Annotated in this window: 42 protein-coding genes and 4 tRNA genes (1 of these 46 running past the window's edge); 18 read left to right on the forward strand and 28 right to left on the reverse strand. The window is 66.6% G+C overall.

Annotation, left to right across the window (positions count from 1 at the left end):
• Together V6M63_RS23600 and murI are read left to right on the forward strand one after the other, a co-directional pair.
• A partial coding sequence (locus tag V6M63_RS23600) for a fumarate hydratase (protein ID WP_332745910.1) occupies window positions 1-1223 on the forward strand: 1223 nt, incomplete at its 5' end.
• Window positions 1166-2020: a glutamate racemase gene (gene murI, locus V6M63_RS23605; RefSeq protein ID WP_442909645.1), complete on the forward strand. Its 855-nt coding sequence runs from the start codon at window positions 1166-1168 to the stop codon at window positions 2018-2020. The genes V6M63_RS23600 and murI, both read left to right, overlap by 58 nt.
• On the opposite strand, the gene V6M63_RS23610 is transcribed toward murI, so the two are convergent.
• The 14 genes from V6M63_RS23610 to V6M63_RS23675 form a co-directional block, all read right to left on the reverse strand.
• Window positions 2009-3325 (reverse strand): MFS transporter, encoded by a 1317-nt coding sequence (locus V6M63_RS23610; RefSeq protein ID WP_332745913.1) that lies wholly within the window; start codon window positions 3323-3325, stop codon window positions 2009-2011. The two genes, murI and V6M63_RS23610, sit on opposite strands and share 12 nt — an antisense overlap.
• A gap of 84 nt (window positions 3326-3409) precedes the next feature.
• Window positions 3410-4033 carry a DUF6806 family protein gene (locus V6M63_RS23615; RefSeq protein WP_056275117.1) on the reverse strand — a complete coding sequence of 208 codons (624 nt, stop codon included), beginning with the start codon at window positions 4031-4033 and terminating at the stop codon, window positions 3410-3412.
• Window positions 4034-4074: 41 nt separating this feature from the next.
• A tRNA-Leu gene (locus V6M63_RS23620) sits at window positions 4075-4167 on the reverse strand.
• Between the two features lie 116 nt (window positions 4168-4283).
• Window positions 4284-4357 (reverse strand) — tRNA-Cys (locus V6M63_RS23625).
• Window positions 4358-4429: 72 nt separating this feature from the next.
• Window positions 4430-4505 (reverse strand) — tRNA-Gly (locus V6M63_RS23630).
• A gap of 99 nt (window positions 4506-4604) precedes the next feature.
• Window positions 4605-7037 (reverse strand): endopeptidase La, encoded by a 2433-nt coding sequence (lon, locus tag V6M63_RS23635; protein WP_332745914.1) that lies wholly within the window; start codon window positions 7035-7037, stop codon window positions 4605-4607.
• Between the two features lie 102 nt (window positions 7038-7139).
• The gene (gene clpX / locus V6M63_RS23640; RefSeq protein ID WP_159606614.1) at window positions 7140-8405 is read right to left on the reverse strand and encodes an ATP-dependent Clp protease ATP-binding subunit ClpX; all 1266 of its coding nucleotides are present in this window, start codon (window positions 8403-8405) and stop codon (window positions 7140-7142) included.
• A 115-nt stretch (window positions 8406-8520) separates the two neighbouring features.
• Window positions 8521-9138: an ATP-dependent Clp endopeptidase proteolytic subunit ClpP gene (clpP, locus tag V6M63_RS23645; RefSeq protein ID WP_056276336.1), complete on the reverse strand. Its 618-nt coding sequence runs from the start codon at window positions 9136-9138 to the stop codon at window positions 8521-8523.
• A gap of 181 nt (window positions 9139-9319) precedes the next feature.
• Window positions 9320-10630 (reverse strand): trigger factor, encoded by a 1311-nt coding sequence (gene tig, locus V6M63_RS23650; RefSeq protein WP_056275123.1) that lies wholly within the window; start codon window positions 10628-10630, stop codon window positions 9320-9322.
• Window positions 10631-10712: 82 nt separating this feature from the next.
• Window positions 10713-10799 (reverse strand) — tRNA-Leu (locus V6M63_RS23655).
• Between the two features lie 108 nt (window positions 10800-10907).
• The gene (locus V6M63_RS23660) at window positions 10908-11558 is read right to left on the reverse strand and encodes an aspartate/glutamate racemase family protein (RefSeq protein ID WP_332745916.1); all 651 of its coding nucleotides are present in this window, start codon (window positions 11556-11558) and stop codon (window positions 10908-10910) included.
• On the reverse strand, window positions 11555-14152 hold the full coding sequence (locus V6M63_RS23665; RefSeq protein ID WP_332745918.1) for a TRAP transporter permease: 2598 nt from the start codon (window positions 14150-14152) through the stop codon (window positions 11555-11557). Before V6M63_RS23665 ends, V6M63_RS23660 begins: the two co-directional genes overlap by 4 nt.
• Window positions 14153-14266: 114 nt before the next feature.
• Window positions 14267-15241 (reverse strand): TAXI family TRAP transporter solute-binding subunit, encoded by a 975-nt coding sequence (locus tag V6M63_RS23670; RefSeq protein WP_332745920.1) that lies wholly within the window; start codon window positions 15239-15241, stop codon window positions 14267-14269.
• A gap of 154 nt (window positions 15242-15395) precedes the next feature.
• The gene (locus V6M63_RS23675) at window positions 15396-16742 is read right to left on the reverse strand and encodes an aspartate aminotransferase family protein (protein ID WP_332745922.1); all 1347 of its coding nucleotides are present in this window, start codon (window positions 16740-16742) and stop codon (window positions 15396-15398) included.
• Between the two features lie 193 nt (window positions 16743-16935).
• Between V6M63_RS23675 and V6M63_RS23680 the strand changes: the two genes are divergently transcribed.
• The gene (locus tag V6M63_RS23680; RefSeq protein WP_332745924.1) at window positions 16936-18204 is read left to right on the forward strand and encodes a D-amino acid dehydrogenase; all 1269 of its coding nucleotides are present in this window, start codon (window positions 16936-16938) and stop codon (window positions 18202-18204) included.
• On the opposite strand, the gene V6M63_RS23685 is transcribed toward V6M63_RS23680, so the two are convergent.
• The 3 genes from V6M63_RS23685 to V6M63_RS23695 all read right to left on the reverse strand — a co-directional run bounded on the left by V6M63_RS23685 (window position 18164) and on the right by V6M63_RS23695 (window position 23664).
• Window positions 18164-19063, reverse strand: coding sequence for a LysR family transcriptional regulator (locus tag V6M63_RS23685; protein WP_332745926.1), 900 nt, complete (start codon window positions 19061-19063; stop codon window positions 18164-18166). The genes V6M63_RS23680 and V6M63_RS23685 overlap by 41 nt on opposite strands.
• 310 nt (window positions 19064-19373) lie before the next feature.
• On the reverse strand, window positions 19374-22538 hold the full coding sequence (locus tag V6M63_RS23690; protein ID WP_332745928.1) for an efflux RND transporter permease subunit: 3165 nt from the start codon (window positions 22536-22538) through the stop codon (window positions 19374-19376).
• Between the two features lie 7 nt (window positions 22539-22545).
• The gene (locus V6M63_RS23695) at window positions 22546-23664 is read right to left on the reverse strand and encodes an efflux RND transporter periplasmic adaptor subunit (RefSeq protein ID WP_332745929.1); all 1119 of its coding nucleotides are present in this window, start codon (window positions 23662-23664) and stop codon (window positions 22546-22548) included.
• A 121-nt stretch (window positions 23665-23785) separates the two neighbouring features.
• Between V6M63_RS23695 and hpnC the strand changes: the two genes are divergently transcribed.
• Window positions 23786-24727 (forward strand): squalene synthase HpnC, encoded by a 942-nt coding sequence (hpnC, locus tag V6M63_RS23700; RefSeq protein WP_332745931.1) that lies wholly within the window; start codon window positions 23786-23788, stop codon window positions 24725-24727.
• 24 nt (window positions 24728-24751) lie between these two features.
• Here hpnC and V6M63_RS23705 read toward each other — a convergent pair whose 3' ends face one another.
• Both V6M63_RS23705 and V6M63_RS23710 read right to left on the reverse strand, forming a co-directional pair.
• Window positions 24752-26287, reverse strand: a complete 1536-nt coding sequence (locus V6M63_RS23705) for a sensor histidine kinase (protein ID WP_332745932.1) — start codon at window positions 26285-26287, stop codon at window positions 24752-24754.
• A 22-nt stretch (window positions 26288-26309) separates the two neighbouring features.
• A complete protein-coding gene (locus V6M63_RS23710) occupies window positions 26310-27854 on the reverse strand; it encodes a methyl-accepting chemotaxis protein (RefSeq protein ID WP_332745934.1) in 1545 nt (514 codons plus the stop codon).
• 272 nt (window positions 27855-28126) lie between these two features.
• Between V6M63_RS23710 and V6M63_RS23715 the strand changes: the two genes are divergently transcribed.
• The gene (locus tag V6M63_RS23715; protein WP_332745936.1) at window positions 28127-28864 is read left to right on the forward strand and encodes a Crp/Fnr family transcriptional regulator; all 738 of its coding nucleotides are present in this window, start codon (window positions 28127-28129) and stop codon (window positions 28862-28864) included.
• A 21-nt stretch (window positions 28865-28885) separates the two neighbouring features.
• Here V6M63_RS23715 and V6M63_RS23720 read toward each other — a convergent pair whose 3' ends face one another.
• Together V6M63_RS23720 and V6M63_RS23725 are read right to left on the reverse strand one after the other, a co-directional pair.
• Window positions 28886-29725: a PEP-CTERM sorting domain-containing protein gene (locus V6M63_RS23720; protein ID WP_332745937.1), complete on the reverse strand. Its 840-nt coding sequence runs from the start codon at window positions 29723-29725 to the stop codon at window positions 28886-28888.
• 292 nt (window positions 29726-30017) lie between these two features.
• Complete coding sequence (locus V6M63_RS23725) at window positions 30018-30896, reverse strand: NUDIX hydrolase (RefSeq protein ID WP_332745939.1); 879 nt, start codon at window positions 30894-30896, stop codon at window positions 30018-30020.
• A 213-nt stretch (window positions 30897-31109) separates the two neighbouring features.
• Here V6M63_RS23725 and V6M63_RS23730 point away from each other — a divergent pair, with 213 nt between their 5' ends.
• The 4 genes from V6M63_RS23730 (at window position 31110) to V6M63_RS23745 (ending at window position 35269) form a co-directional block, all read left to right on the forward strand.
• The gene (locus tag V6M63_RS23730; protein ID WP_332745941.1) at window positions 31110-32351 is read left to right on the forward strand and encodes a Fic family protein; all 1242 of its coding nucleotides are present in this window, start codon (window positions 31110-31112) and stop codon (window positions 32349-32351) included.
• A 92-nt stretch (window positions 32352-32443) separates the two neighbouring features.
• Window positions 32444-32980, forward strand: a complete 537-nt coding sequence (locus V6M63_RS23735) for a chemotaxis protein CheW (RefSeq protein WP_332745942.1) — start codon at window positions 32444-32446, stop codon at window positions 32978-32980.
• A 6-nt stretch (window positions 32981-32986) separates the two neighbouring features.
• Window positions 32987-34756, forward strand: coding sequence for a methyl-accepting chemotaxis protein (locus V6M63_RS23740; protein ID WP_332745943.1), 1770 nt, complete (start codon window positions 32987-32989; stop codon window positions 34754-34756).
• Between the two features lie 45 nt (window positions 34757-34801).
• On the forward strand, window positions 34802-35269 hold the full coding sequence (locus V6M63_RS23745) for an EVE domain-containing protein (RefSeq protein WP_332745944.1): 468 nt from the start codon (window positions 34802-34804) through the stop codon (window positions 35267-35269).
• A gap of 79 nt (window positions 35270-35348) precedes the next feature.
• Here the strand turns inward: V6M63_RS23745 and V6M63_RS23750 are convergent, their stop codons facing one another.
• From V6M63_RS23750 to imuA, 4 genes are all read right to left on the reverse strand, one after another.
• Window positions 35349-36737: a phenylacetate--CoA ligase family protein gene (locus V6M63_RS23750; protein WP_332745945.1), complete on the reverse strand. Its 1389-nt coding sequence runs from the start codon at window positions 36735-36737 to the stop codon at window positions 35349-35351.
• Window positions 36738-36895: 158 nt separating this feature from the next.
• Complete coding sequence (locus V6M63_RS23755; RefSeq protein WP_332745947.1) at window positions 36896-40012, reverse strand: error-prone DNA polymerase; 3117 nt, start codon at window positions 40010-40012, stop codon at window positions 36896-36898.
• Window positions 40013-40016: 4 nt separating this feature from the next.
• A complete protein-coding gene (locus tag V6M63_RS23760) occupies window positions 40017-41318 on the reverse strand; it encodes a Y-family DNA polymerase (RefSeq protein ID WP_332745949.1) in 1302 nt (433 codons plus the stop codon).
• Window positions 41266-42084: a translesion DNA synthesis-associated protein ImuA gene (gene imuA, locus V6M63_RS23765; RefSeq protein WP_332745951.1), complete on the reverse strand. Its 819-nt coding sequence runs from the start codon at window positions 42082-42084 to the stop codon at window positions 41266-41268. Before imuA ends, V6M63_RS23760 begins: the two co-directional genes overlap by 53 nt.
• A 424-nt stretch (window positions 42085-42508) precedes the next feature.
• Between imuA and V6M63_RS23770 the strand changes: the two genes are divergently transcribed.
• From V6M63_RS23770 to V6M63_RS23780, 3 genes are all read left to right on the forward strand, one after another.
• Window positions 42509-42958, forward strand: coding sequence for a FecR family protein (locus V6M63_RS23770; protein WP_332745953.1), 450 nt, complete (start codon window positions 42509-42511; stop codon window positions 42956-42958).
• Between the two features lie 15 nt (window positions 42959-42973).
• Window positions 42974-43609 carry an OmpA family protein gene (locus tag V6M63_RS23775; protein WP_332745955.1) on the forward strand — a complete coding sequence of 212 codons (636 nt, stop codon included), beginning with the start codon at window positions 42974-42976 and terminating at the stop codon, window positions 43607-43609.
• 280 nt (window positions 43610-43889) lie between these two features.
• Window positions 43890-45851, forward strand: a complete 1962-nt coding sequence (locus V6M63_RS23780) for a TonB C-terminal domain-containing protein (protein WP_332745956.1) — start codon at window positions 43890-43892, stop codon at window positions 45849-45851.
• 123 nt (window positions 45852-45974) lie between these two features.
• On the opposite strand, the gene V6M63_RS23785 is transcribed toward V6M63_RS23780, so the two are convergent.
• Window positions 45975-47096 (reverse strand): DUF2855 family protein, encoded by a 1122-nt coding sequence (locus V6M63_RS23785; protein ID WP_332745958.1) that lies wholly within the window; start codon window positions 47094-47096, stop codon window positions 45975-45977.
• Window positions 47097-47454: 358 nt separating this feature from the next.
• Complete coding sequence (locus tag V6M63_RS23790) at window positions 47455-48690, reverse strand: multidrug effflux MFS transporter (protein ID WP_332745959.1); 1236 nt, start codon at window positions 48688-48690, stop codon at window positions 47455-47457.
• Window positions 48691-48800: 110 nt separating this feature from the next.
• Here V6M63_RS23790 and V6M63_RS23795 point away from each other — a divergent pair, with 110 nt between their 5' ends.
• The 3 genes from V6M63_RS23795 to V6M63_RS23805 are packed head-to-tail and all read left to right on the forward strand — an operon-like array spanning window position 48801 to window position 53126.
• The gene (locus V6M63_RS23795) at window positions 48801-49538 is read left to right on the forward strand and encodes an ABC transporter ATP-binding protein (protein WP_332745960.1); all 738 of its coding nucleotides are present in this window, start codon (window positions 48801-48803) and stop codon (window positions 49536-49538) included.
• Between the two features lie 7 nt (window positions 49539-49545).
• Window positions 49546-51915, forward strand: coding sequence for an ABC transporter permease (locus tag V6M63_RS23800; protein WP_332745962.1), 2370 nt, complete (start codon window positions 49546-49548; stop codon window positions 51913-51915).
• Window positions 51912-53126, forward strand: coding sequence for an efflux RND transporter periplasmic adaptor subunit (locus V6M63_RS23805; protein WP_332745964.1), 1215 nt, complete (start codon window positions 51912-51914; stop codon window positions 53124-53126). Before V6M63_RS23800 ends, V6M63_RS23805 begins: the two co-directional genes overlap by 4 nt.
• Here the strand turns inward: V6M63_RS23805 and garD are convergent.
• Window positions 53119-54729 (reverse strand): galactarate dehydratase, encoded by a 1611-nt coding sequence (gene garD / locus V6M63_RS23810; RefSeq protein ID WP_332745966.1) that lies wholly within the window; start codon window positions 54727-54729, stop codon window positions 53119-53121. The two genes, V6M63_RS23805 and garD, sit on opposite strands and share 8 nt — an antisense overlap.
• A 106-nt stretch (window positions 54730-54835) precedes the next feature.
• Here garD and V6M63_RS23815 point away from each other — a divergent pair, with 106 nt between their 5' ends.
• From V6M63_RS23815 to gudD, 3 genes are all read left to right on the forward strand, one after another.
• Window positions 54836-55864, forward strand: a complete 1029-nt coding sequence (locus V6M63_RS23815; RefSeq protein ID WP_332745967.1) for a LacI family DNA-binding transcriptional regulator — start codon at window positions 54836-54838, stop codon at window positions 55862-55864.
• A 421-nt stretch (window positions 55865-56285) separates the two neighbouring features.
• Window positions 56286-57236, forward strand: a complete 951-nt coding sequence (locus V6M63_RS23820; RefSeq protein WP_332745969.1) for a Bug family tripartite tricarboxylate transporter substrate binding protein — start codon at window positions 56286-56288, stop codon at window positions 57234-57236.
• Window positions 57237-57360: 124 nt separating this feature from the next.
• Window positions 57361-57671: the start of a glucarate dehydratase gene (gene gudD, locus V6M63_RS23825; protein WP_332745971.1), read on the forward strand. Its footprint extends 1036 nt past the window's final position; the window shows 311 of its 1347 coding nt (coding positions 1-311); its start codon is at window positions 57361-57363; the stop codon falls past the right edge of the window.

Consider the following 57671-nt stretch of genomic DNA (forward strand, 5'->3'; position numbering starts at 1 on the left):
TGCGCGCCTCGGTCGTGGCCGACCCGCAGTTCGCGCGCAAGAACACCAAGGACAACACGCCCGCCGTGATCTTCACCGAGCTCGTGCCCGGCGACACGGTGGAAGTGACGGTGGCGGCCAAGGGCGGCGGCAGCGAGAACAAGAGCAAGATGATCATGCTCAACCCCGGCGATTCCGTTGCCGACTGGGTGATGAAGACCGTGCCCACCATGGGCGCCGGCTGGTGCCCGCCGGGCATGCTGGGCATCGGCATCGGCGGCACCGCCGAGAAGGCCGTGCTGATGGCCAAAGAGAGCCTCATGGACGACATCGACATGTACGAGCTGCAGGCCAAGGCATCCAAGGGCGAGAAGCTCACGCAGGTGGAAGAACTGCGCCTGGAGCTCTACGAGAAGGTCAACGCCCTGGGCATCGGCGCGCAGGGCCTGGGCGGTCTCACCACCGTGCTCGACATCAAGATCAAGATGTACCCCACGCACGCGGCCAGCAAACCCGTGGCCATGATCCCCAACTGCGCCGCCACGCGCCACGCGCACTTCGTGCTCGACGGCAGCGGCCCGGTCTACCTGGAAGCGCCCAGCCTGGACCTGTGGCCCAACGTGAACTGGGTGCCCGACACGCAGAAGAGCCAGCGTGTGGACCTGAACAAGCTCACCAAGGCCGAGGTGGCCAGCTGGAAGCCCGGCCAGACCTTGCTGCTCAACGGCAAGATGCTCACCGGCCGCGATGCCGCGCACAAACGCATCCAGACCATGCTCGCCAAAGGCGAAAAGCTGCCGGTGGACTTCACCGACCGCGTCATTTACTACGTCGGCCCGGTCGACCCGGTGCGCGACGAGGCCGTGGGCCCCGCCGGCCCGACCACCGCCACACGCATGGACGGCTTCACCGACATGATGCTGGAGCAGACCGGCCTGATCGCCATGATCGGCAAGGCCGAGCGCGGCCCGGTCGCCATCGAATCCATCAAACAACACAAGAGCGCTTACCTCATGGCCGTGGGCGGCGCGGCCTACCTCGTGTCCAAGGCCATCAAACACGCCAAGGTGGTGGGCTTTGAAGACCTCGGCATGGAAGCCATCTACGAATTCGACGTGGTCGACATGCCGGTGACGGTGGCGGTGGATTCGGGCGGCACCAGCGCGCACATCACCGGCCCGGCCGAATGGCAGAAGCGCATCGCCACTGGCGAGTTCAAGGGCATCAGCGTCGCCGCTGCTTGAAAACCGTCGGGGTGTTCGACAGCGGGGTCGGCGGCCTGAGCGTGCTGCGCGCCCTGCTGGCCGAATTGCCCGGGGTGCGTTTTGTGTATGTGGCCGACAGCGCGTACGCGCCGTACGGCGAGCGCACGGTGGCCGAGATCACCGAGCGATCGGAACGCATCACCGCCTGGCTGCGCCACACCCACCACATCGATGCCCTGGTGGTTGCCTGCAACACCGCCACCGCTCTCGCCATTGACAGCCTGCGCGCCACCCACCCCGACCTTCCCATCGTGGGCGTGGAGCCTGCGCTCAAGCCCGCTGCGGCCATGAGCCTCACGCGTCACATCGGTGTGCTCGCCACGCGCGGCACGCTCAACAGCGGACGTTTCGCGCGCCTGCGCTCGCAACTGGAAAGCGCGGCTTCAAGCCCAGTGCATTTCATCTGCCAGCCCTGCGATGGCCTGGCCGACGCGATCGAGCGTGACGACCTGCGGACCCGACAGTCCCTGTGCGAACGTTACGTGGCCGCGCTGCGCGAACACGCTCCCGGGGACATGGATACCGTGGTGCTGGGCTGCACGCACTACCCCTTCGCCGCAGATGTTCTGACGCGACTTCTGGGGCCCGACGTGACCTTGGTCGACACGGGCATCGCCGTCGCACGCCGCACACGCGACGTGTTGGGCCTGTCCATCGGGGTCGCGGCCCATGCGACGCCGCCTGTGCTGTTGTCGACCGGCGATCCAGCAAAACTGTCGCAGGCGGCCAGCCGCTGGCTCGGCCTGCAGACCCGCGCCGAGCAGCTACTGGCCTGACGTGCTGACCGTTTGAAGCGCGGCCTCCCGACCGCGCTTCATGTTGACCGGAATCAGCAACAGCAACCCGATCACGAACAGCAAGGCGGTGGACCCGATGGCCAGCCGCTGGTTGCCCCCCGTCATCCAGGTGATGGCGCCATAGCTCAGCGGCCCGATGATGCTGGCCACGCGGGTGGCAAAGGTCCACAGACCGAAGAACTCGGCGAGTTGCGCCGATGGAGCCAGCATGCCGGCCATCGCGCGGCCCGACGACTGGCTGGAGCCCATGCACACCCCCGCAATGGCAGCGGCGTACCAGAAACCACCCTTGGTGGTGGTGATGGCCGCGATGACGCAGGTGGCGACCCAGCCCACCAGCGTGATGCCCAGCGCCAGCTTGTGACCCAGGCGGTCTTGCCAGTAACCGAAGGCGAACGCACCCACCATGGCTGCGATGTTGAGCACGAAGATCAACACCATGGTTTCCTGCTGCACGAAGCCGATCACCTGCTCGGCGTAAATGGCCGCCAGCGTGATCGCCACCGCCACACCACCCTGGTAAGCGGTGACGCAGGCGAGCAGCCACATGAAGTCCTGGTAGCGCCGCGCCTGCTGAAACGTGCTGCGCAACTGACGGTACGACTGCCGCCAGGCCGACCCTGTGCTCAAGCCGGTTTGAGGCCTTGCGCGTTCGCGCAACAAAACCAGGGTGAACAAAGACGCAACCGCGAACACGGCAGCCGTGATCAACATCGTCACCGGCACGAACTCGGCGGCCTTCTGCCCTTGTGCCTGCGCCCACAACACATAGGCCAGGCTCACGCCCAGGGCCAGCATGCCCCCGCAGTAGCCCAGGCTCCAACCCCATCCGCTCACACGACCCATCGCCGACGGCCTGGCCAGTTCCGGAAGGAATGCCGCCACAAGGGACTCTCCCCAGGCAAAGAACACGTTGGACACCACGATGAGCAGCATGGCCAACACGACCGCCCCGGGCCCCACCAGGGCCAGCGCGGCCGTGGCGAGCACACAGCCCACAGTCGTCAGCATCAAGAGCCGTTTCTTTGCGGCGTGCTGATCGGCCCAGGCGCCCATGGCCGGAACGGTCAGCATCACGATCAGGTGCGACACGCTCAAGGCAGCCGTCCATGCGAACGCGGCCCACGTGGCACCATCTGCCACAGCGCCCACGAAGTAGGCGGCAAACACCGCGGTCAACACCACCGTGGTGTAGCCCGAGTTGGCGAAGTCGAACATCGCCCAGCCGAACACCTCGCGCTTGCGCACGCCCGGGTTCAGGGCATCGGTGGAAAAGAAAGGCATGGACGCTCCGGCGGCGGGCTGGAGTCCCGCCATGCAGCGCAGTCTAGGGCCTGAGGATGTCAGGCCCACGCATCCCGTCGCGGATCAGTGCAGGTGGCGCGGCTTGCGCGGGCCACCATGGCCCGAAGGACCACCGTAGCCGCGCGGGGGTTTGCCCAGTTGCATGGAACTCACCAGGGCATCAAAGCGCTGGGTGAAGAGCTTGTCGATGGCGCCCACCACGTCGCCCAGTTCGGCGGCATCAAAGTGGCGCTCCATGACGTGGAGCACATCCTGCACCAGCAAATCGCGCTGCACCTGCATGATGGCGGCCGGCGTAGGTCCGACAAAGCACATCAGGAAGTCGTCGCGCGCTTCCTCCTCGGAGGATTCGTCCTCTTCGTCAAACTCGGCGTCGTAGAACGACACCTCCAGCGGAGCACCGGTGGCCGCAATGTCATTGAGGCCCATGCAGGCTTCTTCGATCACCTGGCGAAAGTCCTCGTCGCCGGGCACGGTCCAGCAGATCTGCAGCACATGGGCTTCGGCATCAAAGCGGATGCCTGGCTCGTCTTCGTAGCTGCTTTCCGCCGCCGCGGCCAGCGACTTGGCACCTGCATATACCCACACAGGTTTGAGGGCGTCCTGGATCTGCGCATAGACCACATCCTCGCGCAGGGGCACGTCGCCATGCACGTGGATTTCGAAGGGCGCGTTGTATCGGGTCATGAAAGCTCACTGTACCGGCGAAACCGGAAAAAACCTAGTTCTGGTGCCTCGAACCGGGGTCGAACCGGTACGCTCCCTTTCGGGATGGCGGCGGATTTTAAGTCCGCTGTGTCTACCAATTTCACCATCGAGGCCGAGTGCGGATTGTCGCAGGTGGCGACTCCTTGGGATGCGAGCGAGCCCCCATGAACCAGACGGCTGAAATGAAACAACCCCGGCAATGTTCAAGTTGGCGGGGTTGCGAATGATCTGGAGGCGCGATCCGGAGTCGAACCGGACTAACCGGATTTGCAATCCGGGGCATAACCGCTTTGCTATCGCGCCATCAGGGTCGGTACCAAAGCACCGATCTGAAAAGGCTACAAAAAAGGGAAGCAGAGCTTCCCTTTTTGAATCTGGAGCGGGAAACGAGACTCGAACTCGCGACCTCAACCTTGGCAAGGTTGCGCTCTACCAACTGAGCTATTCCCGCATTTTTCAGCATCTTCTTCATGCTGTTCCGCTTGTCTGCCGGAAACCGAAATTCTAACCTAAAAATCGATCCTCTTTCAAGCCCACTCAATATTTTTGATCAATGTTTTACCGCGTCCTGCCCGGGCGTAGGCGTGCGCGTGGAAGCCGCTGCGATCTGCGCCGCCACCTCTTCGTCCGTCAGCGGCACTGGTTGGCGTTCGAGTGCAATGGCCAACACTTTGTCGATCCATTTCACCGGCACGATTTCCAGACCTTGCTTGACGTTGTCCGGAATGTCGGCCAAGTCCTTGACGTTCTCTTCAGGAATGATCACCGTCTTGATGCCGCCGCGCAGGGCAGCCAGCAGCTTCTCTTTCAAGCCGCCAATGGCCGTGACTTCGCCGCGCAAGGTGATCTCACCGGTCATCGCCACATCGGCTCGCACCGGGATGCCGGTGATCGACGACACGAGGGCCGTGGTCATGGCAGCACCTGCGCTCGGTCCGTCCTTGGGCGTGGCGCCATCGGGCACGTGGATGTGGATGTCGCGCTTGTCGAACTGCTCGTCCTTGATGCCCAGCATGCGGGCACGGCTGCGCACCACGGTCCGGGCCGCTTCCACGGACTCCTTCATCACGTCGCCCAGCGAACCGGTGCGGGTGATGATGCCCTTGCCCGGCATGATCGCAACCTCGATGGTGAGCAGATCGCCACCCACTTCGGTCCACGCCAGACCGACCACCTGGCCGACCTGGTTCTGCGCCTCGGCACGGCCATAGCTGTACTTGCGCACACCCAGGAAGTCGTTGAGGTTCTCGGCATCCACCACCACGGTGGGCGTGTACTTCTTGAGCAGCAATCCCTTGACCACCTTGCGGCAAATCTTGGAGAGCTCGCGTTCCAGCGAACGCACACCTGCCTCGCGGGTGTAGTAACGAACGATGTCGCGCACCGCCTCTTCCTTCACCTCAAGTTCGCCCTCTTTCAGACCGTTGTTCTTGAGCTGTTTGGGCAGCAGGTAGCGCATCGCGATGTTGGTCTTTTCCTCTTCGGTGTAGCCCGAAAGGCGGATCACTTCCATGCGGTCCAGCAGGGCCGGCGGAATGTTCATCGAGTTCGAGGTCGCCACGAACATCACATCGGACAGATCAAAATCGACCTCGACATAGTGGTCGCCGAAGGTGTGGTTCTGCTCAGGATCCAGCACCTCGAGCAGCGCGCTCGACGGGTCACCACGGAAGTCGGTGCCCAGCTTGTCGATCTCGTCGAGCAGGAACAGGGGGTTGCGCGTGCCGACCTTGGTCAGGCTCTGCAATACCTTGCCCGGCATGGCGCCGATGTAGGTGCGGCGGTGTCCTCGGATTTCGGCCTCGTCACGCATGCCGCCCAGCGCCATGCGAACGTACTTGCGCCCGGTAGCCTTGGCCACCGACTGCCCCAGCGAGGTCTTGCCCACGCCGGGCGGGCCCACCAGGCACAGAATGGGCGCTTTGACCTTTTCCACGCGCTGTTGCACAGCAAGATACTCAAGGATGCGGTCCTTGACCTTCTCCAGTCCGTAGTGGTCTTCGTTGAGCACCGCCTCGGCGTGCGCCAGGTCGTGCTTGATCTTGGTCTTCTTGCTCCAGGGCAGCGCCACCAGAGCGTCGATGTAGTTGCGCACCACGGTGGCCTCAGCAGACATGGGCGACATCAGCTTGAGCTTCTTGAACTCGGCGTCTGCCTTCTTGCGCGCCTCGGCGGGCATCTTGGCGGCCTTGATCTTCTTCTCGATCTCTTCGATGTCGGCGCCCTCTTCACCTTCGCCGAGTTCCTTCTGGATCGCCTTGACCTGTTCGTTGAGATAGAAGTCGCGCTGGTTCTTCTCCATCTGGCGCTTCACGCGGCCACGGATCTTCTTGTCGACGTTGAGGATGTCGACCTCGCGTTCGAGCTGCTCGAACAGGTTTTCCAGTCGCTTGTTGACCGGATCCAGATCGAGCACGACCTGCTTGGATTCCAGTTTGAGCGGCAGGTGCGCGGCGATGGTGTCGGCCAGGCGGCCTGGATCATCGATGCTGGAGATCGAGGTCAGGATTTCCGACGGGATCTTCTTGTTGAGTTTGACGTACTGGTCAAACTGCTGCATCACCGCGCGGCGCAGGGCCTCCAGTTCGTTGGACTGCGTGTCGGCACGCTCGACCACCGGATCGACCGGGCTCACGCTGGCAATGAAATGGCTCTCGCCATCGCGAATGGCCAACACCTTGGCGCGCTGCACACCTTCTACCAGCACCTTCACGGTACCGTCGGGCAACTTGAGCATCTGCAGGATGGTGGCCACACAGCCCATTTCGAACATGTCGTCGGTCGACGGTTCATCTTTGGCCGCCGCTTTTTGCGCCACCAGCATGATGCGGCGCTCGGACTCCATGGCCGACTCGAGCGCCTTGATGCTCTTGGGACGACCCACGAACAGAGGGATCACCATGTGCGGGAACACCACCACGTCGCGCAGCGGCAGCAACGGCAAGTCAACCGGGGAACTGGGGAGAGGGGTTTGTCCGGACATTTCAACCTCGACTAAAACAGGTAACTGGGGTTGGTGCGGGCGATATCAACCGGACGCATCGCTAAAGGGCGCTTCCTGCAGCGCCCGTCATCGCAGGCCTATTCAGGCCTGCTTGGCCGCCTCGCGGTAAACCAGCAAAGGCGGCTTGTTTTCGTCGATGGTGGACTCGTCCACCACCACCTTCTCGACATTGTTCATGCTCGGCAGTTCGAACATCGTGTCGATCAACGCGTTCTCGAGGATCGATCGCAGGCCGCGAGCGCCCGTCTTGCGGGCCAACGCCTTGCGGGCGATCGCCTTGAGCGCGGCGGGACGCACTTCCAGTTCGGCGCCTTCCATGGCCAGCAAGCGCGAGAACTGCTTGACCACGGCGTTCTTGGGCTCGGTGAGGATTTCGACCAGCGCGTCCTCGCTGAGTTCCGACAACGCGGCGATCACGGGCACACGGCCCACCAGCTCGGGGATCAGGCCGAACTTGATCAGGTCTTCGGGTTCAATTTCCTTGAAAGCTTCGGTCAGGCTGCGTTGCTTCTTGCTTTTCACCGTGGCGCCGAAGCCGATGCCCGAGGCCTCGGTGCGGTTCTCGATGATTTTCTCCAGGCCGGCAAACGCGCCGCCGCAGATGAACAGGATGTTGGTCGTGTCGACCTGCAGGAAATCCTGGTTGGGGTGCTTGCGCCCGCCTTGGGGCGGCACCGAGGCCATGGTGCCCTCAATGAGCTTGAGCAAGGCCTGCTGCACCCCCTCGCCCGACACGTCGCGGGTGATGGACGGGTTGTCGGACTTGCGGGTGATCTTGTCGATCTCGTCGATGTAGACGATGCCCTGCTGAGCGCGCTCGACGTCGTAGTTGCAACTCTGCAGCAGCTTGGCCACGATGTTTTCCACGTCTTCACCCACGTAGCCGGCTTCGGTCAGCGTGGTGGCGTCGGCCATGACGAACGGCACATTGAGCATGCGCGCCATGGTCTGGGCCAGCAGCGTCTTGCCCGAACCCGTGGGTCCGATCAGCAGGATGTTGCTCTTGGCCAGTTCCACATCGTCCTTGCGGGCCGTCTGCTTGTGGCGCAACCGCTTGTAGTGGTTGTAGACCGCCACGGCCAGAGCACGCTTGGCACCCTGCTGGCCAATCACGTAGTTGTCGAGGTTGGATTTCAGGTCAGAGGGCGTGGGCACGTCTTCGCCCGACGCCTTCACCGACTCAAGGCCGGGCAACTCGTCACGGATGATGTCGTTGCACAGGTCGATGCATTCGTCGCAGATGAACACCGAGGGGCCAGCGATGAGCTTCTTGACCTCGTGCTGGCTCTTACCGCAGAAGGAGCAGTAGAGCGCTTTTTCGCTGGAGGCGGCTTTTTTGTCGGCCATAGGGGAAGGTCAGGTGGAACAGTAAGAACAATGATAGATCAAGCCTTCCGGGCGCCAAACCCGGGAAAAGTGCCTTTATTGGCACTGTCTCCCGCTTTTCGCCGCACGGTCGGACTCAGTTCGCGCTCGGACGTTTGTCGATCACTTTGTCGATCAGGCCGTACTCGGCCGATTCAGCGGCGGACATGTAGTAGTCGCGCTCGGTATCGCGCGCAATGCGCTCCAGAGGCTGGCCGGTGCGTTCGGCCAGGATCTTGTTGAGTTGCTCGCGGGTCTTCAGGATCTCGCGCGCCTGGATTTCGATCTCGGTCGCCTGGCCGCGGCTGCCACCAGAAGGCTGGTGGATCATGATCTTGGAATTGGGCAGCGAGAACCGCTTGCCCTTGGCGCCCGCCGCCAGAAGGAATGCCCCCATGCTGGCCGCAAAACCGCAGCACAGCGTGGATACATCGGGTTTGATGAAGTTCATGGTGTCGAAAATCGCCATGCCGGCGCTCACCGACCCACCTGGAGAGTTGATGTAGAACGAAATGTCCTTGTCGGGGTTTTCGCTCTCCAGAAACAACAACTGTGCCACCACGAGGTTGGCCGAATGGTCGTTGACCTCACCCACCAGGAAGATCACGCGCTCTTTGAGCAGGCGCGAATAGATGTCGTAGGCACGCTCGCCGCGACCCGAGGTTTCGATCACCATGGGCACCATGCCCAAGCCTTGAATGTCCATTGCGCTCATGCGTTTCTCCATGTGTTGTTGCATTGCCGTGTCACTACTGTAACCAACCCACTGTGGCCGTATGCACACAAGGGCGATGGCCTTTGAGGCGCCAAAAGGACAGTGGGTCGCACGTGGGGTTCAAATCGGCAAAAAAAAGGGCGGATCGCTCCGCCCTCTGCGATCAGGCCCGGCAGGCCGATCAGTTTTGAGCCATCAGTTCGTCGAAGCTGACCGCCTTTTCGGTGATCTGGGCCTTGGACAACACGAACTCGGTCACGTTGTTCTCGATCACGATGGCTTCAACTTCGGCCATGCGGCGGTTGTCGCCCTGGTACCAGCGCACGACGTCGGCCGGCTTCTCATAGGAAGCGGACAGCTCGTCGATGTGGGCCTTGATCTGCTCGGGCTTGGCGTGCAGCTCGTTGGCGCGCACCAGTTCGGCCACCACCAGACCCAGGCGCACGCGTCGCTCGGCCTGTGGGCGGAACAGCTCTTCGGGGATCGGGGCCTTCTCGGCATCCTTCACACCGCGCTGCTTGAGGTCGGCGCGCGCTCCTTCGACCAGGCGGTCGAGTTCGGACTGCACCACCGACTTGGGCAGGTCGAGTTCGGACGTGGCGATCAGCGCGTCCATCACGGACTGCTTGTTGCGGGCCTGCAGGCGGAACTTGACTTCGCGCTCCAGGTTCTTCTTGATGTCGGCGCGCAGGCCGTCAACCGTGCCGTCGGCGATGCCGAGCGACTTGGCCAGGGCCTCGTCCACCTCGGGCAGGTGGGCGGCCTCAAGTTTGTTGACGGTGACCAGGAAGTCGGCGGTCTTGCCGGCCACATCCTTGCCGTGGTAGTCCTCGGGGAAGGCCAGCGGGAAAGTCTTGCTTTCACCTTGCTTCATGCCACGCACGGCGTCTTCGAATTCCTTGAGCATCTGGCCATCGCCCACGATGAACTGGAAGGCTTCGGCCTTGCCGCCTTCGAACGGCTCGCCGTCGATCTTGCCGGCGAAATCGATGGTGGCACGGTCACCGTCCTGTGCGGCCTGGTCTTGCGCGCGCTGCGCGAAGGTGCGGCGCTGCTTGCGCAGGATGTCCAGCGTGCGGTCGATGGCGGCGGCATCGACTTCAGCCGAGACCTTGTCCACCGTGGCGGTGGCCAGATCACCGATCTTGACTTCGGGGTACACCTCGAACACCGCGTCAAAGGTCAGCTCGCCCTCGGGTGCGCCTTCCTTTTCGGTGATCTTGGGCTGGCCGGCGACACGCAGCTGCGCTTCGTTGGCGGCGGTGGCGAAAGCCTCGCCGACCTTGTCGTTCATCACTTCGTAGTGGACCGAATAACCGTAGCGCTGGGCGACCACGTTCATGGGCACTTTGCCCGGACGGAAACCGTCCATCTTCACATCACGAGCCAGGCGCTTGAGGCGGTTCGCCACCTCGTTCTGGATCACATTGGCCGGCAGCGAGAGCGTGATCTTGCGCTCGAGCTTTTCCAGGGTTTCAACGGTCACGGTCATGGTTCTCTCCAAAAGGGTGATGCCCAAAAATTGCGGTTCGGCCAGCCTGCCTGGACGAACCGGGGAATGCATGTGTCTGTGGTGGTGCGCGGGGGGGGACTCGAACCCCCACACCATTGCTGGCGTCAGGACCTAAACCTGGTGCGTCTACCAATTTCGCCACCCGCGCGCCTGGTTGGGGTTTCGGGCCCGGCGCAGATGGGGTCTGCGCCACGCCTTGTCCTCCTCACGGCAACCCTCGATTGTAGCCCTTGCCAGCAAGCGGTCCGGACGCTGTTCAAGCCCCCAAGCGGTGGCGCAGCATGCGCACGGCGCTGCCCGGTGTGGTGAGCACCGGCAGGTCCACGGCCCTGTGCACCGCCATCTGCGCGCGTGCCATGCTGAACTGCGCCAATGCAATCGCATCGCAGCCCTGGTCGGCGAGCCAGCGCGCGGCCTCGACGACCAGGGCGTCGTGCTCGGCGGTGTCACCCCGGTTGAGCGCCTCCATCGCACCCTCGGCCAGGCGGGTGACCAGCTGGGTGCCGGGCGGGAACTCCGGCGGCATGGACGTCAGGGTGGGGGCGAAGGACGCCACCAGGCCGATGCGTCCGCCCCGCGCCACGGCCACCGCTTCCGCCACCATGGCTTCGTTGGGCTTGAGCACCGGCATGTGCGGCCGGCGCGCCGCCACGGCTTCGATGCAGGACCCGAAAGCCGAACAGGTGAACAGGATCGCGTTGGCGCCCGTACCTTCGGCGTAGGCCGCCAGCGACTCGAAGCGCTGGTGCATGGCCGCATCCAGCCCGGTGCCGCTGCGCGCCAGATCGGCCGAGAGGCTGTCGTCGAGCAGGTTCATGCGCACCGCCTCCGGCCAGGCCCGAGAGAGCTCCTCATTGATCGGGGCGACCGAATGGGCCAGCGCATGGATCAGTGCCAGTCTTGTCACGCGGCAGTTCCTCCCGCCGGCGCGACACTGCCCTTGCGAGGTCGGCGCAGGCGCTGCAGTCCCATCACCACCATCAGCAGAAGCACCGCCGGCAAGAACACCCATTCCTTGGCCGGCCGCGCCGCATCGATCTCTGCCGAGACGATGCGGAAGCCCTGTTCCATGCCCAGCTTCTCGGCCGGGCTGCCGAACTTGATACCCGAGATCAGCAGTTCGTCGCCCTGTGCCACCACGCTCACGCCCGCACTGGACAGGCGCTCTCGAGCCGGCGCCTGCGCCCCCAGAGGCAGCAGCACGCCTTTGCGAATGTCCTCTCCGTTCAAGTTGGTGCCCTCTATCCAGAGGCGCTTGCCCGCATTGGCAGGGGCCGCCTCGATCAGCGCGGACATCTTCGCCGCCGGCACCTGTTCGTAAGGCGGGTAGACCATGTCCCACCAGAAACCAGGCCGGAACAGCGTGAACGTGACCAGCAGCAGTGCCAGGGATTCGTACCAGCGCGATCGCACGATGAAATAACCCTGGGTTGCCGCTGCGAACACCAGCATGGCCACGACAGCGCTCACCACCGTCAGCAGCAGGTGGAAGGGCCCGGTGAGACCAATGAAGAGCAGCTGCGTGTTGAAGATGAACAGGAAGGGCAGGATGGCCGTGCGCATGCTGTAGGCAAAGGCCGTGATGCCGGTCTTGATGGGATCGGCACGCGCAATGGCCGCCGCCGCGAACGAAGCCAGGCCCACTGGCGGCGTCACATCGGCCATGAGGCCGAAATAAAACACGAAAAGATGCACGGCGATCAGGGGCACGATCAGCCCGCTTTGCGCACCCAGCTCCACAACCACCGGTGCCATCAGCGTGGAGACCACGATGTAGTTGGCCGTCGTGGGCAGGCCCATGCCCAGAATCAAGCTGATCAACGCCACCAGCACCAACATGAGCATGAGGTTGCCGCCCGACAGCAGTTCGACCAGTTCTGTCATGACCAGGCCGACACCGGTGAGCGAGACCGTACCGACGATGATGCCGGCCGCGGCCGTTGCCACGCCAATGCCGATCATGTTGCGCGCGCCGGTGGCCAGGCCTTCGACCAGATCTGCAAAGCCGAGCTTCGCGGCGGCCGCAATCTGGCCGTGTCCGCGGAAGTGCGCAATGATGGGCTTCTGGGTGACCATGACAAAGATCATGAACATCGTCGCCCAGAAGGCCGAGAGCCCCGGGGACATCTGCTCGACCATCAGACACCAGATCAGCACCACCACGGCCAGCAGGTAGTGCAGGCCCGACTTCACGGTAGGCCCCGTCTCGGGCAACTCGAACACGGGTGCGTTCGGGTCGTCCAGCTCCAGCTGGGGTTGCTTCGCACCAAACCACAGCAGGCCCACGTATGCCGCCAGCAGGCCGGCGCCGACCACCCAGATGGCGGCATCCCCCATCAGGGACTTGATCCAGCCGATGCCCCAGTAGACCGCCCCGGCGAGCACGAGGAAGCCGGACAGTGTGAGGGCAAAGGACAGCAGGCGAGAGCCCGCGGTGCCGGTGCCACGCCGCGGCAGACCCTTCATGTTGGCCTTGAGCGCCTCCAGGTGCACGATGTAAAGCAGCGCGATATAGGAAATGATGGCTGGCAGGAAGGCATGCTTCATCACTTCGATGTAGGGAATGCCCACGTACTCCACCATCAGGAACGCCGCGGCGCCCATCACGGGAGGCATGATCTGACCATTGACCGAACTCGAGACCTCGACCGCGCCGGCCTGATCAGGCCTGTAGCCGACGCGCTTCATGAGCGGAATGGTGAAGGTGCCGGTGGTCACCACGTTGGCGATCGACGAGCCCGAAATGATGCCGGTGGCCGCCGAGGACAGCACGGCCGCCTTGGCCGGACCGCCCCGCATGTGCCCCAGCAACGCAAACGCGGACTTGATGAAGTAGTTGCCCGCGCCTGCCTTGTCCAGCAACGAACCGAACAGCACGAACAGGAAGATGAAGCTGCTCGACACACCCAGCGCCACGCCAAACACGCCCTCCGTGGTCAGCCATTGGTGGCTCATGGCGCGGTTGAGCGAAAAGCCGCGATGGGCAATCATGTCGGGCATGTAGGGCCCGCCGAAGGTGTAGACCAGGAACACCGCGGCCACGATGACCATCGGCAGTCCCAGCACCCGGCGTGTGGCCTCCAGCAGCAGCACGACACCGACCGCAGCGGTGTACACGTCCATGTCCGTCGGTTGCCCCGGACGGGTTGACAGCTCCTTGTAGAACAGGAACAGGTAAGCCGCGCAGAACGCACCGGCGATGGCGAAAATCCAGTCGGTGACCGGCACATGGGCACGAGGCGATCGCCGGAAGGCCGGATAGGCCATGTAGCTCAGGAAGATCGCAAAGGCCAGGTGGATGGCGCGCGACTCGGTGTCGTTGAAGACGAACACGCCCCATGTGAACGGCAGCGGAGAGGCAATCCAGAGCTGGAACAGCGACCACGCGATCGCCAGGTACAGCAAAAAGCGGCTCATCCATGGCCCCGGAGCCCGCCCTCCTGTGTCGCTGTCGGCCACCAGTTGATTGACGTCGACTTCGGGTGGGGTCGGCTGGTTCATGCGGTCCTCATTTCTTCGTGTTGTCGTTGCTCGGCACAAGAAAACAAAAAAGCCCTGACATGTCAGAGCTTTCTTGCGCGTCAGTCCCTCGAGACCTCCGTCAAGGGCTGATGGTCACATCCAGCCCTTTTCCTTGTAGTACTTCATGGCACCCGGGTGCAGTGGAGCGGACAGCCCGTCCTTGATCATGGCCTTCGGATCGAGCGCACCGAAGGCGGGGTGGAGCTTCTTGAACTCGTCGAAGTTCTCGAACACCGCCTTGACCAGCTCATACACCGCCGCATCCGGCACCTTGGCCGAGGTCACGAAGGATGCCAGCACGCCGTAGGTGGGCGTGGGATTGGGGTGACCCGCGTACAGGCCGCCGGGAATGTTGACCTTGGCGTAGTAACTGTTGGCAGCCACCAGCTTGTCCACGGCCGCGCCGGTCATTGGCACCAGCTTGGCACCGCAGGTGGTGATCGGGTCCTGGATGTTGGCGCTGGGGTGGCCCACGCCGTAGAAGAAGCCGTCGATCTTGTTGTCGCACAGCGCGGCGCCATGTTCGTCGGCCTTGAGTTCGGAGGCCAGGCCGAAGTCGGAGACCTTCCAGCCTGCCGCGCTCAAGTACTCCTCCATGGCCGCACGGGTGCCCGAGCCGGGGTTGCCGATGTTGAAGCGCTTGCCCTTGAGGTCATCGAACTTGGTGATGTTCGCTTCCTTGCGCGAGAGCACGGTGAAGGGCTCGGGGTGGATGGAGAACACGGCGCGCAGGTCGGCGTGTTTGCCATCCTTTTCAAACTGCTTGGCGCCGTTGACGGCGTTGTACTGCACGTCGGACTGCGACACGCCGAAATCGAGCTCACCGGCCTTGATGGTGTTGATGTTCACCACCGAGCCACCGGTGGACTCCACCGAGCAGCGAAAGCCATGCTTGGCACGGTCCTTGTTCACCAGACGGCAAATGGCACCACCCGCTGCGTAGTACACGCCGGTGACACCGCCGGTGCCGATGGTCATGAATTTCTGTTGCGCCTGGGCCGGCGCCATGGGAACCATGAGGGCTGCCGCAGCGGCCAGCGTACTCAGACTGAGGGAGATGTTTTTCATGCGGATGGCTCCTGGAGGTTTCTACGTGGTTGAACAAACTTGGTGCGGACACGAAGGTGTTTGTCGAGAAAGCAAGCTTCGTGCAGACCCGCCTTCGCGGCGACGGGGTTTACCCCAGATGGGCATGCAAATGCGTCATGACTCAAGGCCGACATCAGGCGGCCACCGCCCGGTCGATCGCACCGGCAAGCCGCTCCACGATCTGCGCCAGTTCTTGCGGCGTGCTGATGAAGGGTGGCGCCAGCAACACGTGATCGCCACAGCGGCCGTCCACCGTGCCACCCATGGGATAGACCATCAGGCCGCCGGCCATGGCTTCGCTCTTGATGCGGGCATGCAGCTTGCGCGCGGGGTCGAACCACTGCTTGTCGCCGCGGTTGGCCACGAGTTCAACGCCCCAGAACAGGCCACGTCCGCGGATGTCGCCCACGTGAGGATGGCCGTCAAATGCCTGGTGCAGCAGTGCCTGCAGCTGTTGCCCGCGCTCGCGCACCTGCGCCAGCAAACCGTCGCGCTGGATCACGCGCTGCACGGCGAGCGCGGCAGCACAGGCGATCGCATGCCCCAGGTAGGTGTGGCCGTGCTGAAACAAACCACTGCCCTGGCGAAACGCGTCCACCACCCTGCCCTGCGCCAGCACGGCGCCGATGGGCTGATAGCCACCGCCCAAGCCTTTGGCGATGGCCAGCAGATCGGGCACCACGCCCTCCTGCTCACACGCGTGCAGCGTGCCGGTGCGACCCATGCCGCACATCACCTCGTCCAGGATCAGCAAAATGCCGTGGCGGTCGCACAGTTCGCGCACGCCCTTGAAGTAACCCGGCACCGGCGCGAGCACGCCCGCCGTGGCGCCACCCACCGTCTCGGCCACGAAGGCCATCACGTTCTCGCCACCGAGGCGGTCGATGGCATCGGACAGCTCGGCCACCAGGCGTTGGCCATACTGCTCGGCGGTTTCGTCGTCGCGCCGGTTGCGGTATTCGTAACACGGCGCCACATGGGTCACGTCGATCAGCAGCGGCTTGAACTGCTCGCGCCGCCAGGCGTTGCCGCCGACGGCGAGCGCGCCCAGGGTGTTGCCGTGGTAGCTCTGATGCCGGGCAATGAAATGCCGACGCTGTGGCTGACCGATCTCCACGAAGTACTGGCGCGCCATCTTCAGCGCAGCCTCCATCGCCTCCGAGCCTCCGCTCACGAAATACACGTGGCTCATGCCGGGCGGCGCCGTTTCTATCAAGAGGTCGGCCAGTTCCTCGGCCACCTCAGTGGTGAAGAAGCTGGTGTGCGCATACGCGAGCTGGTCGATCTGCGCGTGCATGGCCGCGATCACGTCCGGGTGGCCGTGGCCCAGACAGGACACCGCCGCGCCACCCGAGGCGTCCAGGTAAGTCCGGCCACCCGCGTCGGTGAGCGTGATGCCCTGGCCGCTGACCGCGGTGGGCAACGAATGGCTGAGCTGGCGATGGAAGACGCGGGTCCCGGGCGAGCTGGCAGTGGGCATGGATGAGGCGGGCGGTGTTGAACGGTGGGTCAGTGTAGGCAGCCCCGCGCCCTTGGGAAAATGCCTTTTTGGTGCCGATCCATGCCGCGCGTTTATGGCCTCGCCACCCACCGCCGCCCCATGACTTTGTGGCATGGGCGGTGTCGCTGTTGGCATTTTTCAGAAACACTTGACCTGCCTACAGTCGTGCGCCATGGACAACCGCCCCACACATTCCCTGCATGTCTGCGTCCTGGGCGCGGGCATCGTCGGTCTGGCCACGGCCTGGCAACTGCACCGCGACGGACACACGGTGACCGTGGTCGACAGTGCACGGGCTGGCACCGGCGCGAGCGAGGCCAACGGCGCGCAACTGAGCTACGCCTACGTGCAGCCACTGGCCGACCCGAGCATCTGGCGCCAGTTGCCCAAGCTGCTGCTGGCCAGCGACTCCCCGCTGAAACTCCGCCCACAGATGGACCCGCAGCAATGGGCCTGGGGCCTGCGCTTTCTCGCCGCCTGCCGCGCCAGCGTGTCGCACGACACCACGGCCGCGCTGCTCACGCTGGCGGCCGAAAGCCGCGCCGGCTTCGAACGCCTGGTGGCCCAGGAAAACATCGATTGCGATTTCTCAACCACCGGCAAGCTCGTGCTCTATCCCGATGAAGCCGCCTTTGCCGCCGCGCGGCGCCAGATGGACCTGCAGCGATCCCTGGGCAGCGTGCAACACGCGCTCTCGCCAGCGGACGCGGTCGCCGTCGAGCCTGCCCTGGCCGGTTACGCGCCCCGTTTTTCGGGCGCCATCCACACCCCCGGCGAATGCGCGGCCGATTGCTTCAAGGTGTGCCAGGAGCTGCAGCGACTGCTGCAGGCGCGCGGCGTGCGGTTTGTGTTCGACACCCCGGTCACGCGGCTGGTGCGCAGAAACGGTCGGGTCTGCTCGGCCGAAACACCTCTCGGCCCCCTGGAGGCCGACGCGTTCGTGCTGGCGCTGGGCTCCGCCTCACCCCGACTCGCCCGCCCGCTGGGACTGAACGTGCCGGTGTACCCGCTCAAGGGCTACAGCATCACCGTGCCGGCCAGCGCCGCGGCACCTCGGGTGAACGTGACCGATGTATCGCGCAAGGTGGTGTTTGCCCGCATCGGCGAGCGCCTGCGCGTGGCCGGCATGGCCGAGCTGGTGGGCCACGACAGGACCATTGACCCCGGCCGAATCCAGTCGCTGCTGGCCAGCGTGCGCGATGTCTTTCCGCTGATGGAAGCACAGGGCGAACTGAACCCCTGGGCCGGCCTGCGCCCGGCCACCCCCACCGGCCTGCCGGTGCTCGGCCGGCTGCGCGGATCACCATCCAACCTGTTCTTCAACACCGGCCACGGCGCGCTGGGCTTCACGCTGGCCTTCGGCAGCGCCGAGCGGGTGGCGCGCGAGCTGGCAGCCTCGCTCAGGCCAGTTGCTGCAGGGCCTGTTGCATGCAGCGCGTGAACGCGCGCGTGGTGAGCGAATTGGGTCGCGCCGTGGGACGCAGCATGTGTACCGAGGTGGGGATGGCGGGCTCCAGCGTGAGCACGTCGACCCGCTGCAGATCGGCCGACGCGGCCGTGCACCCCTCCACCATGGCCACGCCCACCCCGTGGTGGGCCAGCGCCAGGGCCACGTGGTAGGTCTGCACCGTGATCACTTCGTTGAGCCCGGTGCCGGCCTCTCGCACGGTGTGGGCCAGCAGCATGCCCAGGGGATCCTGCCCATCGAGCGCGATCACCGGCAGCTTGGCGAGCTGAGCCAGCGTGATCGTGCCGGCCTTGACCTGTCTGGCGCTCAGCAAGCCTTTGGGCACCACGCATTCCACGCGCCGCTCGGCCAGCCGCTCCTGCGCCAGCGCGGGGTGCGTGACCGCACTGAAAACATAGCCCACATCGGCTTCCTGCAGCACCAGCGACGACACGATCTCGGGTGAATGCAGGGCCTCGTGGTGAACCACGACCGATGGGTGCTTTTCCCGAAACAGGCGCATCGCGCGCGGGAACACCTCGTAGCTCAATGCGAGCACGGTGAGCACCCTCAACTCCCCTTTGCCGCGCCCGGCCTTGAGGCTGGCCGAGAGGCGCTGCACCTCGTCGAGCTGGGCAAACAGGCGCTCGATATGCGGGTACAGGGTCTGCGCTTCCACCGTGGGTTTGAGTCGTCCACCGACCCGCTGGAAGAGCTGAAATCCAAGCTGCAGCTCGGCATGCTGCAAGGTGCGGCTCACCGCGGGCTGTGTCACGTTGATCATGCGGGCGGCGGCGCTCACGCTGCCGGTTTGCATGACCGCGTTGAAAACTTCGATGTGTCTTAGTCGCATGTGGCCATTGTTGACCAAGGTCGGTGCTCTTCTCCGGCTGCTCCGGTCATCGGCGACCACGGGGCACGGCTCCGCGAATGTCCCCCGGGGGCCTTTGGCCCCCTCCTCCTTTATTTCGCTGCGCCGTGCCCCATGGCCGCCGATGACCTCATGGTCGGTCTGTGGGTGCGCAAGCGTCACTTCGGCTCGCGGGCGCGGTGTGCGCTGCGCAGCGGCATCAAGGAGGAGGGACGGCGCAGCCGGCCCGGGGGACAGCCGCGGAGCAGCGCACACCGCGTCCGCGAGCCCGCGAGGCAGTGGCACACAACCGTCAGACCACCAAGGGCTCCCTCTTCACCCGAAACCAGGCCGCATACATCGCAGGCAAAGCCAGCAAAGTCAACACCGTCGCAACGACAAGGCCTCCCATGATCGCCACCGCCATCGGGCCCCAGAACACGCTGCGCGACAACGGGATCATCGCCAACACCGCCGCGGCGGCGGTCAGCACGATCGGCCGCATGCGCCGCACAGCGGATTCGACCACCGCGTCCCACGCCGGCACGCCACGCGCGCGATCCTGCTCGATCTGGTCGATCAGGATCACCGAGTTGCGCTGGATCATGCCCATGAGCGCAATCACGCCCAACAGCGCCACGAAACCGAACGGCCGGTTGAGCAACAGCAACGCACCCGCCACACCCGCCAGGCCCATCGGACCGGTGAGGAACACCAGCACCGAGCGGCTGAAACTCTGCAACTGCAGCATGAGCAAAGTGAAGACGATGAACAGCATGAGCGGAATGCCCACCACGATCGATGACGAACCCTTGCTGCTCTCGGCCACGGCGCCCGCCACTTCGATGCGGTAGTCGGAGAGCCCCCGCGCCGCCCAGCCGTCGCTGATCTGCTTGAGCACCGGCTGCAGCTCGGCCGTGACGGTGGCGCCCTGCAGGCCTTCCACCACATCACCCTGCACCGTGATCGCGTAGTCGCGGTTCTCGCGCCAGAGCACACCGGCCTCCCAGTCGAACACCGGCTTGGCAATCTGCAGCAACGGAATGCTTTGCCCGCTGCTCGTGGCCAGGTAGGTGTTGGCCAGATCGCTGATCGCATCGCGCTCGCTCAATGGCTGGCGCAGCACGATGTCGATCAGCTTGTCGCCGTCGCGGTACTGGCCCACGGTGCTGCCAGTGAGCAGGGTGCGCGCGGCCAGCGCGATCGACTGGCTGGACACACCCAGCGCACGCGCCTTGGCCTGGTCCACCTCCAGCCGCAAGCGCTTCACCGACTCGTTCCAGTTGTCGTTCACGCCGCGCATGTTGCTGTTGGCGCGCATCGCCACTTTCACCTCGTCGGCCAGCGTGCGCAGTTGCGTCGGGTCGGTGCCGACCACGCGGAACTGCACCGGATACGGCACGGGTGGGCCGTTGGGCAGCAGCTTCACGCGGCCACGCAGCTCGGGGAACTCGGTCGCCAGCAAGGCCGGCAGCGCCTTGCGCAGTCGCTCGCGGGTCTTCAGGTCTTGCGGCAACACGATCATCTGCGACACGTTGGTCTGCGGGAAGATCTGGTCCAGCGGCAAATAGAAGCGCGGCACGCCGGAGCCGATCCAGGTGCTCACGCTGGTCACACCTTGTTCGGCCGTCATGCGCGCCTCCAGGCGCTTCGTCACCTCGTCCATGGCCTTGATGCTGCTGCCCTCGGGCAGCCACACGTCCACCAGAATCTCGGGCCGGCTCGAATCCGGGAAAAACTGCTGCTGCACCTGGCCCATGCCGACGATGCCCAGCACGAAAGTGAGCACGGTGGCGCCGATGGTGATCCAGCGGTGCTGCACGCACCAGTCCACCAGCGCGCGAAAGCGCACGTAGAACGGACCGTCGAACACCTCGTGCACCGCACCCACGTGGGGCTTGACCTTGAGCAGGCGCACACCGAGGTAGGGCACAAAAAACACCGCCACGATCCAGGACAGCAGCAACGCGATGACAGTCACCGCGAAGATCGCGAAGGTGTATTCACCGGTGGTGGAGTTGGCCAGGCCGATCGGCAGGAAACCGGCGGCCGTGATCAGCGTGCCGGTGAGCATGGGCATGGCCGTGGCCTCCCAGGTGAAGGTGGCCGCGCGCACCATGCTGTAGCCCTCTTCGAGCTTTCGCACCATCATTTCCACCGCAATGATCGCGTCGTCCACCAGCAGCCCCAGGGCAATGATGAGCGAGCCCAGCGAGATCTTGTGCAGGCCGATCTTGAAGTAGTTCATGGCCAGGAATGTCATGGCCAGCACCAGTGGAATCGTGATGAAGACCACCAGGCCGGGGCGCATGTCCAGCGTGTAGCCGCGCAGGCCCTTGCTGCCCGCGCGCCTGTGCAGTCCGAGCGCGAGAAAACTCACCACCAGCACGATCACCACCGCCTCGATCAGCACCGTCACGAACTCGTTCACGCTCCGGGTCACCGCGCTGGGCTGGTCCTGCACCTGCGCCAGCACCATGCCCGCGGGCAGCGTGGCCTCGATGCCGGCCACCGTGGTCTTGAGTGCCTCGCCCAGCGCAATGATGTCGCCGCCCTTGGCCATGGAAATGCCCAGGCCGATGCTGTCCTTGCCGTTGTGGCGCACCAGCACTTGAGGTGGGTCCACATACGCCAGGCGAATGTCGGCGATGTCGCCCAGGCGGATCTGCGTGCCGTTGGCCGCGCGGATCGGCATGGCGCCGAGCTGCTCCACCGAATTGAAGGCGCCGGCCACGCGCACCTGAACCACGTCCTGCGGCGACTGCACCGCGCCGGCCGAGGCCACCGCGTTCTGCTGCCCCAGGGCGTCGAACACCTGCTGCAGGTTCAGCCCCAGCACCGCCAGTCGTTTCTGCGAAATCTCGATGAACAGCTTCTCGTCCTGCGCTCCAAAGAGTTCAACCTTGCTCACGTCGGGCACACGCAGCAGTTGCTGGCGCACGTTGTCGGCCACCTGTTTCTTGTCGGCATACGAGAAGCCGTCGCCCTGCAGCGCGTAGATCACGCCGAACACATCGCCGAACTCGTCGTTGAAAAACGGCCCCACCACGCCTTGCGGCAGGGTGGCCTGCATGTCGCCGATCTTCTTGCGCGCCGTGTACCAGATCTGCGGCACCTCCGCGGCCGGTGATGAATCCTTCAGCTGAAAGATCACCAGCGTTTCGCCGGGTTTGGAATAGCTGCGGATGACGTCTGCGTACGGCACCTCCTGCAGCGTCTTCTCGATGCGGTCGGCCACCTGCTCGGCCACCTGCTCCGCGGTGGCGCCGGGCCAGTAGGCCCGCACCACCATGGCGCGAAAGGTGAACGGCGGGTCTTCGTCCTGGCCAAGCTGAAAGTAGGCCGCCACACCCAGCAGCATGAGCACGATCATCAGGTAGCGGGTGAAGGCCTGGTGGTCCAGCGCCCACTGCGAGAGGTTGAAGCGGGAAACCCAGGTGGCGGCCTGGTCGGCGGAGGCGTAGTCGGACGAGCTCATGCCGGCCTCACTTCGTGGCTGCGCCAACAAAGCGCGTGACCGTCTGCCCTGGCGACAACACATGCACGCCAGCGGCCACCACCTCGTCGCCCGGCTTGAGGCCCGAGGCAATCACCATCTCGTTGCCGTCGGCGCCGGCCACCACCACCGGGCGCGGCTGCACCGTGTTGGTGGCGGCGTCAAACACCCAGACCGCACTGCCGCTGCGGTCTCCCGCGTCGGAGCGCATCAGCGCCGAGGTCGGCAGCTTGATCGCAGCGGTGGGTCCACCGGTGGGCGCCACCATCGTCACATAGGCCGTGGCGCCCAGCGGCGCGGCCGCGCCTTCGGGCAAGGCCAGCTTCACCTGGTAGGTGCGTGTGGCCGGGTCGGCACTGGCCGCAACTTCGCGCACCACGGCGTCCAGCGGCGTGGCCGCGCCTGCCGGCCCGCTGGGAGCACCAGCCCACAGGCGCACCTGCGCAGCCTGCCCCACACGCAGCAGCGCCAAGCGGTCTTCGGGCACCGCGAACACCACGTCGCGCGCGCCATCACGCGCCAGGCGCACCACCGGCGCGCCGGCCGCCACCACCTGCCCCACTTCGGCCTCGACCGCCACCACCACGCCAGCGCCGTCGGCCAGCAGGCGGGCATAGCCGGCCTGATTGCCCTGCACCGCGCCCTGGGCACGCGCCTGACGCAACGAGGCGTCGGCCGACTGCAGCGTGGCCTGGCGGCGTTCGATCTCGGCGCCGCTCACGAAGCCCTGGGCCAGCAATTCCTGAAAACGCTTGAGATCGGCCGCGGCCAGATCGCGCTGGGTCTGCGCCGCGCTCACCTGGGCCTGCGCGGCCTGGCTGGACAGCGCGAGATCCTGCGCATCCAGCTGGGCCAGCAATTGACCCACCTTCACCCGCTGCCCCACCTCGGCCGGGCGCTGCACCAGCTTGCCACCGACCCGGAAGCCCAGGCGCGACTCGGCGCGCGCACGCACCTCGCCGGCATACTCGGTCTTGGCCCCCAGGGCGCTCGCGCCCACGGTCATCAGCTTGACCGAACGGATCGGCTCGACGGGCGCGGGCGCGGGCGCACACGCCACCAAGGCAAGCGCTGCGGTCACGATCAGGAACAAATTCGGCGTTTTCATGGTGATCTGGGCGGGGTGAGAATGGAAGGCACGCGGCACATTCAGGCCGCAGCGGATGCCCGTATATTACTGACTGACCGGTTAGTAAGCAAAAATACCCATCAAATCGGCCTTCACTCCCATGACGCAACCCACCCCGCCGGTGCAATCCCTGCCTCCTGATGACCCCACCCACGCCCCGGCGCAGGCCGCGCTTGGCGCGCTGGGCGGCGGCGTGGAGCATTACGAAAATTTCCCGGTGGCGTCCTGGCTCTGCCCGCCCCAGCTCAGGCCCACGGTCGTGGCCATCTACCGGTTCGCCCGCACCGCGGACGACATCGCCGACGAAGGCTCGGCCAGCGCCGCAGAGCGGCTGGCCGATCTGGCCGCGTACCGCAACGAACTGGCGCTGTGCATCGTCAAGGCCACTGGCGGCGCGGTTGCGCCCTGGCCGCAGCGCTGGGCCACCGTGTTCGAGCCGCTGGGCCTGGCCGTGGCGCGCCACGCGCTGCCGGGCGATCTGCTGCACGACCTGCTGAGCGCCTTCGAGCAGGACGTGCGCTACACCGACCAACAACACCGCTACGCCAGCACCGAGGAGTTGCTGGGCTACTGCCGCCTCTCGGCCAACCCGGTGGGGCGCCTGCTGCTGCACCTGTATGGCGTGCACGACGCGCGATCGCTGCAGCAGAGCGACCAGATCTGCAGCGCGCTGCAACTCATCAATTTCTGGCAGGACATCAGCCGCGATCTGCCCAACGGGCGCTGCTACCTGCCGACCGACACCTTGCAACGCCACGGGCTGCAGGTGAGCGATTTCGAGAGTGCGCAGCTGGAGGCCACGCCCGACAGACAAGCCGCGGTGGCCGAGCTCTGCGCCTACGCGCGCGCGCTCATGCAGCTCGGCGCACCGCTGGCACGCCGCGTGCCGGGGCGCGCCGGCTGGGAACTCCGTCTGGTGGTGCAAGGTGGCCTGCGCATCCTGGAGCTCATCCAGGAGCAGGACCACCGCAGTTGGCAAACCCGCGTGAAGCTGCAGCGCGCCGATCTGCCCCGGCTGGTCTGGCGAGCACTCTGGATGTGAACGCCGCGCCATCGTGCAACGGTCTCATGGCAGGAAAAAATGAAACGTCGCGCCCTGATCCGGGCGTGAGTCGGCCCAGATGCGGCCCCCATGGCATTCCAGAATCCGGCGCACCAAAGCCAGTCCTATGCCCGCGCCATCGAATCGGGCATCGCGGTGAAGACGCTCGAACATGCCGAACAAGCGATCGGCATGCTCCGGGTCAAAGCCCAGTCCGTTGTCGCGAACGTGGAATTCCACCCCATCGGACCGCGCCGTCCAACCCACGTGGATCTCGACGACCTCGCGGTGCGCGGAGTACTTCACGGCGTTTTCCAGCAGGTTGGTCCAGACCTCGCGCAGCAGCACCGGGTCGCCTTGCACCGTGGGCAGCCCGGGCTGGATGTGCCAGCGCAGTGTCCTGGAGTGACCATCGATCGCCACCGACGCCACCGCGTCGTTGACCAGGGCGGACATGTCCACGGCCTCCAGCGTCATGCCCTGGCGCCCGAGGCGTGCGAAGGACAACATGCCGTCGATCAGGTTCTTCATCTGCACCGAAGCGCGGATGATCCTCTCGCAGTACTGCACGCTGCTCGACACTTCGCCCGCGATCGCGGCTTCCTTGAGGAGTTCGGCAAAACCGGCGATGTGGCGCAAGGGCGTGCGCAGGTCGTGCGACAGCGCATAGGAAAACTCCTCCAGTGAGCTGTAGGCTTCCTGCAACTCGCGCGTGCGCAGTTTCACCTGCTGGTCCAGGTCCTCGTTGCGGATGCGCCGCTGTTCGATCAGGTTCTTGTAGAGCGTGATGTCCTGCACCGTCAGCGTGAGCGGCTGGTCCCCATCCACCGTGTCGGCCCGTGGCAGGCCTCGGCATCGCACCCATCGGTGGATTCCAGAATCCGCAATCACGCGGAACTCCACATCGAGTCCCTCGCCGGTGCGCGTCGCCTCGGCCTGCGCGGCCCGAACGGCATCGCGGTCCAGTGGATGGGCGCAGGCCAGAAAGTCCTCCGCATCGCGCGCCACATCGTCGCGCTCGCGCCCCAGGATGCGGTAGATCTCCGAGGTCCACCGCGAGTGGCCGGTTGTCTCGTCGTGCTCAATGCGACCCAGACGCGCAAGCCGTTGCGCCTGCTCCAGGCGATGCTGCAAGGCGGCAGTGAGCTGCTCGCGCTGCTTGCGCTCGGTGATGTCGGACTGGATGGAAACGTAGCTGATCAGGCGGCCGGTGGCATCACAGATCGGCTGAATGTTGAGCGACACCCAATAGGCTTCGCCCGAGCGCTTGTGGTTCACCAGTTCAAAGTCCCGCACGGGCTCGGGCCGGCGCAGCATGGCGCCCAGGCGCGAGAGCGCCTGGGCGCTGGTCTGCGGTCCGTGCAGCAGTTCGGCCGGGTGGCGGCCCACGCATTCCTCCAGCGTCCACCCGGTGACACGGGTATAGGCCGCGTTGACCCAGGTGATGCGGCGTTTCCCGTCGGTCACCACCACCATGTTGGAAGTGTTGTCGACGATCATTTCCAGCATCTGCAGACGCTGCATCATTTCATGGGCACCTGGCGTCGAATGGGTCGGCATGGCGGGCTCCTCGTTTCGAGGATCACGCAAATATGTTCACCGAGTTCTTCATGCTCTGTGACTGGTGCTTCAACGCATTGGCCGCCGCGGCGCTCTCCTCCACCAACGCGGCATTCTGCTGCGTCATTTCGTCAAGCTGGCCCACGGTCGTGTTGAGTTGTTCCAACTCCGCCGTCTGCTGCACCGAGGCCACATTGACGGAGGCAATCAACCGGGTGAGGTCGCTCACCTGAACAACGATCTCGTTCATGCGAGCGCTGGAGGCCTCGACCTGGGACACGCCTTCACGGATGCTGGTCAGACTGCTGTCGATCAATTCGCGTATCTCCTTGGCCGCATCGGCACTGCGCTGCGCCAGTGTGCGCACTTCGGTGGAGACCACCGCAAATCCCCGCCCCTGCTCCCCCGCGCGGGCCGCCTCCACGGCGGCGTTGAGCGCCAGGATGTTGGTCTGGAACGCGATGCTGTCGACGATGTCCACGAATTCGGCAATGCGGTGGCTCGAGCGCGTGATCCGCTCCATGGTGCGTGCCATGCCCTGCATGGCCTCACCCCCGCTGCCAGCCGCTTCACTGGCCGCGCTGGCCAGCGATGCAGCCCGGCTGGCGGCACTCGCGTTCTGTCGCATGGTGCCCACCAGTTGCTGCATGGACGCCGCCGTGTGCTGCAAGTTGGCCGCGGTCTGCTCGGTGCGTGCGCTCAGGTCATTGTTTGCGGCAGCGATCTCGCCACTGGCCGCCGACACGCCCGAAGCCTGCGAAGAAACGTCGTCCAGCAAGGAGCGCAGATTCAGCGCCGACTGGTTCACCGTGAGAAGCAGCATGCCGATCTCGTCGACGCGGTTCAGACTGGCGAGCCCACCCGCCTGCCCGCTGGCCACACGCTGGGCCTGCAGCAACACCTGTTTGAGAGGCGCGGCCAGTTGTCGCTGCAGCCACCGGGATGCCAACAACAGCAGCGCCACCAGCACGCCCAGCAGACCCGCGGTCTGTGAAGCAGGCAGGTCCAACACGGCCAGCAGCACGGCCATGCCCAGCCCGGGCAGCAGCAAGGCCACGCGGATGCGCGCGCTCACGCCCAAGCGCTGGTTCCAGGAGAGCCAGGCGAGCGAGCCGCTGCGCACCACGAGGCCACGAAAGAAGCGCAGCCCATGCGCCCTCCCTTCGCGAAACCGCCGGTACAGCTCCTCGGCAGCCTGCACTTCCGCGCGTGCCGGCTGGGTGCGCACCGAGAGGTAGCCCATGAGCACACTGTTGCGCATCACCGGCGCGGCATTCGCCCGCACCCAGTAGTAGTCACCGTTCTTGCGCCGGTTCTTCACCAGCCCGGACCACGGCATGCCCTGACGCAGGGTGTCCCACATGTCGGCAAATGCCTGGGGGGGCATGTCGGGGTGGCGCACCAGGTTGTGCGGCTGGCCAATCAATTCTTCCGTCGCGAAGCCGCTCACATTCACGAATGCGTCGTTGGCATAGACGATGTGGCTTTGCGTGTCCGTGGTCGACAGCAGCGTGCTGCGATCGTCGAACACGTATTCCTGCTGGGTCACGGGCTGGTTGTCTCGCATGGGCAATGTTCGATCTTGTTGGTGAAACTTCTCCCATTTCGGCACACAAGCAGATTGAGCCAAATCAAAAATCGAAGCAAAAATTCCCGTATCCACATCCGATGTGACGCATCACGCATTTGTGCGAGGAAGTGACGCAGCCCCTGGCCGGGGAAGCCTGCCTAATTGGACGATCCCTTGACCCAACACAGCTTCGTTCACAGCCAGGCCTTGATTCACGCCAACACGGCCCCACACAGGATCAACGCCGCCACGAGTCCGGTGACATCCACATGAACCCGCCAAACACCGCAACCGTCCTGGGTACCAGACCACCAAAGACCCATGCCGTGCGCGCACGCTGCCCGCAGTGCGCCACGCTGCCCATGTGCCTCATGGGCTGTCTGCCCGCGGCCTCACGCGACCTGCTGACGCCCTGCGTCGCCGAGTCTCACTTCGGCAAGGGCGACCTGCTGATGCCAGAGGGCCAGGTGGCACAGCAGATTTCCATCATCAAGATCGGTGCGGTGATGGGCAGTCGCCAGGGTGAGGACGGCCAGGCCCACCCGGTGGCCCTGCTCGGGCGCGGCAAGACGCTGGGGGAATATGCCCTCTATGGTCACCGCGAGCAGATCAGCGCCATCGCCCTCTCCGCCGGTCGAATCTGCCGCCTCGACGTTCCGGATTTCTATCGGCTCGGTGTGGTGGACCGGCGTTTCCACGCCTGTGTGCAGGCACGCATCGTGCGATCTCTGGGGCAGTTGGCCGACTGGTCACGCGTGATGCGCATCAAAGGCCTTCAACAGAAGTTGCTTGCCGCATTGCGCCTGTACGCGACCGAACAACGCAGCCGCGTGATCCGGTTGCCCAGTCATGTTGCGTTGGCTTCCCTTCTGTCGACCACCCGCGAAACCATTGCGCGCTCGCTGCGACAGTTGGAGGCAGCGGGTCACATCCTGCGGCACGACCGCTGGCATTGCGAAATCGTGAGCCCCGACGGTCGCACAAGCGACAACGGCGAGCACGGTTGAAGCCGCGCGAGGCTATTGGCCTCAACGCTTCAGCAGGGCAACCTGCGCCGTCATTTTCCGACGTTGGTAGACGGTCCCGGCGGCCACGACCAGTCCGATGACCAACAGGGCCAATGAACCCGGCTCAGGCACCGGGTTTGGATCCACGATGACTCCACCCTCCTGCTCGAAGCCGGCATATCGGACGAATTGCTGGGAGTAGTTGTAGAACCCGAACTCGCCTGAGGTGAAGGTGTTGTCCGCCACCGTCACGTTCCAGAGTTCATCGAGTCCTTTCTTGACCACGATGGTGAACTCTCCTGCGACCAGATTGAAGTCCAGCCGGAAGTCGTAGAGCGTGTTGTCTTCCCACCCCATGCTGCTGGACTGGTTGGTGGCCAGCACGTCCACGTCGCCAAAGTTCACCTGGTTCTCCCAGAGCTCGGCCAGCGAAAGATCGGTCAGGCCGTCGCCGGTGGCACCCGTCGCTTTCTTCACCGCCATGCCCTCGGCGGCTGTTCGGCCCTCATAGCCTTGGGTGCCCTGCTTCCAGTCGAACAAATAGAAATTGCTCGAATTCTGGTAGCCAAACACGAAGCCCATGTAATCGTCGTCCCCGCCGCTCTCAAGCACCTGCCAGGAGCCCTGGATGGAATAGCTGGTCTGGTTGAGGTTGTTCAGATAGAACGAAGGGTCGGCATTGACCACCTGTTGTACCGCTTCATTGCCCGGCTCAAGCACCCAGTTGCCCGCTGGTTGGCCCCCAGCGAAGTCGAGGGTCAATGGCGACCAGGAGCTCAGGTCGATGGGCGCGGCCTGCGCGACCCATGACGCCCCCGAGAGCAACGCCGCGATCCAGATCCGGGTGGAGAAGTTTTTCACGATGAGGACTCCTGGAAAAAGTGCAGACATGGGATTGCCGCAACTCATGACCAGGGGCGGTCACCACAGCTCAATACGGACCCCTGAGACCAAGGCACAGCAAGCGTTGAGGCGTCGTGCATCGCATGCTTCATGCCATGAAAAATTCCTCAACAAAAACAAAGAGGTGGCTGAAGACCTTGATCGCAGGTTTACAAAACTGCAAAGAAACCCGACAGGTGAACGGACGACATTGCGTGCTGCCAAGACCCCGGGCTTCGACGGCATCTTGAAAGCCTGGTGGCCCTCCCGACTACCCCAACAGGGCCGCCAGGCCGCCCTCGGCCTCGAAGCGCTGGTTGCGGTAGGCCAGTCTTGTGGGGCCAGACCACACGCGCTGCGCGATGCTGTGCGCCGGATCACCGGGGTAGCAGATCACGCGCACGCCGTCCTGGTCGAAGGGCTCGGGCTCGATCAGCGCGGGCGGTCGGCTGCGGGCAGCGGCCATCACCTGGGCGGCGGTGCTCAGGTGACTGAGCTGTCCCAGGCTCATGATCTGGGGCGGCGCCAGATCGATCTCACCCGCCCAGTAGCGCTCCAGCCCCAGGCGCGGCGCCAGCCACACGGCTTCGGTGGCCTCGAAGGTGCAATGCTCGGCCTCCTGGCCATGCGGCGCTGTGGCCACGAAGAAGCGTGTGTCGAAGCGCTTGTTGGTCACCGAGGGCACACGTGGCGTGACCCAGCGCGACCACGGCAACACACTGGCGGTGGACACCGGGCAACCGAGTTGATGCAGGGCGGCGGCAAAACCGATGCCCGCGGCGGTGAGCTCACGCACGCGCGGGACCAGATCCGCGCGATGCACCTGACCCAGCAGCAGGCCGCATTCTTCGAACGTCTCGCGCAGGGCCGCCACATGCAGCCCCAGCGCCGTCTCGACGCTCAGACCCGGCTCGTGCAAACCCTGCGCGCAATCGAGAGCCGAACGGTCCAGCGCTGCGGAATCCACCTGGTGGTCGGCGGCATCGAGCTTGCCACCGGGAAACACGTGCGCACCGCCGAGCACGCCCGAATTGCCGTGCCGGCGCACCAGCAGCACCTCCAGCCCCTGGGGTCCGTCGCGCACCACCATGACGGTGGCAGAAGGCACGGGCGGCGTGTGAACGGTGTCGGAATTGATCGTGAGGGCCATGCGTGGATTGTCGGCGAGAGCTCGTCCAGCGGGTGTCGCCATGAGCACGACGGTGAGCATGGGTCAAAGCAGCGGCGCGATGAAGTCGAACTGATCGACACAGTCTCCTGAAACCCCGTGTCGGCCCGGTGGATTGCTTCAAAAACACGCATTCAAAGTCGCAAAATGATTCGCAGTATTTGAATAATTCCATTTGAAAGCATACACTTGGCCATGCCTTCAAAGTCGCAAAAGTTCTCTCTCTACGATCATCCTTCGCAGATGGAGCCCTTGCTTCCAGGCGAGCATCGCCTGGGCCCTCTGCTGGAACACGCGCACGATCTCATCCGTCGCGCCGACCAGCTGTCGGGCCTGTGCCAACCCGGCGCGCTGGGCGGGTTGCGTCGTCTGCTGAGGGCGATGAACTCGTACTACTCCAACAAGATCGAGGGGCAGCACACGTTTCCACTGGAGATCGAGCAGGCGCTGCGCAACGACTACGCACAAGACGCCGACAAGGCGCGCCGCCAGCGACTCGCCCTGGCCCACATGGGCACCGAACAGCAGCTCGAAACCCTGTGGCCCCAGTGGGACACGGCACGCGTGTGGTCGCCACAAACCGTGCAGGACATCCACCAGGACCTGTTTGCCCGCCTGCCCCAGGCCGATCTGGCCATCCCCCCCGCCGAGTTGCCTGACGGCGCAGCGCCCGCCTGGCTGCAGCCGGGCGAACTGCGGCAGCAACAGGTGAGCGTGGGCCGCCATGCCGCGCCTGCCGCCGAACACCTGCCCGCCTTCCTGGCCCGCTGGTCCCAGGTTTACGCTCAGGTTCGACGGGGCGAGATGCAGGTGGTGGCCATGGCCGCCGCGCACCAGCGGCTGGCCTGGATTCACCCATTTCGCGATGGCAACGGCCGCGTGGCCCGCCTGCACAGCCAGCTGGTGCTCGGTCACCTGGGCCTGACCAACGGACTATGGTCACCCTTGCGGGGTTTTGCCCGCAGCCACGACCGCTACTACGCCCTTCTTGCTGCGGCCGATGAACCCCGAGGTGGCGATCTGGATGGGCGCGGCAACCTCACCGAGCGAGGACTGGAGCAGTGGATCACCTACGTGCTGACCCTGTGCCAGGACCAGGTGGACTTCATGGCGGGCGCGCTTGCGCTGGGCGGCATGAAGGACCGCATGGCCGCCTGCCTGAACTTTGAAGAGCATGTGGTGAAAGCGGGCGTGCGCACCGAAGCGCTGCGCGCACTGCACTACCTCTTTGCCACCCAGGGCGAGCTCGACCGCAACGATTTCAAGGCCATGCTCGGGCTGGGCGAGCGCCTGGCCACGGCGCAAGTGAGTGCACTGCTCAAGCGCGGCTTGCTGGAGTCCGACTCCCCCCATGGCAGGCTGCGCCTGGGCGTGCCGCAGCACGCCTTGCGGTTTTATTTCCCCAAGCTGTGGCCCGAAGCGGAATCGCAAGGCTGAAGCGGGGCCAACCGCCCAGAGGTATCAACCCAGGCTCAAGAAACCCGGGCAGGTGTCGATACGCAAGTATCAACCCCACACACCCTGGACCCATGGACGCCCTCAACACCCCCACCCCCGCGGTCCCTTCTCCCGGCGCGCCCGCGCGCCGCCACGCCCCGGCGCTGGCGGGTGCCGGTGAGTTCCTGAGCTTTCGCCTGGGCGCCGAGGAGTACGGCATCGACATCCTGCGCGTGCAGGAAATCCGCTCGTACGAAGAGCCCACCCGCATCGCCAACGCGCCCGAATCGATCAAAGGCGTGGTCAACCTGCGCGGCGTGATCGTGCCGGTGGTGGACATGCGCATCAAGCTGGGCTGCGCCAAGGTGGAATACAACGCCCTGACCGTGGTGATCGTGCTCAGTGTGCACAACCGCGTCGTGGGCCTGGTGGTCGACTCGGTGAGCGATGTGATCCGGCTCGGCCAGGAACACATCAAGGCCGCACCGCAGATCAACACCTCCCTGGACGCCGGCTTCATCACCGGCATCGCCAGCGTGGGCGAGCGCATGCTCATCCTGGCCGACATCGAAGCCTTGCTTGGCAGCTCCGACCTGGGCCTGGTCGCTCCCACCGAAACCATTCAATAAACCGCCATGAACTTCTTTCGCAATCTCTCCGTCGGCGCCCGGCTGTGGGCCGGCGTCATCGCCATCATCGTCGCCCTGTTCGTGGTCGTGGGTACCGCCGGATCGCGATCGACCCAGCTCAACAAGACGTCTGAACAAACGCTGGCCAAGCTGGCTGAAAAGACCACCATTGCCAGCGAGTGGGCCGCGCTGACGGAACTCGCGGTCACCCGCACCCAGGCCGCCGTGGTCAGCAGCGACCCCGCCGTGGGCGAGATGTACAAGGACCTGGTTCCCGCCGCCATCGCCACCATCAACGAACTTCAAAAGAAGCTGCAGACGATGGAGTTGAACGAGGCTGAGAAAGCGCAACTGGAGAAGATCGCCGAACTGCGCAAGAGCGTTCTGGCCTCGCATGCCAAGGCCAACGAGATGAAGAAGGCCGGTGATGCCGCCGGTGCCGCCGAGGAGATCCGGGCGCGCTTCAACCCTGCCGTGACGCCCTATGTGGGCGGCTTGCGCGACTTCACGCGCATGCAGTCCGACATCCGCGCCAAAGCCCAGCAGGGTTTCGACGAGCAGCGTGCCACCAGTCTGAGGATTGCAACCATCCAGGTCGCTCTCTTGGTCGCGGGCATCGTCGCAGGCGCGTTCTTCCTGATCCGCAACATCCGCAACCCGCTGCGCGAAGCGATGGCATTCGCCGAGCAGATCGCCGGTGGCGACCTCACGGCCACCATCCGCAACGACCGCAAGGACGAGTTCGGCGCCATGATCACGTCGCTCGTCTCCATGCGCGAGCGTCTGGTGAACGTGGTCGCGGACGTGAAGCGCGGCACCGACAACATCACCGTGGCCGCCAAGGAAATCGCCACCGGCAACCACGACCTCTCGGCGCGCACCGAGCAGACCGCCTCCAACCTGCAACAGACCGCTGCCAGCATGGAACAGATGTCGGGCGCGATCCGCCAGTCGGCCGACTCGGCGCGCGTGGCCAACCAGTTGGCCGATGTGGCCGGTCAAAGCGCCCAGAAGGGTGGCGACGTGGTCAGCCAGGTGATCTCCACCATGGAAGAGATCAACCAGTCCTCACGCAAGATCAACGACATCATCGGCGTGATCGACGGCATCGCGTTCCAGACCAACATCCTCGCGCTGAACGCCGCGGTGGAAGCCGCCCGCGCCGGCGAACAAGGCCGCGGTTTCGCGGTGGTGGCTGCCGAGGTGCGCAACCTGGCCCAGCGCAGCGCGCAGGCGGCCAAGGAAATCAAGGTGTTGATCGGCACCAGCGTGGACAAGGTCACCGCCGGCACCGAGCTGGTGAACCAGGCCGGCAAGACCATGGGCGAGATCGTCGAGAACGTGGTGCGTGTGCGCGACATGATCGGCGAGATCGCCAGCGCCTCCGGCGAGCAGGCCGACGGCGTGAACCAGATCAACACGGCCGTGGCCAACCTGGACCAGCTGACCCAGCAGAACGCCGCCCTGGTCGAAGAAAGCGCCGCAGCCGCCTCCAGCATGAACGAGCAGGCCGACCGCCTGGCCGAGGTGGTGCGCGTGTTCCGGGTGGATGCGCAGGCCGCCTCGCACAGCACGATCGCCCAGATTCGATCGACCGACCTGCACAAGCCCGGCAACACCACCGTGCGCAGCACCCCCGTGGCCAAGCCGGCAACGGTCAAGCCCGTGTCGACCGCCCCGAAAGCCGCATCCGCTGCGCCCGTGAAGCCAGCGCCCAAGCCAGTGGTGAAAGTCGCCGAGAAGGCAGGCGCATCGGACGAGTGGGAGTCCTTCTAAAGGCCCGCTTGCAAAGCCTGGGGGTTGTCGTCGCAAAATAGCGCGATGACCCAATACTGGCTGATGAAATCCGAGCCGGACGAGTGCTCGATCGACGACGCACTCGCCGCACCGGGCGCCACCGTGCCCTGGACCGGCGTGCGCAACTACCAGGCGCGCAACTTCATGCGCGACGGCATGCGCGTCGGCGATGGCGTGCTGTTCTACCACTCGAGTTGCCCGCAACCCGGCATCGCCGGCATTGCGCAGGTCGCGTCCAGCACCCGACCCGACCCCACGCAGTTCGACCCGAAGTCGCCCTACTTCGACGCCAGGTCCAAGCCCGAAGCACCGCGCTGGCTGCTGCTCGATGTGAAGGCGCTGCGCAAGACTCGGCTGCTCGGCCTGCCCGAACTGCGTGCCACACCGGCGCTGGCCGACATGACGCTGCTGCAGCGTGGCAGCCGGTTGTCGATCACGCCGGTGAGCGCCGAACACTGGCAGCTGATCACCGGGACGCTGCTGAAAGCCTGACGCGACCGCGCGAAGCGCCAGGGTATTGCGCTCGCTCGATGCGCCAGCGTGCCCCACCCACCCGCCGTGCAGGGCAAGGTCAGTGCGGTGAGACGATCACGCGCTGCAGCTTGCCGCTGCGGCCACACCGTGCCTTCACCCCACTGCGGCATCGGATGTGCACACCCCGGGCATCCTGCTCCCACAGAAAGTCCTCCAGTTGCTGGCGAGCCGCGTCGAGCGTGTGCTGCGCCTGTCTGCCGTGCATGCCTGTGGTGAGCAACAACTCGGCTGGCCCGTTCTGCACGAGCTGAAAGTCGAACAGGCCCGCATCTTCCAGCACGGTGCTCACCGCCAGCGGTACCACGTCCACGCGGGCGCGTCCCCGGCCGCCGGGCAGTTGCAGTGTGTCGTCGTCGCGGCCGGATACGGTGATGACGGGCAGGTGCGAACCGCAGACGCAGGGGGTGGGCTGAAAGCTCACGCGATCTCCCAGGTCGTAGCGGATCAGCGGCTGAACGTGGTTGGCCAGGTTGGTCAGCAAGGTGGTGCTGCCGGCGAGCCCGTCCGGCACGGGACGGCCTTGCGCGTCCACGGCTTCCAGGATCGCCCAGTCGCTGTTGAGATGCAACGCCCCATGGCGGCATTCGAAAGCCAGCGACAGAAATTCCGAAGCGCCGTAGCTCTGGCTGACTGGACACGAGAAACTGTCTTGAACGAATGCGCGCTGGACCGACGACATCCCTTCCCCGCCGGTCCATATCTCGCGCAGGTCCACCTGCAGGCGGCCCGCGAGGTGTTCCTGCGCCAACAGCACGGCAGCGCTGGGGTAGGTCGCCAGCACGGTCGGCTGCAACGCCTCCAGTTCGGCGCGCAGCGCCTTCATGGGTTGCAGAAACGACAGGCCCCGCAGTCGGGCCGAAAGTCCCGGCTGCAGTTGCCGCAGGCGCTCGACCGACACGTTGCTCGCGAAGTGCCCACCGGTGGCCCCGACAAAGGCGATGCGCTCGGTCAGTCCCCAGGGGTCCAGCCAGCGCTGCAGAGGACGCAGCACCGGGCGGCGCAGCGCCTCGAGGGCGTCGTACACACCCATGGCCTGCGCATCCTGCACAAAGATGGCAGGCTCGCCGGAACTCCCCGAGCTCTCCCAGACGATGTACCGGTCGAGACAGGCCCGGGCGATGTTCCCGGGGTCGGCGACGAAACGGCGCAGGTGGTCGAGGGAGATGGCCGGGTCCGTGACCCAGTCGGTGAAATGACGCATCAGCTCCGACTTGCGTGCGATGGGCAGTTCTTCCAGCCGGGTGTGCGCCGGGTCGCGCCCGGCCAACAGTCGACGGTAGCGTGGCGAGCCTTGAGCAGCCGCTTCGAACAAGGTCGCCAGGCGCCGCGCGCGCAGCTCGGCAAGCACTTCGGGCGAGGCGCTCGAGGCCATGCCCACCTCTGCGGCGACCAGACCGGTGTGCCAGGGTTCGAACGCAGTCGGCATCGGAGGAGGCTCTCCTTTCAGTGGACCATCAGCCCATGACGAGCGGATCGGCATCCCGATCCGCAGGCATGGACAGTCCTTCCAGCATGGGAACCGAGCATGCAACTTACGCCGCACAACGCCCTGGCGCATTGCGCTGGATCAAGTCCCCCCATCCCTCAATGGAAATCCCGGCTCACCGTGGACAGCCCGCGCAACAGCGGCGTGAGATCTTCCAGGTGGCCGGCGATCAGGTTTTTGGCTTCGCCGTCGCGCTGCCACACGCCATGCACCGCCAGCAGGCGTGATTGCGTGAGCACCGTGCGCTGGCGCTCGCGCAGGTGTTTCCACACGATGACCTGCACCACGCCGGTCTCGTCTTCCAGGCTCACGAACACCACGCCCGAGGCGGTCTCGGGTTGCTGGCGCAGGGTGACGATGCCGCAGTGGCGCACCAGCCGTCCGTTGGGTGCGTCCCGGAGTTCTTCGGCACTCATGAGCCTCCGTTTCGCGAGCTCGGGCCGCAGCAGCGCCAGCGGATGGCGGCGCAGCGTGAGGCCCAGGCTGCCGTAGTCCCACACGATGGCTTCGCCCTCACTGGCCTCGGGCAAATGCAGCGGGGCTTCGGCGACCGGGGCGTGCTTCATCAGCTCGGGTGCGGTCCTGAGGGCGGCGGCGTCCCACACCTGCTGGCGGCGGTGGCCGCTCAGGCCCATGAGGGCATCGGCGGCGGCGAGCAGTTTCATCTGGGGTTGATCGAGGTTTGCGCGGCGGGCGAGGTCTTGCGTGGTGATGAAGGCTTTGTGCTGGCGGGCGATGACGAGGCGTTCGGCGGCGTCGGCTTTGAGGCCTGAGACCAGGCGCAGGCCGAGGCGAACGGCATCACCCGCTTCCAGCGTGCAGTCCCATTGGCTGCGCATCACATCCACTGGCCGCACTTCGACACCATGGCGCTTGGCGTCCTGCACCAGTTGGCTGGGTGTGTAGAAGCCCAGCGGCTGGCTGTTGAGCATGGCCACCAGGAACTCGGCCGGGTGGTGGCGCTTGATCCAGCAGCTCACGTAGACCAGCAGCGCAAAACTCGCCGCGTGGCTTTCGGGAAAGCCGTAGCTGGAGAAACCCTTGATCTGCTCGTACACGCTTTGCGCGAATTCGGTCGTGTAGCCGCGCGCGGTCATGCCGTCGACCAGGCGCCGTTCGTACTTGTGCAGATTGCCGTTGCGCTTCCACGCGGCCATGGCGCGGCGCAGGTCGTCGGCCTCGCCGGGTGTGAAGCCCGCGGCCAGCACGGCGATCTGCATGCATTGCTCCTGAAAGATCGGCACGCCCAGCGTGCGGCCCAGGGCTTCCTTCAGGTCCTGCCCGCCGCGCGGGCCGGGATAGTCCACCGGCACCAGACCGCGCCGCCGGTCCAGGTAGGGATGCACCGCGCCGCCCTGGATGGGACCTGGGCGCACCAGCGCGACCTCGATCACCAGGTCGTAGTAGCTGCGGGGCTTCAGGCGCGGCAGCATGCTCATCTGCGCGCGGCTCTCAATCTGGAACACGCCCACGGTGTCGGCCGCGCAGATCATGTCGTAGGTGGCCTCGTCCTGGGGCGGGATGTCCGGCATCTCGATCACCCGCCCTTCCCTGGCACCGATGAGGGCAAGCGCCTTGCGGATGGCGGTGAGCATGCCCAGGGCGAGCACATCAACCTTGAGCAGGCCCAGGGCGTCGAGGTCGTCCTTGTCCCACTCGATCACGGTGCGGTCTTTCATGCTGGCGTTCTCGATCGGCACCAGGCGCGAGAGCGGCAACTGGGTGAGCACGAAGCCGCCGGTGTGCTGCGAGAGGTGGCGCGGAAATCCCATGAGCTGCGCGGTGAGTTGCAGCAGCTGGCGCACCGCCAGGTCGTCGGGGTCGAGCCCGGCCTCCCGCAGCCGCTCGGTCTCGATCGCGCGCCCGTCCCACCAGCGGGTGCTCTTGGCCAGCACCTCGAGCGCGCCGTCGGCAAACCCCAGGGCCTTGCCCACGTCGCGCAGGGCGCTGCGCGGGCGGTAGCTGATCACCGTGGCGGTGAGCGCGGCGCGTTCGCGGCCGTACTTGTTGTAGAGGTACTGAATGACCTCCTCGCGCCGCTCGTGTTCGAAGTCGACGTCGATGTCGGGTGGCTCGTTGCGCTCGCGCGAGATGAAGCGCTCGAACAGCAGACCCGTGCGCTCCGGGTCCACGGCGGTGATGCCCAGGCAGTAACACACCACGCTGTTGGCCGCCGAGCCCCGGCCCTGGCACAGGATGTTCTGCGAGCGCGCGAAAGTCACGATGTCGTTGACCGTCAGGAAGTAGTGCTCGTAGCGCATGTCGGCGATCAGCTGGAGCTCGTGCTCGATCTGCTTCGCAAAACGCGGTGGTGTGCCCTGTGGCCAACGCCAGGCCGCGCCCGCCCAGGCCAGGCGGTGCAGGTAAGAAGATGGCGTCTCACCCTCGGGCACCACCTCGCTGGGGTACTGGTAGCGCAACTCGTCGAGCGAAAAGGCGCAGCGCGCCGCCACCGCCAGCGTCTCGGCCAGCAGCTCGGGCGGGTAGCACTGGCCCAGCGTCAGGCGCGAACGCAGGTGCTGCTCGGCATTGGGCTCCAGCGCCAGCCCGCAGGCGGTCAGCGGCTGGCCGATGCGCGTGGCGGTGAGCACGTCCTGCAGCGGCTTGCGCGAGCGCACATGCATGTGCACGTCGCCCACGGCCACCAGCGGCACGGCGGTGAGCGTGCTGCTCTGGCGCAGCTTGTGCAGCAGCATCTCGTCGTCGAGCCGGCGCAGCTGCGTCACACCCAGCCAGCAGCGGCCCATGAAATGCTGCAGCAGCCAGCGCGCTGTCGCATCCATCGGGTCCTGGTCGCTGTCGCGATCGGGCACGGCGATCACCACGCAGTCGGCCAGCGCTTCGGCGCGGATGGCATTCAATGCCAGGCGGTACGTGCCCTTGGGAGCCGTGCGGCGCAGGTGCGTGATGAACTCGCACAGGTTGCCGTAGCCGTTGAGGTTGCAGGCCAGCACGACGAGCGTGAACGGCACGAAGGGCGCGCTGCACTGCACCCGGAACTGGCTGCCCACCAGCAACTTGAGCTGGTGTTTTTTGGCGGCCACGTGGGCCCGCACCACACCGGCCAGGGAACACTCGTCCACCAGCGCCAGCGCGCTGTAGCCCAGGGCCTGGGCCCGCTCCACCAGCTCTTCGGCGTGGCTGGCGCCGCGCAGGAAGGTGAAGTTGGAGATGCAGCGCAACTCGGCGTAGTCGGGCAGGAGGGTGGTATTCATAGTCCTATGCGAAGTGCCCGTGCAGGTACCACGCCGGCGCTTCATCCAACCGGGTCTGAAAAATCCACAACACCCCCGCCTTGGCCGACAACGCCACCCAGTAGTCGCGCACCACGTTGCGTGTGGTGCCCGCCTCGTCCACCCGGTCCCACCAGCCGCCCTCCACCCGCTGCGGGCCGGCGAGCAACTGCAGTTCACCCTGGTAGATCGGCCGGTTGCCGCGCACCAGCAGCTTCAGCGGCTCGGGCAGCACGAAGGTGGGTTGCGGCAGGCCGGTGTCGGGCGCCGGCTTGCGCGGCAGCGGCTCGAGCGCGCTCTGCCAGCGACACATCCATTCCTGGCGGTGGTCGGGCTGTACCACCGGGCGCAACACGCGCCCGGGTCCCAGGCGCGCGGCCAGCCGTTCCAGCACCAGGTGCAGCGTCTCGCCCTGGCGCACCGTGTCGGGCAGCAGCGAGGCGCTCACCTCGTGCAACGGGTGCACCTCGGTGGCCAGCAGGTGCAGGTCGCCCACGGGGGCGAGCAGTTGCACATGGGCCAGGTGCTCGGCCAGCAGGCGGCAGAGGTGTTCGGTGTCGCGCGTGGGCTCGGCCGTGCGCACCGTGATCTCGCCGCCCTCGCCCGCGTCGCGCGCGCGCATGGCGTCGTGCGCCCAGCGCAGCGTGAAGGCCGTGACACCCGCGCGCCGCGCCGCCAGCCAGCCGCTCATCACCAGCAGCAGGCGCCGCGCGCCAAACAGCAACGCCGGCGCCTGCTCCACCCGCGCCATGAGCTCCAGCCGCTCGTCAAACCGCTCGGGCAGCGCCACCCACACATGGGCCTCGGGCTCGGCGCCGTAGGCCTGGTCCAGCGCCTGCAAGAGCTGCTGGTCAAACCGCCGACCCACGCCGCCGCGTGGCAGCGCGCGCACGTCACCCAGCGTGCGGCAGCCGATGTGCGCCAGCGTGAGGCGGTGCGGGTGCACGGCGTTCAACACGACCATGGGCAAGGCATCGAGCAGCACCGGCAGCGCTTGCCTGAAGCCGTTTTCAAGGCCGGCGCGCGCCAGTGCCAGCGCGGCCAGGCTGTTGGGCGCCCAGGCCACCTGCACCACGCCGAGTTGCTGACTCTCGGCTACCACGCGGTCGCGCAGCGCGCGCCGACCACCAAACAGGCGTTCGCTCGCCGCCACCTCCATGAGCACCGCGCCGTCGGCCAGCGCCACGCGGGGTGTGAACTGCAACGCCCAGGTGGCCACCGCGCGCCGCGCCGCCTCAGTGGACGGCGTGGTGGGGGCGGTCGGGAGCAGGAGTGCTGACCACAACATGATCGGCCTCGCGGGGCAACAGGCGGCTGGGGAAACGCAGCCGCGGCGTGAGGATGGCGCGCAGGCCCCCGGGCACCGAGCCCAGGCGCAGCGTGCCTTCGAGCGGCGGGCCCTTGCGTTTGAAGATGTCGAGGTGCAGTTCCCAATCCAGCCCCACGCGGGCCTGCAGGCGCAACGGCGCGGCCGACGATTCGCGCGCCGCCGCGCTGGGCCGGCAGAGAAACACCGGGCCTTCGCAGCTGGCGGCCAGCACCTGCAGGCGGCGCACCTGCTCGGCCCGCGCCTGCGGCAGCCACACCACCAGCGCACCGCAGGCGTTGGCCTTGATCAGTTGTTCGGCCGACCACAGGCGCTCCGCGGCCGTGTCGGCCCGCACCCACACCAGGTGGCGCTCGTCGATGCCCTCGAAGCGCAGGCCCGGCAGGTGCGGCGCCTTGGGCGGGCCCACCACCACCACCGCGCGGCCAGCGGCACACACCTGGCGCAGCGCGGGCCCGAGCAGGCGCCACTCCAGCATGCCGCTCTGCGATGCGAGGATTTCAATGACGCCGTGGCACGGCCAGCCGCCGCCAGGCAGCTGCGCGTCCAGCGCCTCGAAGCCACTGGCCAGCACGGCCGAGACCGGGCCGCCGAGCTGGTCGCCGCGCCAGATGGCCGCGGCCACGGCCATGGGCAATTCACCGGGCAGGCGGGCTGGCCGTGGTTGGGAGAGAGGCGTGAAGGCGGAAGACAGGTCGTCCTCCTGCCAGTCGAGGGCGGGATGCATGGCGGAGTGTTCGGGTGGGGTTTGAAAGGCCAGACAGATACTGTATGCACGTACAGTATATGAAAGACCCACCCGTGTCCAGTGGTGGCTCCCCGCTCAGCGCCCAGCCTCCAATGTGGCGTGTCCCTGGCGCATGAGGTCCACGCGGGATCCATGCCGTGTTTCCAACGGCACGCTTTCGGCCCGCCAAGGTGCGGGCCTTCGTGGACTTGCTGGTGGAGCGCTTGAGGATGTCCGCAGCAGACATTCACCCGCGCAAGTGACGAACGTGTGGATTCCATCACGCTCCTCTCTGAAGAGATGCGCTCGAGTTTTTATATGTACGACACCGAACATACAAGCGGCGCCCTGGTCCGTACCGTCGGCCGCAGCCCAAGGTGCACCGGGCCTGTGTCTTTCGACAACCGCAAAACAAGGGGGCCTGATGAAGCGCTTGATCTTTGCCTCGCTGCTGGCAGTGGTGGGGCCGTTGGGGTTTGTCGGGTCGGCCGGTGCGAATGGCGACCATGTCGCCACGTTCAGGAATGTGTCCGGGGACATCGGCATCGCTCGCAATGGCTCCACGCTGGACGCCGTGTCGGGTTCGACGTTGTTCGTCTCGGACCGCATCGTCTCCGGTACCGGTTCGTCCGCGGGCGTCGTGTTCAAGGACGGAACGACGCTGACGGTCGGGCCGTCCACCGACATCCAGGTGCGCGACTACGCCTTCGAGCCCAAGCAGGCGAAATACGAGTTCTTTGTCTACCTCGCCCGGGGGGCCGCGATCTACTCGTCGGGAATGATCGCCAAGCTGGCGCCGGAAGCGGTCAAGGTGGGCACGCCCACGGCGACCATCGGCGTTCGCGGGACGCGCTTCATCATCGAGGCGGACTAGGGCGTGTTCTCTGCCATGAAGACATCGGAAAACCCGCGCGTCCGGTTCGCGGCGGTGCTCCTGCTTGCCATCGCGCTCCTTGGCGGCTGCGCCACACCGCCGCCCACCAGCACCCGAACGACCGTCGTCCTGATGCCCGATGAAGACAGCACGGTCGGCGCCGTGTCGGTTTCAACGGCCTCAGGATCGCAGCGGCTCGACAAGGCGTTCAGCTACACGTCCGTCAACGGGAGCAACGCGGCACCGTCAAAAGCAAGGACGATCAGCCGCCACACGATAGACACGGCCTACGGCACCCTGCTCAAGGCGCAACCGACGAAGCCCACGACCTTCATCCTGCAATTCCTGTTGGACAAGACCGAGCTGACCGAGGAGTCGAAGGCCATGCTGCCCGCCATCTTTGGCGCGGTGCGCGAGCGCAAGCCCACCCGCATCACGGTGTTCGGGCACACCGATGCCATCGGCACGAAGGAAGGGAACCTGAAGTTGTCGGCCGATCGGGCCGAGGCCGCCGCCCACCTGCTCAGAACGAACGATCCCTCGCTCAACAACATCGAGGTGCAATTCTTCGGTGACGCCCAGCCTTTGACGCCCTCCGGTCCGGGTGCTTCGGACCCGCGCAACCGGCGCGTCGAAATCCTGATTCTTTGACCACGGGCCTCCAGGAACAGGCCCGGTGAGGCCCGGCAAACGAACCCGGCAGTTTGGATACGACAATCGGCCGGATGCTGCTCACGACACCCTCCCCAGCGCTTTGGCCCGACCCGGCCCGCCTGGACCGTGCCCGTGCAACATCGGTGGAGGACATTTGAGCGCCACCGGTTCCAGCGTTTCACCGAGACCGCCCTCTGCCCCCAAGCCTGCGGGATCGCCGTGGGGTGCCTCCCGTGGCCGCCCGCAGAGCAAACGCCTGACACGCGAGCGCAGGCGCATGGCGGTCGCGCTCTTGCTCTCCCTCGTGTTCCACGCCCTGCTGCTGAGCCTGACCTTTGGTGGCCAGGGCATCGGGCTGCCGGGCTTCGGCTTCCCCTGGCAGGACCGCCGGGTCGAAGCGCCCCATCTGCGCGTGCTCCTGACCGCGGCGAAGGAAGCGGCGGCGGCGCCTGCGCAGGCGCCGGCGGTGGAGCCATCGCCCCCCGCGCAGGCGGTGCGCCCCGCGGCCCGGCGGCCTGCGCCAAGGCCCCCAAAGCCTTCGAAGCCCCCTGCGCCGACCGCTGAGCCGACGCCGGCCCAGCCAGCGCCCGTCGTCGCGGCCGCGCCGAAGCCTGTTCCAGAGGCGGCGTTGCCACCGATTCAAGAGGCTGGCGAACCAGCGGTTGCGCCTGTCGCCCCGCAGGCACCGGAGCCACACGCCGAGGTGGCCCTGCTCAACCGCGCCGAGCCGCAGGAGCCGCCGCAGGAAGCGGCGCGGCTGGAGCTTGAGCGCCTGGAGGCTGCGCGGCAAGCGGCGGCGCGACGGGAAGCAGCTCGGCAAGAGGCTGCGCGGGCGGAAGCCACCAGGCGCGAAGAGGCGCAACAGGAGACGGCCCGGCAGGAGCTGGCGCGCGTCGAGGCCACGCGGCTGGAGGCCGAACGCCAGGAAGCCGCTCGACAGGAAGCGGCGCAGGTCGAAAGCGCACGGCTGGAAGTCGAGCGCCAGGGCGCGGCTCGCCAGAAGGCTGCGCAGCAGGCAGCGGCGCAGCAGGCGGAGGCCGAGCGTCTGGAGGCGGCGCGGCAGGAGGTCGAGCGCGCGCAAGCCGCCCGACAGAAAACCGCGCAGGCCGACGCCGAGCGCGCGGAGGCCGAACGGCAAGCCACCGCCCGATCAGAAGCCCTGCGACAGGAGGCCGCCCGGCAGGAAGCGGCGCGCCTGGAGGAAGCGGCGCGCGTCGAGGCGGCGCGGCTGGAAGCCGAGCGCCAGGAGGCTGCACGGCAAGCGGCAGCGCAGCAGGAAGAAGCCGCGCGGCAGCTGGAAGCAGAACGCCAGGAGGCAGAGCGCCTGGCCGCTGCAAGGCAGCAAGCGACCGAGCAGGAAGCTGCTCGCCAGCAAGCACAGCGGTTGGAAGCCGAGCGCCAAGCCGCCGCGCAGCAAGCGGCAACGCAGCAGGAAGCCGCTCGCCAGGAAGCGGCACGGGTCGAAGCAGCCCGGTTGGAAGCCGAGCAACAGGCGGCGGCAGAACGCGCGGCTGCGCAACAGGAAGCGGCACGCGAGGACGCAGCACGCCAGGAAGCGGCACGGGCCGAAGCCGCGCGGCTGGAAGCCGAACGCCAGGCGGCCGCGCAGCAAGCCTCCGCGCAGCAGGAGGCAGCCCGCCAGCAAGACGCTGACGCCGCACGGCAAGAGGGCGAACGCCAGGCCGCCGCGCAGCAAGCGGCTGGTCAGCAGGAGGCGGCCCGCCAGCAAGCGGCACAAGGAGAAGCCGCACGCCTGCAGGCCGAGCGGCAGGCGGCGGAAGCGAAACGCGAAGAGCGGCTTCGGGCCATCGGGCGGCAGTTGAACGAGGAAGCCGACCGGCGCGAGGCGGCCGAAGCGGCCGCACGCCGCTTGCCCTCGGCGAGCACCTTGCGCCGGGCCCGGCTCTTCGGGCGCACCGATCCCAACACCGAACTCATCCTTTATGCGGAGGCCTGGGCCCGCAAGATCCAGATGAACATGACCATCGACATGGTCCGCGAGGCGGCAAGGCAGCCGCACACCCAACCCGTGGTGACGGTGGCGATCCGCAGCGATGGCACGGTGGAGTCGGTGACCTTCGTTCGCTCCAGCGGCGTGGCGGCCATCGACGAGGCCATCCCTCGCATCGTGCACAGCCAGGCGAACTACCCGGCGTTCCCGCCGGCCCTGGCGAGCGAGTACGACGTGATCGAGATCCGCCGCACCTGGCATTTCGACACGGCCGTGCGGCTGTACTGAACCTGCGGTCAGCGCCCTGTTTTTAAGCAGACCCCGCCAAGCCAGGCGGGCGGCGGGCTGCGGCGGTTGTCCACCTTGTTATCCACAGCGTAGGCCACAGTCTCTGTGCGTAAAGTCACGCGCTCACGGCAGCGACAGCATGTGCCCCACGCGTGCGTCGCCCCGCCCGCCCAGCACCAGGGCGTGGGCGGCCTGCACGGCGCTGGGGCCTTTGTGGTGCTGCACCACCACCCAGGGCGCGGCGGGCTGGCTCACCTGGGCCATGAAGGCGTGCCAGGCCTTGGCCATGCGTTCGTTGAAACCGGCGGCGCCCCAGTCGCCGTGGCGCTTCTTGGCCTGCGCGGGCGCGAAGAACAGCACCGGGCGCGGCCCGGCCAGATCGCGGCCGCCGGCAAGCTGGTCCACGTGGGTGCCGCCGATGGAGCAGCTGTAGGCCAGCGCGGTGAAGCGGCCGTGGATGGCCTTGCGCAGCGCGCCGTTGCCGGCAAAGTCCACGTACACGCAAGGTGTGTCCGGCGGCAGTTGCTCGAGCTGGTCGTAGGTGAGCACGCGGCTGTACACGCCCAGGCTTTCGCAAAACGCCACGTTGCCCGGCGAGGTGAGACCCACCACCTCCACCTCGGGGCGCTTCGCCAGCTGGGCGGCCGTGGCATACGCCGTCTTGCTGCTGGCCGACGAGAGCAGCATCACGCCGCGCTTCCCGCCCTGGTTCGTTCCAAAGAAATCGTTGTCGGCCAGGAAATCGTCGATCAGCCAGGCGGTGAGGAAGAGCGGGCGCAGCAAGGCCTGCAGCGGCTCGGTGGCGGAATCGTGCAGCGGGTCCACCGCGCAGCGCAGGTAGTGGTTGTAGACCGGGTGCAGTGTGGCGCGGTGCGGTGCGCCGTCCGAGAACCCGTCGGGCGACAGGCGCACGGGCTTGAGCACCGCGTGTGAGGCCATGGGCCAGTAGCCGTACAGGCGTTCGCCCACGGCCACGCCCGCGCACTGCGTCTCTTCCACCACACCAAAGCCCCACACCGGCACCAGGCCCCATGCGGCGTCATCGCCAGCCGCGGGGGCGACCGGAAAGAACTGCCAGTAGTTCATCGCGTCGCCGAATGCGGCGTAGGTGATGTTGTTGGAGGTGTAGGCAAAGTGCTCGATGCGCACACGGATCTCGCCGTCGGCCAGCGGCGCGTCGGGCAGTTGCACGGTGCGGGTGGTGGCGAGCTGGTCCTTGCGGACCTGGAATTGCTGTGTGGTCATGGTGCGGGCGTGCAAGGTGGTGACGGGCAACGCCATGTTGCACCGATCTGGCGGCCGCGGTTGTCACGCGCGTTCGCCAGGGCTTCCACGAGCCCATGGACACGCCCATGCATTCAGCGCGCGAGGACCCACACACGGATGGGTGAGCCTTCGCCCCAGGGGTCAACCGAACACGAGGAGCAGGATGATGATGAGCAATAGAGCGCCGCCGCCGATGTACATGTGATTCTCCCGAGCATTGCCGGCCCTCGGTGAGGGGCATCGGCATGTGCCTGCGGGATCATCTGACCACCCGCGCCAGGCGGTGGTCTGTTCGCCAGCGAACCCATCGCCAGCGGTGCGCTCGGGCCAGCCGACGTCAAGCGTCGTCGGGAGCGCGGCGCACCGGCGCGGCTTTGGCGATGCGCCGGCGGTTCAGCATCACCTGCGCCACCAGCGCCACGCCGCCCAGGCCCAGCATCAGCCAGCCCAGGTTCACCGCGCCGTCGTGCGGCACCAGGCCCACCGCATAGCCGCCCACCGCCCCCATGAGTTGCTGCGCCAGACCCGCCACCGCGGCGGCCGAGCCGGCCAGCGCGGGCACCAGCCCCACCGTGCCGGTGAGCGCCGGGGGCACCAGGAAACCGTTGCCCAGGCCCATCAGCATGAGCGGCAGCGCAAAGGCCAGCGGGGTGTCCACGTTGGCCAGGGCCAGCCCCAGCATGAGCGCGACGCCACCCACCGTGCACACCTGGCCCAGCATCATCATGGCGTGGTCACCGGTGCGGTGCACCAGGTGCGTGGTGAGGTAGTTGCCCACGATGTAGGACAGCGGCACGACCATGATGTAGTAGCCGATGCCCGCGGGCCCCACGCCATAACTGCCCAGCACGATGGGCGCGCCCGCCAGGAAGGCGTAGAAGTTGGCGGTGGTCATGGCCAGGATGAACACGAACAGCAGGAACGAAGGCTCGCGCGCCAGCCGCGCGTACGACGACAGCATGGCGCCCAGCCAGTGCGGTTGCACGGTGGTGGCCGGCTCGTGGTCGGGCAGACCCTTCCACGCGGCCACGAACAGCACGACCGCGAGCAAGGCGATGAGCACGAAGTTGGCCTGCCAGCCCAGGCCCACATGGATCTGCCCGCCCAGGATGGTGGCGGTGGGCGGGATCAGGCCCATGGCCATGCCCACGTAGGCCATCACGCGCGTGCGCTCGGGGCCGGTGAAGAGGTCCTGCACCATGGCCCGGCCGACCACCATGCCTGCCGCGCAGCCCGCGCCTTGCAGCACGCGCGCCGCGGTGAGCCATGCCAGACTGGGAGAGAGCGCCGCCAGCACCGAGCCCAGGCCGGCGAGCGTGAGGCCGAACATCAGCACCTTCTTGCGTCCCCACCGGTCGGACCACGGGCCGTAGAGCAGCTGCAGCCCGCCGTAGGCCACCACGTAGCCGCTGAAGGTGAGCTGCACGCTCGCCTGGTCCGATCCGAACATGGCACCCCACTCCTGCATGGACGGCAGGCAGATGGTCATGGCGAGCAGGCCGAAGGCGAGCTGCGCGATCAGGTTGGCGATCAGCGGGCCGTGGGAGGGGGTGGGGGTGAGGGATGCAGACATGAGGGGAGGCGGGAGTCTAAGCCACTGGCAATGACTTGACCGGTGTCAAGGACACACCACCGCCCGGGTGGTTGAATGGAAAGCTGGAATTTTTTTGCCCGACCCACCCGATGAACGCCGCCCCGCAGGATGCCGAACCCGTCTTCATTGCCGAGGGCCTGACCAAGGTCTATGGCGAAGGCGAGACCGCCGTGCACGCGCTGCGCGGGGTGGATCTGTCCATCGTGCGCGGCGAGTTCGTGGTGTTGCTGGGGGCCTCGGGCAGTGGCAAGTCGACCCTGCTCAACATCCTGGGCGGGCTGGACAGCGCCAGCGCCGGCACGGCACGCTGGGTGCACGAAGGGGAATCGCACGAGCTCACCGGCGCCAGCGACGCCGAGCTCACACGCTACCGCCGCGAGCACGTGGGCTTCGTGTTCCAGTTCTACAACCTCATCCCCAGTCTGACCGCGCTGGAGAACGTGGCGCTGGTGACCGACCTGGCCGACGATCCGATGCCACCCGAGGAAGCGCTGGCGCTGGTGGGGCTGAGCGAACGCAGGAACCACTTCGTCTCGCAGCTCTCGGGCGGCGAGCAGCAGCGCGTGGCCATTGCGCGGGCCATCGCCAAGCGGCCCGCCGTCCTGCTGTGCGACGAGCCCACCGGCGCGCTCGACTGCGCCACCGGCGTGATGGTGCTGCAGGCCATCGAACACGTGAACCGCACGCTGGGCACGACCACGGTGGTGATCACGCACAACGCGCCGATTGCCGACATGGCCGACCGCGTGCTGCGCCTGGCCGATGGGAGCATCAAGGACGCGCGGGTCAACACACACAAGGTGGCCGCGTCCACCCTGCACTGGTGAGCCCACCATGAAGGCCCTGGACACCAAGCTCTGGCGCGATCTCAAGCGCCTGCGCGCGCAGGTGGCCACCATCGCGGTGGTGGTGGCCATCGGCGTGGCCGGCTTCGTGGGCATGTTCTCGGTGCACGAGTCGCTGCAGGGATCGCGCGACAGCTTCTACCGCGACAACCGCCTCGCCGACGTGTTCGCCAATGTCAAGCGCGCGCCCGTGCACCTGGGCACGCGGCTGGCCGCCATCCCCGGCGTGGCCGAGGTCAAGCTCGACGTGGTGATGGACGCGCAGATCGCGCTGCCCGATGCCGATGCGCCCGTGACGGGGCGCTTCATCGGCCTCGATCTGGCCCGCGTGCACGCGCAGCGACAGGGCCTCAATGCGCTCACGCTGCGCAGCGGGCGCTGGCCCGAGCGCGGCCGTGCGCTGGAGGCGGTGGTGAGCGACCGGTTTGCGGTGGCGCGAAGTCTCAAGCCCGGTGACCGGGTCAACGCCATCCTCAATGGTCGGCTGGAGCAGGTGCACCTGGTGGGCACGGCGATTTCGCCCGAGTACGTGTTTGCCTCGCGCGGTGGCGCGCCCGACGACCAGACCTTCGGCATCTGGTGGATCGACAGCGAGCGCATGGCGCACGCCTTCGATCTGCAGGGCGCGTTCAACCAGGCCGCGCTGCGGCTGGACGCGGGCGCATCACAACCTGCCGTGATCGAGCAGACCGACCGCCTGCTCGACGCCTACGGCACGCTGGGCGCGGTGGGTCGCGACAAACAGCTCTCGGCCAAGATCGTGGCCGACGAGCTCTCGCAGCTCAAGGTGATGGGCACGGTGCTGCCCTCGATCTTCCTGGCCGTGGCCATGTTCATCCTCAACGTGGTGATCAGCCGCCAGGTGGCCACGCAGCGCAGCCAGATCGCCGCGCTCAAGGCGCTGGGCTACAGCGACGGGGCCATCGCCTGGCACTACATCAAGCTCTCCATGGTGATCGCTGGCCTGGGCGTGGTGGTGGGGCTGGGCCTGAGTCTGGTCATCGGGCAACTGATGCTCGGGCTGTACGACGAGGTGTTCCGCTTCAACCACCTGGCCTACGTCACCACGCCGTGGCTGGTGGTGGCGGCCACGGCGCTGGCCTTTGCCGCCGCCGCCGCCGGCACCTGGGCCGCCATCCGCGCGGTCGTCAACCTTCGGCCCGCGCAGGCCATGCAACCCCCTGCCCCACCCCACTACCGCCAGACGCTGATCGAACGGCTGGGCCTGGGCCGACGCGTGAGCACCGGCGCGCTCATGGTCATCCGCAACTTCGAGCGCCGTCCGCTGCGCGCGGCCTTCACCGTCACCGGCATCGCGTTGTCGGTGGCGCTGCAGATCTCGGGCGCCTTCTGGCTGGACGCCATCGCCCACATCGTCGACGTGCAGTTCCGCCAGGTGCAGCAAGGCGACGTGCTGGTGAACTTCGACCGCCCGGTGCCGCTGTCGGTGGTGCAGGACCTGCAGCGCCTGCCCGGCGTGATGAGCGCTGAGCCCTACCGCAGCGAGCCGGTGCGCGTGCGCCTGCGCGGGCGGACCGACGATGCGGCGCTGATGGGCTTGATCGACGATGCGCAACTCCTGCGCGCGGTGGACGATGCGCGGGGCCACGTGGCCCTGCCCGCCAGCGGGCTGGTGATGTCGTCCCTGCTGGCCAACGCCGTGGGCGCGCGCGTGGGTGACCGCGTCGAGGTGGAGTTCCGCCTCTGGAACCAGACCCGCACCACGGTGGAGGTGGTCGACATCGTGCACACCCTGATGGGCAAGCAGGCCTTCATGAATCTGGACGCCATGAACGGATTGGCGCGCGACGGGGCCGGCGTGGCCGAGGCCGCGCTGCGGGTGGACCCGCTGGCCATGGGCGAATTCTGGGGGGCGGTCAAGCGAGCGCCGGTGATCAACGCGGTGTTCGACAAGGCCGGCTCCATGGCCAGCTTCAACGAGACCACCTCGCGCAACATGGGCGTGTTCAGCGGCATCCTCACGTTGTTTGCCGTGGCGATGGCGGTGGGCATCGTCTACAACGCCGCGCGCATCACGCTCTCGGAGCGGGCCTGGGAGCTCGCCAGCCTGCGCGTGCTGGGCATGACGCGCGCCGAGGTCTCGGTGCTGCTGCTCGGCGAACTCGGGGCCGAGCTGCTGCTGGCCCTGCCCCTGGGCGCGGTGGCGGGCTGGGCGCTGGCGTCCCTGATGATGCGGCTCATGTCCTCGGACAACATCGATTTCCCGGTGGTCATCGAACCCGCCACCTACGCCTGGGCCGCGCTGATCGTGCTGGCCGCGGGCATCGTCAGCGCCCTGATGGTGCGCCGCCAGATCGACCGGCTTGACCTGGTCGCCGTTTTGAAAGTCCGCGAATGAACAAGACCAACCACAACAACCGATGGCGCCGCTGGGCGCCCTGGGCGCTTGGAGCCCTGGTGGCCACCGCCCTCGCCTTCTGGGCCTTCCAGCCGCGCCCCTTGCTGGTGGAGGTGGCACCGGTGACCACCGGCCGTTTCGAGCAGGCCATCGAAGAAGACGGCCAGCTGCGCCTGAAGCACCGTTACCTGATCTCCGCGCCCACGCTGGCCGAGCTGGCGCGGCCCACGCTCAAGGTGGGCGATACCGTGCGCGCCGGTGACGTGGTGGCCACGCTCACGCCGGTGGCGTCGCAGATGATCGACGCCCGCACACGGCTGGTGCTGCAGCAGCGCGTGGGCAGTGCCGACGCGGCGCGGCGAGCATCGGCCGCACAACTGCAGCGGCTGCAGACCGCACTGGCCCAGGCCAGCCTGGAGGCCGAGCGGGCGCAAAAGCTCGCGCGCGACAACTTCATCGCGCCCTCCGCGCTCGACCAGAGCGTGCTGGCGCGGCGCTCCGCGCAGCAGGCGCTGGACGCCGGACGCGCCGAGCTGCGCGCGGCCGAGTTCGCGCAGGCCGAAGCCCAGGCCGCGCTGGCGCGATCGGAGCCTGGCGCGGGTGTTCGCCCAGAAGGTCTGTGGATGCTCAAGAGCCCGGTGGATGGCCAGGTCATCAAGCTGCACCTGGACAGCGCCGCCCCGGTGACCGCGGGCCAGCATCTGCTGGAGATCGGCGACACCGCAGCGGTGGAGGCGGTGATCGACGTGCTCTCCAGCGAGGTGCAGCAGATCGCGCCGGGCGCGCCCGCCCGCCTCACGCTCACCACGGGTGCGCCGGCGCTGCCCGGCCGTGTGGTGCGCATCGAGCCGGTGGCCTTCACCAAGGTGTCGGCCCTGGGTATCGAGGAGCAGCGGGTGAACGTGATCGTGGACCTGGACACGCCGGTCGCCCAGCCGCAGCGCCTGGGCGATGGCTTTCGGGTCGATGCGCGCATCACGGTGTCTTCGCAGGAAGGTGCGCTGCTCGTGCCCAGCGCAGCCCTGGTGCGCGACGGCACGGCCTGGCGGGTGTTCGTCTTCGAGGGGCAGCGCGCCGTGGCCCGCGCGGTGACGCTGCGCGAGCGCAACGCCGATGTGGCCTGGGTGAGCGACGGCCTGCGCGAGGGCGAGCAGGTGCTGCTCTACCCGGGCAGCACCATCACCGACGGCCAGGCCGTGAAGATCAGGTGACCGGCGCGGGGTTGAACAGCACCAGGGCGTTGTGCAGCTTCCAGTGTTCGGCCCAGGTCTTCTTGCGGCCGCTGGCCACGTCGAGCATGAGGCGGAACATTTCCCAGCCCACGTCTTCGATGCTGGCCGAGCCGTCGGCTATCGCGCCGGCGTTGATGTCCATCAGGTCGTGCCAGCGCCGCGCCAGGTCGCTGCGCGTGGCCACTTTGATGACCGGCACAGCCGCCAGTCCGTAAGGCGTGCCGCGCCCGGTGGTGAACACATGCAGGTTCATGCCGGCGGCCAGCTGCAGCGTGCCGCAGATGAAATCGCTCGCGGGCGTGGCGGCGTAGGTCAGGCCCTTGTGCTTGAGCTTCTCGCCGGGCGCGAGCACGTTGGAAATCGGCGCGCTGCCCGACTTCACGATCGAACCCATGGCCTTCTCCACGATGTTGGACAGGCCGCCCTTCTTGTTGCCCGGCGTGGTGTTGGCGCTGCGGTCCACGCTGCCGCGCTTCAGGTAGGCGTCGTACCAGGCCATCTCGCGCACCATGGCCTGCGCCACCTCGGGCGTGGTGGCGCGCGCGGTGAGCTGGGCGATGCCGTCGCGCACCTCGGTGGTTTCGGAAAACATCACGCTCGCGCCCGCGCGCACCAGCAGGTCGGTGCAGAAGCCCACGGCGGGGTTGGCCGTGACGCCTGAGAACGCATCGCTGCCCCCGCACTGCACGCCCACCACGAGCTCACTCGCGGGCACGGTCACGCGCCGGCGCGCGTTCAGGCGCTCCAGGTGTTCCTCGGCCTGGCGCACGATGGAGTCCACCATGCTCATGAAGCCCACGTGCGCATCGTCTTGAAGACAAACGACGTCGAGACGGGTCTCGGCGCTGGTGCCCACGTCGGCCACGTTGCGCTCGTCCACCAGCGGGATCGAGCCCGGTGGCAGCAGGCGCTCGGGCTGCAGCTTCTCGCAACCCAGGCTCACCACCATCACCTCGCCGCCGAAGTTCGGGTTCAGGCTGATGTGGCGCAGCGTGCGGATCGGGATCACCGCATCGGGCGCGTCGATGGCCACGCCGCAGCCGTAGCCGTGCTCCAGCGCCACCACGTCGTCCACGTTGGGAAAGCGCGGCAGCAGCTCGGCCTTGATGCGCTGCACCGCGAAGTCGGTGACGCCGGCCACGCACTGCACGGTCTGGGTGATGGCCAGGATGTTGCGCGTGCCGACCGAGCCGTCGGCGTTGCGGTAGCCCTCGAAGGTGTAGCCCTCCAGGGCGGGCTGCGGCTCGGGTTTGACGGTGGCCATGGGCAGGTTGTCGAGCTCGCGGGCATCGGGCATTTGCAGCAGGCGTTCGTGCACCCAGCTGCCGGCGGCAATGTCGTCCAGCGCATGGCCGATGGGCACGCCGTAACGCAGCACGACGGCGCCCTTGGGCAGATCCACCAACGCCACCTTGTGGCCTTGCGGCACCTTGTCGCGCAGCACCAGGCCGCCGGGCAGCTCGGTGCCCACGGGCAGGCCACCGTCATTGGCCACGATGGCCACGTTGTCGCGGGTGTGCATGCGGATGGTCAGCGGTGCGGCCGACCGTGCCGCATGGGGTGTTTGGAGGGCTTGTGACATCCCTGTCTCCTAAGATTGCGGGGTTCGGCGAGCGTCGGTGCCATGTCGGCATACGATCGCCATCCATTTGGTACCGGTACCATTTCAAGCCTCAATTAAGCCTCAAATGAAAGAAACCGACAACTCCCGGCGCGCCCGGCGTGGCAGCGGCGCGATCACGCTGCGCGACGTGGCCAAGCTCGCCGGCGTGGCGCCCATCACCGCCTCGCGCGTGCTCAACACGCCCGAGCAGGTGTCGGCGGAGGTGCGGCAGAAGGTGCTGGACGCGGTGCAGCGCACGGGCTATGTGCCCAACCGCATGGCCGGCGGCCTGGCTTCGTCGCGCAGCCGGCTGATTGCTGCGGTGGTGCCGAGCACGGTGATGTCGGTCTTCATGCCGACCATCGAGGCGCTCAACGACACGCTGTTCGACGCCGGCTACCAGCTCATGCTGGGCCAGTCGGGTTACTCGGCAGCGCGCGAAGAGTCGCTGCTGGAAGCCGTCATCGGCCGGCGGCCCGACGGGATCTTCCTCACCGGCATCCTGCGTCCCGGCCTGGGCCGCACGCGCCTCATGGCCTCGGGCATTCCGGTGGTGGAGACCTGGGACCTCACGCCCACGCCGATCGACATGCTGGTGGGTTTCTCGCATGCCGACATCGGCCGCGAGGTGGCGCGCTTTCTGATGGGCAAGGGCCGCCGAAAACTGGCCCTGATCCGAGCCGAAGACGAACGCGCCGACCGGCGCGCCAGCGCCTTCACCGACGCGGTGGTGCGCGCGGGCCTGGGGCCGGTGGCGGTGGTGAATGTGGGTGCTTCGCGCTCGTTGCGGAGCGGGCGCGAGGCGCTGGGCCAGCTGCTCGCGCAGGCACCCGATGTGGACGCCGTGTTCTGCAGCTCGGACCTGCTGGCGCTGGGCGTGTTGACCGAGGCGCGGGTGCGCGGCATTTCCATTCCCGAGCGGATGGCCATCATGGGCTTTGGCGACGTGCCGTTTGCCGCCGACATGGCGCCCGCGCTGAGCACCGTGCACATCAACGGCGTGGAGATCGGCCGCCTGGCGGCGCGCAGCCTGATCGATCGGGCCGAGGGGCGCGAGGTGGAGCAGCGGGTGGTGGATGTGGGGTTTTCCATCGTTGAGCGCGAGACTTCCTGAGGTTTTTTCTCCGGTGTTTTCTCCGGCGGGTCCGGTCATCGGCGACCACGGGGCACGGCTCCGCGAATGTCCCCCGGAGCCTGCGGCCCCTCCTCCTTTATTTCGCTGCGCCGTGCCCCATGGCCACCGATGACCTCCTTGGCGCTCGTCAAGACTCAATTCACGTCATTTGAGGCTCGTGAGTGAGTGGCGTTCTGCGCAGCGGCATAAAGGAGGAGGCGGCACCAGCCGCCGGGGGACAGCCGCGGAGCAGAGCGCCGCTCGCTCACGAGCCCGCGAAGGTGCAGGCATAAAAAACCACCCGACAAACGACCGTTGACGCAGAACAATGGTACCGGTACCATGCAACCCGGAAAACATTGGTACCGGTACCAATTCGCGGCGTCAACGCCACCCGATCCCACCCAAAAGGAGACATGCAATGAAGAAACTGCTTTGCGCACTTGGCGCATCCATGGTCATGAGCACGGCCATGGCCTGGCCCGACAAGACCGTCACCCTCGTGGTGCCTTTCCCACCCGGCGGTTCGACCGACCTGATCGCCCGCACGCTGCAAGGCAAGCTGCAGGAAAAACTCGGCGGCACCTTCGTGGTGGAAAACAAGGCCGGCGCCACCGGCACCATCGGCGCCACCCAGGTCGTCCGCGCCGCACCCGACGGCCACACACTCTTTGTCTCATCGCTTGGGCCCTTCGTGATCGCGCCCCACCTCATCAAGGTGCCCTACGACGCCACCAAAGACTTCGACTACATCACCGTGGCCGTGCAGGCGCCCAACGTGCTGGTCGTGCCCGCTGTCTCGCCCCACAAGACCATGGCCGACGTGATCGCCTTCCAGAAGGCCAACCCCGGCAAGATGACCTTTGCCTCGTCGGGCGCCGGCAGCAGCGACCACCTCACCGCCGAACTGTTCTGGGTGCAGACCGGCACCAGCGGCGTGCACGTGCCCTACAAAGGCGGCGGCCCGGTGATGACCGATCTGCTGGGCAACCAGGTCGATTCGTCGTTCATGAACATCAACACCGCCATGCCGCAAATCACCGCCGGCAAACTGCGCGCCCTGTCCATCACCAGCGCCACGCGCTCGCCGCTGCTGCCCAATGTGCCCACGCTGCAGGAGCTCGGCATCAAGGACGCCAACGTGTACTCATGGCAAGCCGTGGCCGCGCCCAAGGGCCTGCCCGCCGACATCAAGGCGAAGCTGCACAAGGCCATCGCTGAAACGCTCAACGACCCGACCGTCAAGCCCAAGCTGCTCGACCTCGGCTTCGAGATCGTCGCGAACACGCCCGAGCAGTTCACCTCCTTCCAGGCCGCCGAGCACGCGCGCTGGAAGAAACTCATCGAAACCCGCAATATCAAAGTGGAGTGACCCCCGCCGCGCTTCGCGCGACCCCCTTCCAGGGGGCGATGCCTGGGACCGGCGGAGCCGGATCCTCGGCATCTCTGGTGGGCGCCTTTTCGCACCGGTCGCACTATTTTTCTTCGAGTCTTTCATGCTGAATCCCGTCACTGTTTCCACCACGCCTCGCGTCACCACGCTGCGCGTCGTTCCCGTCGCAGGGCGCGACAGCATGTTGCTCAACCTGAGCGGCGCGCACGCGCCCTTCTTCACCCGCAACCTGCTCATCCTCACCGACAGCGCCGGCAACACCGGCGTGGGTGAGGTGCCGGGGGGCGAGAAGATCCGCCAGACGCTGGAAGACGCGGCCGAACTGGTGGTGGGCCAGTCGCTGGGCCACCATCAGAAGCTGCTGCAACAGCTGCACACCCGCTTTGCCGACCGTGACTCGGGCGGGCGCGGGCT

It is taken from the genome of Hydrogenophaga sp., from assembly GCF_036675665.1.
Lineage (GTDB): Bacteria > Pseudomonadota > Gammaproteobacteria > Burkholderiales > Burkholderiaceae_C > Hydrogenophaga.

What these genes read in the sequence shown, in the direction of transcription:
- V6M63_RS23770 (WP_332745953.1), top strand. Translation starts at nt 42,509, where the DNA reads ATGAAGCGCTTGATCTTTGCCTCGCTGCTGGCAGTGGTGGGGCCGTTG.
- V6M63_RS23740 (WP_332745943.1), top strand. Translation starts at nt 32,987, where the DNA reads ATGAACTTCTTTCGCAATCTCTCCGTCGGCGCCCGGCTGTGGGCCGGC.
- tig (WP_056275123.1), bottom strand. Translation starts at nt 10,630, where the DNA reads ATGACCGTGACCGTTGAAACCCTGGAAAAGCTCGAGCGCAAGATCACG.
- imuA (WP_332745951.1), bottom strand. Translation starts at nt 42,084, where the DNA reads ATGCATCCCGCCCTCGACTGGCAGGAGGACGACCTGTCTTCCGCCTTC.
- V6M63_RS23760 (WP_332745949.1), bottom strand. Translation starts at nt 41,318, where the DNA reads ATGTTGTGGTCAGCACTCCTGCTCCCGACCGCCCCCACCACGCCGTCC.
- murI (WP_442909645.1), top strand. Translation starts at nt 1,166, where the DNA reads ATGGCAGAAGCGCATCGCCACTGGCGAGTTCAAGGGCATCAGCGTCGC.
- V6M63_RS23795 (WP_332745960.1), top strand. Translation starts at nt 48,801, where the DNA reads ATGAACGCCGCCCCGCAGGATGCCGAACCCGTCTTCATTGCCGAGGGC.
- clpX (WP_159606614.1), bottom strand. Translation starts at nt 8,405, where the DNA reads ATGGCCGACAAAAAAGCCGCCTCCAGCGAAAAAGCGCTCTACTGCTCC.
- V6M63_RS23780 (WP_332745956.1), top strand. Translation starts at nt 43,890, where the DNA reads ATGGCGGTCGCGCTCTTGCTCTCCCTCGTGTTCCACGCCCTGCTGCTG.
- V6M63_RS23735 (WP_332745942.1), top strand. Translation starts at nt 32,444, where the DNA reads ATGGACGCCCTCAACACCCCCACCCCCGCGGTCCCTTCTCCCGGCGCG.
- hpnC (WP_332745931.1), top strand. Translation starts at nt 23,786, where the DNA reads ATGACGCAACCCACCCCGCCGGTGCAATCCCTGCCTCCTGATGACCCC.
- V6M63_RS23675 (WP_332745922.1), bottom strand. Translation starts at nt 16,742, where the DNA reads ATGCCCACTGCCAGCTCGCCCGGGACCCGCGTCTTCCATCGCCAGCTC.
- V6M63_RS23775 (WP_332745955.1), top strand. Translation starts at nt 42,974, where the DNA reads ATGAAGACATCGGAAAACCCGCGCGTCCGGTTCGCGGCGGTGCTCCTG.
- V6M63_RS23785 (WP_332745958.1), bottom strand. Translation starts at nt 47,096, where the DNA reads ATGACCACACAGCAATTCCAGGTCCGCAAGGACCAGCTCGCCACCACC.
- V6M63_RS23715 (WP_332745936.1), top strand. Translation starts at nt 28,127, where the DNA reads ATGAACCCGCCAAACACCGCAACCGTCCTGGGTACCAGACCACCAAAG.
- V6M63_RS23815 (WP_332745967.1), top strand. Translation starts at nt 54,836, where the DNA reads ATGAAAGAAACCGACAACTCCCGGCGCGCCCGGCGTGGCAGCGGCGCG.
- lon (WP_332745914.1), bottom strand. Translation starts at nt 7,037, where the DNA reads ATGTCCGGACAAACCCCTCTCCCCAGTTCCCCGGTTGACTTGCCGTTG.
- V6M63_RS23805 (WP_332745964.1), top strand. Translation starts at nt 51,912, where the DNA reads ATGAACAAGACCAACCACAACAACCGATGGCGCCGCTGGGCGCCCTGG.
- V6M63_RS23690 (WP_332745928.1), bottom strand. Translation starts at nt 22,538, where the DNA reads ATGAGCTCGTCCGACTACGCCTCCGCCGACCAGGCCGCCACCTGGGTT.
- V6M63_RS23790 (WP_332745959.1), bottom strand. Translation starts at nt 48,690, where the DNA reads ATGTCTGCATCCCTCACCCCCACCCCCTCCCACGGCCCGCTGATCGCC.
- V6M63_RS23665 (WP_332745918.1), bottom strand. Translation starts at nt 14,152, where the DNA reads ATGAACCAGCCGACCCCACCCGAAGTCGACGTCAATCAACTGGTGGCC.
- V6M63_RS23695 (WP_332745929.1), bottom strand. Translation starts at nt 23,664, where the DNA reads ATGAAAACGCCGAATTTGTTCCTGATCGTGACCGCAGCGCTTGCCTTG.
- V6M63_RS23615 (WP_056275117.1), bottom strand. Translation starts at nt 4,033, where the DNA reads ATGACCCGATACAACGCGCCCTTCGAAATCCACGTGCATGGCGACGTG.
- V6M63_RS23750 (WP_332745945.1), bottom strand. Translation starts at nt 36,737, where the DNA reads ATGCCGACTGCGTTCGAACCCTGGCACACCGGTCTGGTCGCCGCAGAG.
- V6M63_RS23710 (WP_332745934.1), bottom strand. Translation starts at nt 27,854, where the DNA reads ATGCGAGACAACCAGCCCGTGACCCAGCAGGAATACGTGTTCGACGAT.
- V6M63_RS23745 (WP_332745944.1), top strand. Translation starts at nt 34,802, where the DNA reads ATGACCCAATACTGGCTGATGAAATCCGAGCCGGACGAGTGCTCGATC.
- V6M63_RS23800 (WP_332745962.1), top strand. Translation starts at nt 49,546, where the DNA reads ATGAAGGCCCTGGACACCAAGCTCTGGCGCGATCTCAAGCGCCTGCGC.
- V6M63_RS23820 (WP_332745969.1), top strand. Translation starts at nt 56,286, where the DNA reads ATGAAGAAACTGCTTTGCGCACTTGGCGCATCCATGGTCATGAGCACG.
- V6M63_RS23685 (WP_332745926.1), bottom strand. Translation starts at nt 19,063, where the DNA reads ATGCGACTAAGACACATCGAAGTTTTCAACGCGGTCATGCAAACCGGC.
- garD (WP_332745966.1), bottom strand. Translation starts at nt 54,729, where the DNA reads ATGTCACAAGCCCTCCAAACACCCCATGCGGCACGGTCGGCCGCACCG.
- clpP (WP_056276336.1), bottom strand. Translation starts at nt 9,138, where the DNA reads ATGAGCGCAATGGACATTCAAGGCTTGGGCATGGTGCCCATGGTGATC.
- V6M63_RS23670 (WP_332745920.1), bottom strand. Translation starts at nt 15,241, where the DNA reads ATGAAAAACATCTCCCTCAGTCTGAGTACGCTGGCCGCTGCGGCAGCC.
- V6M63_RS23610 (WP_332745913.1), bottom strand. Translation starts at nt 3,325, where the DNA reads ATGCCTTTCTTTTCCACCGATGCCCTGAACCCGGGCGTGCGCAAGCGC.
- V6M63_RS23730 (WP_332745941.1), top strand. Translation starts at nt 31,110, where the DNA reads ATGCCTTCAAAGTCGCAAAAGTTCTCTCTCTACGATCATCCTTCGCAG.
- V6M63_RS23755 (WP_332745947.1), bottom strand. Translation starts at nt 40,012, where the DNA reads ATGAATACCACCCTCCTGCCCGACTACGCCGAGTTGCGCTGCATCTCC.
- V6M63_RS23680 (WP_332745924.1), top strand. Translation starts at nt 16,936, where the DNA reads ATGGACAACCGCCCCACACATTCCCTGCATGTCTGCGTCCTGGGCGCG.
- V6M63_RS23705 (WP_332745932.1), bottom strand. Translation starts at nt 26,287, where the DNA reads ATGCCGACCCATTCGACGCCAGGTGCCCATGAAATGATGCAGCGTCTG.
- V6M63_RS23725 (WP_332745939.1), bottom strand. Translation starts at nt 30,896, where the DNA reads ATGGCCCTCACGATCAATTCCGACACCGTTCACACGCCGCCCGTGCCT.